The 41,129-nt window shown below is 37.1% G+C and carries 49 protein-coding genes and 3 pseudogenes (1 of these 52 only partly in view); 21 read left to right on the forward strand and 31 right to left on the reverse strand.

All coding sequences use genetic code 11. The features are described 5' to 3' along the window. Positions 1-1,110 carry the 5' portion of a GntP family permease gene (locus MLE13_RS13195; protein WP_240750145.1) on the reverse strand. It extends 318 nt beyond the left edge of the window, so only the first 1,110 of its 1,428 coding nucleotides appear in the window; the start codon lies at positions 1,108-1,110; its stop codon lies beyond the left edge, outside the window. Positions 1,111-1,487: 377 nt separating this feature from the next. Between MLE13_RS13195 and MLE13_RS13200 the strand changes: the two genes are divergently transcribed. From MLE13_RS13200 to MLE13_RS13220, 5 genes are all read left to right on the forward strand, one after another. After that, the gene (locus MLE13_RS13200) at positions 1,488-2,771 is read left to right on the forward strand and encodes a GntP family permease (protein WP_240750146.1); all 1,284 of its coding nucleotides are present in this window, start codon (positions 1,488-1,490) and stop codon (positions 2,769-2,771) included. 43 nt (positions 2,772-2,814) lie between these two features. Beyond that, positions 2,815-3,591, forward strand: a complete 777-nt coding sequence (locus MLE13_RS13205) for a 3-hydroxybutyrate dehydrogenase (protein ID WP_240750147.1) — start codon at positions 2,815-2,817, stop codon at positions 3,589-3,591. A gap of 251 nt (positions 3,592-3,842) precedes the next feature. Further along, on the forward strand, positions 3,843-4,268 hold the full coding sequence (locus tag MLE13_RS13210; protein ID WP_240750148.1) for a DMT family transporter: 426 nt from the start codon (positions 3,843-3,845) through the stop codon (positions 4,266-4,268). Between the two features lie 13 nt (positions 4,269-4,281). Then, positions 4,282-4,950, forward strand: a complete 669-nt coding sequence (locus MLE13_RS13215; RefSeq protein ID WP_240750149.1) for a Crp/Fnr family transcriptional regulator — start codon at positions 4,282-4,284, stop codon at positions 4,948-4,950. Positions 4,951-4,961: 11 nt separating this feature from the next. Further along, the gene (locus MLE13_RS13220; protein WP_240750150.1) at positions 4,962-5,447 is read left to right on the forward strand and encodes a DMT family transporter; all 486 of its coding nucleotides are present in this window, start codon (positions 4,962-4,964) and stop codon (positions 5,445-5,447) included. A gap of 92 nt (positions 5,448-5,539) precedes the next feature. On the opposite strand, the gene MLE13_RS13225 is transcribed toward MLE13_RS13220, so the two are convergent. Continuing rightward, the gene (locus MLE13_RS13225) at positions 5,540-6,139 is read right to left on the reverse strand and encodes a class I SAM-dependent methyltransferase (protein ID WP_240750151.1); all 600 of its coding nucleotides are present in this window, start codon (positions 6,137-6,139) and stop codon (positions 5,540-5,542) included. Between the two features lie 150 nt (positions 6,140-6,289). On the opposite strand from MLE13_RS13225, the gene MLE13_RS13230 reads away from it, so the two are divergent. Next, the gene (locus tag MLE13_RS13230) at positions 6,290-6,910 is read left to right on the forward strand and encodes a hypothetical protein (protein ID WP_240750152.1); all 621 of its coding nucleotides are present in this window, start codon (positions 6,290-6,292) and stop codon (positions 6,908-6,910) included. Then, a complete protein-coding gene (locus tag MLE13_RS13235) occupies positions 6,907-7,461 on the forward strand; it encodes a peroxiredoxin family protein (protein ID WP_240750153.1) in 555 nt (184 codons plus the stop codon). Before MLE13_RS13230 ends, MLE13_RS13235 begins: the two co-directional genes overlap by 4 nt. A 118-nt stretch (positions 7,462-7,579) precedes the next feature. On the opposite strand, the gene MLE13_RS13240 is transcribed toward MLE13_RS13235, so the two are convergent. The 7 genes from MLE13_RS13240 to MLE13_RS13270 form a co-directional block, all read right to left on the reverse strand. Beyond that, a complete protein-coding gene (locus tag MLE13_RS13240) occupies positions 7,580-9,391 on the reverse strand; it encodes a M3 family oligoendopeptidase (RefSeq protein WP_240750154.1) in 1,812 nt (603 codons plus the stop codon). Between the two features lie 253 nt (positions 9,392-9,644). Beyond that, complete coding sequence (locus MLE13_RS13245; protein WP_240750155.1) at positions 9,645-10,646, reverse strand: ABC transporter permease; 1,002 nt, start codon at positions 10,644-10,646, stop codon at positions 9,645-9,647. A gap of 12 nt (positions 10,647-10,658) precedes the next feature. Then, positions 10,659-11,768 carry an ABC transporter permease gene (locus tag MLE13_RS13250; protein WP_240750156.1) on the reverse strand — a complete coding sequence of 370 codons (1,110 nt, stop codon included), beginning with the start codon at positions 11,766-11,768 and terminating at the stop codon, positions 10,659-10,661. Position 11,769: 1 nt separating this feature from the next. Beyond that, a complete protein-coding gene (locus MLE13_RS13255) occupies positions 11,770-12,624 on the reverse strand; it encodes an ABC transporter ATP-binding protein (protein WP_240750157.1) in 855 nt (284 codons plus the stop codon). 27 nt (positions 12,625-12,651) lie between these two features. Continuing rightward, a complete protein-coding gene (locus tag MLE13_RS13260) occupies positions 12,652-13,266 on the reverse strand; it encodes a TetR/AcrR family transcriptional regulator (RefSeq protein WP_240750158.1) in 615 nt (204 codons plus the stop codon). A 142-nt stretch (positions 13,267-13,408) separates the two neighbouring features. Then, positions 13,409-14,233: a sugar nucleotide-binding protein gene (locus MLE13_RS13265; RefSeq protein WP_240750159.1), complete on the reverse strand. Its 825-nt coding sequence runs from the start codon at positions 14,231-14,233 to the stop codon at positions 13,409-13,411. Positions 14,234-14,247: 14 nt separating this feature from the next. Continuing rightward, complete coding sequence (locus MLE13_RS13270) at positions 14,248-14,865, reverse strand: YczE/YyaS/YitT family protein (RefSeq protein WP_240750160.1); 618 nt, start codon at positions 14,863-14,865, stop codon at positions 14,248-14,250. A gap of 114 nt (positions 14,866-14,979) precedes the next feature. On the opposite strand from MLE13_RS13270, the gene MLE13_RS13275 reads away from it, so the two are divergent. Continuing rightward, positions 14,980-15,432: a MarR family winged helix-turn-helix transcriptional regulator gene (locus MLE13_RS13275; RefSeq protein ID WP_240750161.1), complete on the forward strand. Its 453-nt coding sequence runs from the start codon at positions 14,980-14,982 to the stop codon at positions 15,430-15,432. A gap of 24 nt (positions 15,433-15,456) precedes the next feature. After that, the gene (locus MLE13_RS13280) at positions 15,457-15,972 is read left to right on the forward strand and encodes a GNAT family N-acetyltransferase (protein ID WP_240750162.1); all 516 of its coding nucleotides are present in this window, start codon (positions 15,457-15,459) and stop codon (positions 15,970-15,972) included. 85 nt (positions 15,973-16,057) lie between these two features. Here the strand turns inward: MLE13_RS13280 and MLE13_RS13285 are convergent, their stop codons facing one another. Then, positions 16,058-16,519 carry a GNAT family N-acetyltransferase gene (locus MLE13_RS13285; protein ID WP_240750163.1) on the reverse strand — a complete coding sequence of 154 codons (462 nt, stop codon included), beginning with the start codon at positions 16,517-16,519 and terminating at the stop codon, positions 16,058-16,060. A 55-nt stretch (positions 16,520-16,574) separates the two neighbouring features. Next, positions 16,575-16,838, reverse strand: a complete 264-nt coding sequence (locus MLE13_RS13290) for a hypothetical protein (protein WP_240750164.1) — start codon at positions 16,836-16,838, stop codon at positions 16,575-16,577. A gap of 495 nt (positions 16,839-17,333) precedes the next feature. Between MLE13_RS13290 and MLE13_RS13295 the strand changes: the two genes are divergently transcribed. Then, complete coding sequence (locus MLE13_RS13295) at positions 17,334-17,507, forward strand: hypothetical protein (protein WP_240750165.1); 174 nt, start codon at positions 17,334-17,336, stop codon at positions 17,505-17,507. A gap of 162 nt (positions 17,508-17,669) precedes the next feature. Here the strand turns inward: MLE13_RS13295 and MLE13_RS13300 are convergent, their stop codons facing one another. Both MLE13_RS13300 and MLE13_RS13305 read right to left on the reverse strand, forming a co-directional pair. Then, positions 17,670-18,518, reverse strand: a complete 849-nt coding sequence (locus tag MLE13_RS13300) for a zf-HC2 domain-containing protein (protein WP_240750166.1) — start codon at positions 18,516-18,518, stop codon at positions 17,670-17,672. Between the two features lie 19 nt (positions 18,519-18,537). Beyond that, positions 18,538-18,990: an RNA polymerase sigma factor gene (locus MLE13_RS13305; protein WP_240750167.1), complete on the reverse strand. Its 453-nt coding sequence runs from the start codon at positions 18,988-18,990 to the stop codon at positions 18,538-18,540. A gap of 257 nt (positions 18,991-19,247) precedes the next feature. Here MLE13_RS13305 and MLE13_RS13310 point away from each other — a divergent pair, with 257 nt between their 5' ends. Next, positions 19,248-19,679 carry a hypothetical protein gene (locus MLE13_RS13310; RefSeq protein WP_240750168.1) on the forward strand — a complete coding sequence of 144 codons (432 nt, stop codon included), beginning with the start codon at positions 19,248-19,250 and terminating at the stop codon, positions 19,677-19,679. A gap of 89 nt (positions 19,680-19,768) precedes the next feature. Beyond that, a complete protein-coding gene (locus MLE13_RS13315; RefSeq protein ID WP_240750169.1) occupies positions 19,769-21,004 on the forward strand; it encodes an MFS transporter in 1,236 nt (411 codons plus the stop codon). A 123-nt stretch (positions 21,005-21,127) separates the two neighbouring features. Here the strand turns inward: MLE13_RS13315 and MLE13_RS13320 are convergent, their stop codons facing one another. Then, positions 21,128-21,913, reverse strand: a complete 786-nt coding sequence (locus MLE13_RS13320) for a cytochrome c oxidase assembly protein (protein WP_240750189.1) — start codon at positions 21,911-21,913, stop codon at positions 21,128-21,130. Between the two features lie 6 nt (positions 21,914-21,919). Continuing rightward, positions 21,920-22,390 carry a DUF2243 domain-containing protein gene (locus MLE13_RS13325; protein WP_240750170.1) on the reverse strand — a complete coding sequence of 157 codons (471 nt, stop codon included), beginning with the start codon at positions 22,388-22,390 and terminating at the stop codon, positions 21,920-21,922. Between the two features lie 201 nt (positions 22,391-22,591). Between MLE13_RS13325 and MLE13_RS13330 the strand changes: the two genes are divergently transcribed. Beyond that, the gene (locus MLE13_RS13330; protein ID WP_240750171.1) at positions 22,592-22,942 is read left to right on the forward strand and encodes a YciI family protein; all 351 of its coding nucleotides are present in this window, start codon (positions 22,592-22,594) and stop codon (positions 22,940-22,942) included. Positions 22,943-23,051: 109 nt separating this feature from the next. On the opposite strand, the gene MLE13_RS13335 is transcribed toward MLE13_RS13330, so the two are convergent. Next, positions 23,052-23,846: a phosphotransferase enzyme family protein gene (locus tag MLE13_RS13335; protein WP_240750172.1), complete on the reverse strand. Its 795-nt coding sequence runs from the start codon at positions 23,844-23,846 to the stop codon at positions 23,052-23,054. Between the two features lie 210 nt (positions 23,847-24,056). On the opposite strand from MLE13_RS13335, the gene MLE13_RS13340 reads away from it, so the two are divergent. Then, entirely contained in the window at positions 24,057-24,380 is a 324-nt protein-coding gene (locus MLE13_RS13340; RefSeq protein ID WP_240750173.1) for a hypothetical protein, read from the forward strand. Between the two features lie 130 nt (positions 24,381-24,510). On the opposite strand, the pseudogene MLE13_RS13345 reads toward MLE13_RS13340, so the two are convergent. Continuing rightward, positions 24,511-25,260: pseudogene (locus tag MLE13_RS13345) on the reverse strand (class I SAM-dependent methyltransferase). 736 nt (positions 25,261-25,996) lie between these two features. On the opposite strand from MLE13_RS13345, the gene MLE13_RS13350 reads away from it, so the two are divergent. After that, positions 25,997-26,869 carry a YitT family protein gene (locus MLE13_RS13350; RefSeq protein WP_240750174.1) on the forward strand — a complete coding sequence of 291 codons (873 nt, stop codon included), beginning with the start codon at positions 25,997-25,999 and terminating at the stop codon, positions 26,867-26,869. A 102-nt stretch (positions 26,870-26,971) separates the two neighbouring features. On the opposite strand, the gene MLE13_RS13355 is transcribed toward MLE13_RS13350, so the two are convergent. The 3 genes and pseudogenes from MLE13_RS13355 to MLE13_RS18080 form a co-directional block, all read right to left on the reverse strand. Then, positions 26,972-27,409, reverse strand: a complete 438-nt coding sequence (locus MLE13_RS13355) for a hypothetical protein (RefSeq protein ID WP_240750175.1) — start codon at positions 27,407-27,409, stop codon at positions 26,972-26,974. A gap of 227 nt (positions 27,410-27,636) precedes the next feature. Continuing rightward, complete coding sequence (locus tag MLE13_RS13360) at positions 27,637-28,500, reverse strand: endonuclease I family protein (RefSeq protein ID WP_430905218.1); 864 nt, start codon at positions 28,498-28,500, stop codon at positions 27,637-27,639. 9 nt (positions 28,501-28,509) lie between these two features. After that, a pseudogene (locus MLE13_RS18080) lies at positions 28,510-28,935 on the reverse strand (lamin tail domain-containing protein); the annotation flags it as partial. 327 nt (positions 28,936-29,262) lie between these two features. Here MLE13_RS18080 and MLE13_RS13365 point away from each other — a divergent pair. Further along, on the forward strand, positions 29,263-30,078 hold the full coding sequence (locus tag MLE13_RS13365) for a lipid II flippase Amj family protein (protein WP_240750176.1): 816 nt from the start codon (positions 29,263-29,265) through the stop codon (positions 30,076-30,078). Positions 30,079-30,235: 157 nt separating this feature from the next. On the opposite strand, the gene MLE13_RS13370 is transcribed toward MLE13_RS13365, so the two are convergent. Then, positions 30,236-30,487, reverse strand: coding sequence for a hypothetical protein (locus tag MLE13_RS13370; RefSeq protein WP_240750177.1), 252 nt, complete (start codon positions 30,485-30,487; stop codon positions 30,236-30,238). A 419-nt stretch (positions 30,488-30,906) separates the two neighbouring features. On the opposite strand from MLE13_RS13370, the gene MLE13_RS13375 reads away from it, so the two are divergent. Then, positions 30,907-31,497, forward strand: a complete 591-nt coding sequence (locus tag MLE13_RS13375; protein ID WP_240750178.1) for an ArsR/SmtB family transcription factor — start codon at positions 30,907-30,909, stop codon at positions 31,495-31,497. Between the two features lie 20 nt (positions 31,498-31,517). Beyond that, positions 31,518-32,768, forward strand: coding sequence for an MFS transporter (locus tag MLE13_RS13380; RefSeq protein ID WP_240750179.1), 1,251 nt, complete (start codon positions 31,518-31,520; stop codon positions 32,766-32,768). A gap of 72 nt (positions 32,769-32,840) precedes the next feature. Here the strand turns inward: MLE13_RS13380 and MLE13_RS13385 are convergent, their stop codons facing one another. Both MLE13_RS13385 and MLE13_RS13390 read right to left on the reverse strand, forming a co-directional pair. Beyond that, entirely contained in the window at positions 32,841-33,404 is a 564-nt protein-coding gene (locus tag MLE13_RS13385; protein ID WP_240750180.1) for a nucleotidyltransferase family protein, read from the reverse strand. A gap of 121 nt (positions 33,405-33,525) precedes the next feature. Next, entirely contained in the window at positions 33,526-33,945 is a 420-nt protein-coding gene (locus tag MLE13_RS13390; protein WP_240750181.1) for a GNAT family N-acetyltransferase, read from the reverse strand. A gap of 198 nt (positions 33,946-34,143) precedes the next feature. Here MLE13_RS13390 and MLE13_RS13395 point away from each other — a divergent pair, with 198 nt between their 5' ends. After that, positions 34,144-34,674 (forward strand): DinB family protein, encoded by a 531-nt coding sequence (locus tag MLE13_RS13395; RefSeq protein WP_240750191.1) that lies wholly within the window; start codon positions 34,144-34,146, stop codon positions 34,672-34,674. Positions 34,675-34,911: 237 nt separating this feature from the next. After that, positions 34,912-36,111 carry an MFS transporter gene (locus MLE13_RS13400; protein WP_240750182.1) on the forward strand — a complete coding sequence of 400 codons (1,200 nt, stop codon included), beginning with the start codon at positions 34,912-34,914 and terminating at the stop codon, positions 36,109-36,111. A gap of 81 nt (positions 36,112-36,192) precedes the next feature. Here MLE13_RS13400 and MLE13_RS13405 read toward each other — a convergent pair whose 3' ends face one another. Then, positions 36,193-36,690 (reverse strand): site-2 protease family protein, encoded by a 498-nt coding sequence (locus MLE13_RS13405; protein ID WP_240750192.1) that lies wholly within the window; start codon positions 36,688-36,690, stop codon positions 36,193-36,195. Positions 36,691-37,008: 318 nt separating this feature from the next. On the opposite strand from MLE13_RS13405, the gene MLE13_RS13410 reads away from it, so the two are divergent. After that, on the forward strand, positions 37,009-37,509 hold the full coding sequence (locus MLE13_RS13410; RefSeq protein WP_240750183.1) for a hypothetical protein: 501 nt from the start codon (positions 37,009-37,011) through the stop codon (positions 37,507-37,509). Between the two features lie 222 nt (positions 37,510-37,731). Here MLE13_RS13410 and MLE13_RS13415 read toward each other — a convergent pair whose 3' ends face one another. From MLE13_RS13415 to MLE13_RS13440, 7 genes and pseudogenes are all read right to left on the reverse strand, one after another. Then, positions 37,732-37,935: a hypothetical protein gene (locus MLE13_RS13415; protein WP_430905217.1), complete on the reverse strand. Its 204-nt coding sequence runs from the start codon at positions 37,933-37,935 to the stop codon at positions 37,732-37,734. Further along, positions 37,892-38,008: pseudogene (locus MLE13_RS18085) on the reverse strand (nucleosidase); the annotation flags it as partial. The gene MLE13_RS13415 and the pseudogene MLE13_RS18085, both read right to left, overlap by 44 nt. Before the next feature lie 35 nt (positions 38,009-38,043). Further along, positions 38,044-38,454, reverse strand: coding sequence for a hypothetical protein (locus MLE13_RS13420; RefSeq protein ID WP_240750184.1), 411 nt, complete (start codon positions 38,452-38,454; stop codon positions 38,044-38,046). Positions 38,455-38,587: 133 nt separating this feature from the next. Beyond that, entirely contained in the window at positions 38,588-38,737 is a 150-nt protein-coding gene (locus tag MLE13_RS13425; protein WP_008432864.1) for a hypothetical protein, read from the reverse strand. A gap of 160 nt (positions 38,738-38,897) precedes the next feature. Beyond that, the gene (locus MLE13_RS13430) at positions 38,898-39,713 is read right to left on the reverse strand and encodes a TetR family transcriptional regulator (RefSeq protein ID WP_240750185.1); all 816 of its coding nucleotides are present in this window, start codon (positions 39,711-39,713) and stop codon (positions 38,898-38,900) included. Between the two features lie 349 nt (positions 39,714-40,062). Continuing rightward, complete coding sequence (locus MLE13_RS13435) at positions 40,063-40,269, reverse strand: hypothetical protein (protein WP_240750186.1); 207 nt, start codon at positions 40,267-40,269, stop codon at positions 40,063-40,065. Positions 40,270-40,734: 465 nt separating this feature from the next. After that, positions 40,735-40,956: a hypothetical protein gene (locus tag MLE13_RS13440; protein ID WP_240750187.1), complete on the reverse strand. Its 222-nt coding sequence runs from the start codon at positions 40,954-40,956 to the stop codon at positions 40,735-40,737. Positions 40,957-41,129 lie beyond the last annotated feature (173 nt).

Here is a 41,129-nt window from a genome sequence, read left to right on the forward strand (position 1 = left end):
TCCATTAACTAGTGGGTTAGTGAAAGTTCCTGAGATACTGTCACTGATTTTCGCGAAACCTGGTAGTGCTGCAATGATACCGCCAAATCCATATTCAGATGCCGTATTCATAACAGCTAGTAACGATCCATTGATGCTCGTATTGAGACCCTCTTTCATGTTCTCCATAACTCGCTTCCAATCGAAAAGAAGAGCTGCAAGAATACCTGCTACAAGTGCAATTTCTACGGCCCATATAGCAACGTTTGATGTTACGTCGATTGAATAGTTATCGAGCCCTAAAGCCGCAAAGTCAAAACCATTCGGATACCACCCCGGAATAGCTCGAACCAAATAACTATTCATCACAGCTACTAAAACCAATGGGACAAACGCTAAAAGCTGTTTGGTTTTAGAATTGCTAGAAGACAACTCTATACGAGGGTCGTTTTCTTTATCTCTTGTGTCATCAGCAGTCTTTTCTGTAAACCCACTATAGCCTTCCCCCGCTTTTTTCGCTTGTCTGCGTCTGAATTCCAAATAAGATAACCCAGTAAACAAAACAACTGCGCCACCAATAATACCTAAAACTGGTGCAGCATAAATATCGGTACCAAAAAATGACGTTGGGATGACATTTTGAATTTGTGGCGTTCCTGGCAGTGCATCCATCGTGAACGTAAATGCACCGAGTGCGATCGTAGCGGGCATAAGTCTTTTCGGGATATCTGCTTGTTTAAACAATTGTACGGCAAACGGGTAAATCGCGAAAACAGCAACAAATAAACTAACGCCGCTGTACGTCAAAATCGCTCCTAAAATGATGATGGCAAGCATCGCTTGTTTTGCCCCGATAAACCGGACAATTGTTTTCGCAATCGATTCTGCTATGCCTGACATTTCAATGATTTTACCAAAGATAGCTCCTAGTAAAAATACAGGAAAGTAAAGTTTGATAAAGCCGACCATCTTGTCCATGAAAATACCTGAATAGAACGGCAAAATATTTGCTGGATCAATCAAGAAAACTGCCAATAACGCACACAGTGGCGCAAACAATATCACCGAAAAACCTTTATAAGCCACAAACATTAACAATCCGAGCGACAGTAAAATAATCAATAAATCCATCATTCTTCCTCCAAAATAATTGCGATTTTCTAAAGAAATGAAAGAAAGCAAGCTACTTTATAGATTAGACAATCTAATTGTGGGCCTATTTGGAATCGTCTCACTTTTAGCTCGATTTAATAATTCTAAAATAACATTAAAAGAATAATAAAATCTTATTTTTACCTAAAATATAAATAACTACTTTCATTCATACTTATAGATGCTTAATTAAATAGCATTAATAACAAAAATACAAGAAAAAATGTAAATATCACAATTGTTTTTTATTTTGTTAATTAGTATATATTTATTTCAATATACCTTTATTCGTGTATAATAAGTCCTTGCTTCGGCAAAAAAATATAGATTCACAGATTAGAAAGAGGAGAGAACACATGTTAAGCATTCTTATCGGATTAATCCTATTGATGGCACTTGCCTATTTGGGATGGTCTATTATATGGGTAGCTCCATTAGCAGCAGGAGTCGTAGCACTTTTAAGTGGACTAGACGTTTACTCAACATATACAGATACGTATATGAATGGGTTAGTAAATTTTGTACAGAAATGGTTCCCGATCTTCTTACTAGGTGCAGTATTCGGTAAATTGATGGAAGAAACAGGAGCTGCGAGAGCTGTCGCTAAGAAAGTCACTCAATTAATTGGGGGGAAACGTGCGATTTTAGGCGTTCTTATCGCATCTGCGTTATTGACTTACGGCGGCGTCAGTTTGTTCGTTGTCGTTTTTGCTGTTTACCCAATTGCGCTTGAATTGTTCCGTGAAGCAAACGTTACACGGAGACTTTTAGTTCCTACTTTTGCGCTTGGTGCATTCACATTTACAATGACATCGATGCCCGGCACACCGCAGATTCAAAACTTAATCCCGATTGCTTACTACAATACAACTCCAATGGCGGGTCCAGTTATTGGAATCGTCACTACGTTAATCATGGCAGTTGGAGGTTATGCTTGGTTAGCGTATCGAGAGAAAAAACTTTCGGCAAAAGGTGAAGGTTTTTCTATGCATGAAAAATCGGGTGCTTCAAAAGACGATGAAAGTTCTACACCAAGTTGGTTCTTGTCATTAGTTCCTCTTATTGTAGTCGTGATTCTTTTAAACGTTGTAAAACTTGAACCAATTTATGCGTTAATGCTTGGTATTGTAAGTATTATGCTAATCAACTTAAAAGTTTATAAGAAATTTATCTTCTCGATTAACGAAGGTGCGAAAGGTTCGGTTATGGCTATCCTTAACACGAGTGCGGCTGTTGGGTTCGGAGCTGTCATTGCAATCGTACCTGCTTTTGACAATATTACAGAATGGCTACTTAACGTATCGGACAACCCTTTGGTTGCCCAATCGTTAGCAATTCAAGTAATGGCCATGATTACCGGATCTGCTTCAGGTGGTATGGGAATTGCGCTCAGTACACTAGGTGATACGTTTTATAACTTGTCACAAACTACTGGCATCAACCCAGAAGTGTTCCACCGAATGGCTTCTGTAGCTGCAGGTGCATCTATTTTGCCAAACAATGGTGCATTATTAACTTTGCTTGCAGTAACTGGATTGACGCATAAAGAAACATATAGAGATGTCTTTGTTGTCGCATTGGTTATTCCAACAATCGCTGTAATCGTCGGCATTATTATGGGTGGCATCGGTTTAGTATAACCACATCAATCAAACTAAATTACATTATATGGAGGAATTTAACATGGTAGAACAAAAAGTCGTAATTATTACAGGATCTGCTCGCGGTATCGGTTTTGAAATTGGAAAACACTTCGCAGAAAGTGGCGCAAAAGTCGTTTTATCAGATATTAATGATGAAGTGTTACAAGAATCTGCTCAATCACTGAGAAACGACGGCTTTGAAGCAATCGGCGTTAAAGCTGATGTTACTAGCGAGTCTGAGCTTCAAAACTTAGTAGCAGAAACTAAAAAAACTTATGGTCGCGTGGACATCGTTATTAACAATGCCGGTTTACAACACGTATCTCCTATCGAAGAATTTCCGACAGCTAAATACGAATTGATGCTAAAAATCATGTTAACTGCACCGTTCATTTTGACGAAAACAGTTTTCCCAATCATGAAAGAACAAGGATTTGGTCGCATTATTAACATCTCTTCTATCAATGGTTTGATTGGTTTTGCGGGCAAAGCTGCTTACAACAGCGCGAAACACGGCGTTATTGGCTTAACAAAAGTCGCTGCTTTAGAAGGTGCAGAACACGGCATTACAGTTAATGCAATTGCACCAGGTTATGTCGATACACCATTAGTGCGTGGTCAAATGGCTGATTTAGCTAAGACACGTAATGTGCCAATCGAAAAAGTACTAGCAGAAGTTCTTTTACCGCTTGTGCCTCAAAAACGTTTGCTAGACGTTGCTGAAATTGCAGATGCTGCTCTTTATTTGGCAAGCAACAAAGCGAAAAGCATTACTGGTCAAACAATCGTCATCGATGGCGGTTACACAGCACAATAACTTTATAAACCAAAAGGCGCGATGGGTATTAGCTGAAAAGCTGATGCCCATTGCGCCTTTATTATGGAAAAAATCGAAAGTCGCCTAATTTGCTTAGCGTAAATGATTGAAGTTAAACATTACAATGATGAATCTCCTTTTGTTTCATGCTACTAGACAAACAATAAGAAAGGAATAATAATGGGACATATGTCCTTTCGGTATTTTTTGGCTGCTAGTACAGTTAAAAAGATATAAGGAGTGTGAATCGAATGAAAGGCATATTTTTTGCATTGGCAGGAGGTTTTTTCCTGACGTTTCAAAGTGTTGCAAATGCCGCCATCAGTTCGCAAATCGGCACATGGCAAGCTGCCACGATGACCCAATTTACTGGCTTTATCTTAGCGTTGATAATTGTCTTAGCATTAAAAGATCGGTCTTATCAACAGTTGACTCAAGTCTCTCCACTTTATGCATCAGGCGGTATGCTAGCAGCAATCGTGCTGTTCAGCAACATGACAGCGATTCACCGTTTAGGTGTGACACTGACGATTGGCATGTTTTTAATTGCACAACTAATCACAGCTGTGCTGATTGACTCTAAAGGTTGGCTGGACATGCCCAAAAAGACTATTGGGCGCAATCACCTCCTCGGTGTTGCCTTGATGATTGCAGGCGTCATCGTCTTGAAATGGTAAAGGAGTGTCTATTATGAAAAAAGAAACTGTGTTCAGTTACCTTGAGCAATATAACTTGAGCACGATGTTCCCTGATCGCGTACAACAAGCCATGCAGCTGGAAACTTACACAGGTGGTAACCGGTTGTTTTCACAAGGCGAGAAATCTGACACGCTTTATTTACTAGTAGAAGGAAAATTAAAAGTGTCAAGGTTATCGCCGGAAGGCAAAAGACTTATATTGGCATTTAAATCTCCTTTTGACTTTGTTGGAGATATTGAATATATTCGAAAATCTACGCTGATTAATACAGTTGAAGCCGTTACCACAACAACAGTCATTCGCATTCCGTATGAGGCATTGGAAAATAGCATGACAAACAACACAGAATGGCTACAGTTTTTACTTGAGACGATTACCCACAAGTTCGAGCTTAAATCGCATGCTATGAATTTCAGTTTATTGTATGCAGTCGATGTTCGGGTGGCCAGTTACTTATTAGCAATGACGCCAAATGACACCACGCTCGACTCGACTTCACTTGTAGACATGGCAGATTTAATCGGTACAAGCTACCGGCATTTGAATCGGGTATTAAAGCAGTTTGAAGGACAAGGATGGATTTTGAAAAAGCGCGGGAAAATCATAATAATTAACCGTGACTCCATGTTAAAACAGTTTGGCAACAACATTTACGAATAGGAGGAACTTTAATGGCAATCGGCATACTGCTAGCTTTTCTAGGTGGCGCATTTGTCTGCGTCCAAAACACCTTTAATGCGAACGTTAAAAAAAGGGTAAGTATCTGGTCGACGACCGCCCTTGTTCTGCTTCTTGGCTTTGTCGCTTCGCTGGTAGCAGGACTCGTTTTCGAAGGAACGACTCTTTTCCACTTTCAAGCCGAGCCGTGGTTTTGGTTCAGTGGCATTCTGGGAGTTGGCGTTGTGGCTTCCGTGACTCAAGGCGTCCAGAAATTGGGGCCGAGTGCAGCCATCTCACTGGTCATGATCTCTCAAATATTCTTCGGGCTTGTGTGGGATACACTTGGCTGGTTTGGTCTTGAAAAAGTTCCTTTTACTTGGCAGTCTCTTGCTGCAATTGTATTAATCGCAAGTGGCGCATTGCTGTTCCAACTTGGACCTAAGTCAACAACAACCCGCACCGCTTCTTCTGATGTTGCACAAACAAGCCGTGTGTGAAAATCACATTTACGGCTTTTATATTTTCAAAATATGTAGAGAAAACCCCAACAACCTGAACTTGTCAGAATTGCTGGGGTTCTCTATTTTTCTTAAACTGGCTTTTGAACAGCAAGTTGAATCACATGAGACAAGCCATTATGTAAAATACCTTCATTTCTCACGACTTCCCCTGTGAAAAAATGAACGATTCGGTAATCGTTAAATGCCGACAACACTTCTTCTGGCCCATATAGAAGTTGTTCTGTTTTCGGTCCGCCTGTTCCATATTGGAGTTGATCAACAGAGTACACTTCCATTAAAAAATAACCTCCTGGTTTTAACGCACGCTTTACCCCTTCGAATGTTTTCTGTTGGACCTCTTTTGGGTAATGACCAAACACGCATATGATTTCGTCCCATTTGTTTTCTGGCCATGTTGCTTGTGACAAATCCACCAGTTCGGTTGAGACAGTTACCGAACGATTTTTTGCGAGTTGCACTGTTTTATCTAGGCCACTTTGGGCAATATCCCAGGCAGTGACGCGCATTCGTTGTTCAGCAAGATATACGGCATTACGTCCTTCACCTTCTGCTATCGCAAGAGCATCACCTGAGAGTTTTAAATTCGGATGGATTTTTTTGATGAATTCATTTGGTTCTGTTCCATACAAATATTCTTTTGTTTGAAAACGTTCATGCCAAGATGTCATACTTTTGCCTCCTAGGATGGTTTAGCTTTCATCATACCTGTCAAACAAAAAAGATGAAAAGATTGTGCATTCCGATATAATGGAAACCGTTGAGTATAATACGGATGGAGAGATTTTTATGAAACAGAAAGCACGATTGGGCTTATCACTATGAGCTATGTCCCAATATTTCACTTAACAATCCCAGCCATATGGGTTTCAGTCTTAATCGCAGCTGCATTAACAAATTTTTTATTGCGCTTTGCTCTAAAAGAAAAACCGGGTGATTGGTTATGGAATGCGGTGTCACTATATATCCTCATCTGGAAGCTAAGCTACATTCTATTTAATTTCGAAAATTTCCTTGAAATGCCTTTATCTATTCTTTATTTTAATGGTGGTTTATACGGTCATTTATTAGGAATTGTTCTAGTAATCGTGTATTTAACGGTTACCTTAATTAAACAGCCGAAACTAGCTAACCAACCGGTATTTGCTTGGCTATTGTTTTTTGTATCTTATCAAGCTGTATTGCAGATCTTCGAAAACAATGTACTAGAAGCAATTTTTCATAGCCTTTTGCTAATAGTAAGTATTTTAGCTATCCGCTATCTTGTTAAGCGTGCAGATGTTCCGACAGATTTACTACTCGCAGCCTTATTTACATTAGAACTGCTAATTGTAAGCGTATTTGCTCCCTTAATCTCTTGGCAAATTGCAACATTAGTTACGCTTGCAGTGATAACGATATTCTTTTATAACCGATTTGCACAGAAAGGACAGATTGTATGATAAAAAAAGTACTTTTCGCAATTTTATTGTTAGCAGCAATTGCCATTATTGCCACTAACTTCATAGCAAAAGAAAACGAATCTACAGAATCTAAAGTAGAATCCAATCAGTCAGCTACGACAGGGCTTACACCAGGAGCAGAAGCACCCGATTTCACATTAACCGATCAAAATGGCGAAATAGTTCGCTTGTCTGATTATCGTGGAAAAAAAGTGATTCTTAACTTCTGGGCAACTTGGTGTCCACCTTGCCGTGCGGAAATGCCGCATATGCAGCAATTTCATGAAAACAATCCAGACGGTGACGTCGAAATACTGGCCGTCAATTTGACTTCCCAAGACAAAGGCGACGAAGCCATCCGTTCGTTTATTGATGAGTTTGGCTTAACTTTCCAAATTCCGATGGATGAATCTGGAGAAGTGGCACAAACATACCAAGTGCGCACTGTCCCGACAACTTATATTTTGAATACAAAAGGCGAAATTGCCCAGAAAATCGTTGGCCCAATGGATGAACAAATTATGATTGATCAAACAGAAAGCATCGATTAAAACGAGCATTTTATGACCAATTTTAGTAACACAGTAGAAAACACCTTCAACAAGTACATTTTTTACCTGTACTTACATCGAAGGTGTTATTTTTTAGCTCTATTTCATAAAATTATTGTTAGTCTATCACGCAATACTTCTCAGTCAGTCTCATGTACTCGTCAATTGCATCTTTCAAAGGCTGTTGTGAAGCATGCCAAAATTCTCGCTTGGATATATCTACATTTAAAAAGGTTTGTGCCAGTTGTTCGACTGTCATTCTCCCGGAGTTCCGTAAAAGTTCATCATAACGTTCTTCAAAGCCATTTGGTTCTAAATTCGCCATCTCATATATGCCATTGCTAAACAAATAGCCAATTGTATAAGGAATATTGTAAAAAGGTTTTTCCGCATCGTAAAAATGACTAGTATACATCCATTTATAAAGTGCTAAATCTTCAATCTGTCCTTCGTAGAAAGAATTTTCTACGTCGCTTAACAATCCATTTATTTCTTGAACAGATAATGGCCCTTGTTTTCTTTTTTCATAAAATGCTTGTTCAAATCGGAACATGTTTGGTACGGCTCCTACATACATAAGTCCATTTTTGATTTTCAACTCTAGAAGAGCGAGTTTATCCTGCTTATTGCTTGTTTGATCGATTACAGCATCCAACACCAAATTCTCCATAAATGTGGAGGCGGTCTCAGCGACGCTGATCCCTTTTTGCTGGGCGAGTGCAGGTTCGTCGTGAATGATGAAGTTATGATACGCATGCCCGAGTTCATGAGCTAACGTTAAGACATCTTGGTATGTCTCTCGGTAAGTTAAAAATATGCGACTCTCTTTAGATAAGGGCATAGATGTACAAAATCCACTTTCCGCTTTATTAGGTCGATTTTCACTTTCAATCCAGTCTGCCTCAAATACCCTTTCTGCAAATCGTCCTAACTTTTCACTAAACCCATAAAATTGTGTAAGAATAATTGTTCTCGCTTCGTCATATGAAATTTTTTCAATAGGTGCAAACAATGGGGTTACTAAATCAAACCAACTAGTTTTCTTAGCTCGACTCAACTCGAGCTTACGTTGAATATAAGTCGTATACCATTTTTTGTTTTCATCAATTGAAGCAATCGCTAAATGAATTGTTTCTTCATTTATGTCGTTTTGTTCAACCGCTTCTTTTAATAAATTGGTCCATCCTCGTTGTTCATATATATCTAGACGAGAACCAGCAATATGATTGAATACAGAAGCGAATGAAGTGGCTTCGGCTTCGCATGCCTCTTTTATGCCTTGTGACGCTTGTTTACGAAGTTCGTTGTCTTTAGAGTGAATAGCATAATTTAAAGCTTGGCCAATGGGGACCGGCTTTTTTTCTCCGTCCACTTCAAGCAATACTTTCAATTTCGATAGCATAAGTTGTTGTTGTTGCTCCCATCCTTTTATGCCATTTACAGACATCACACTGATTAACCTTTCCATCTCAGGAGGTAAACGATCATTGGCATCTTTTTTTTGCTTAACTAAATAAAATGAAATTGGTTTTATTTCTTCTAAATTGATAAATTCATTCCATGTATCTTCTGGTAAAGATACAAGAAGTTGATTTAATTTCACTTTTAACGTGTCTATTTCTGCTTTTAAGTTGTCACTTTTCTTAACCAGGCTGATTGCCGAACTGTTATCGACATTTTCAGAATAGGCGCAAAGCAGAAATTCATCCACTTCTTCCCACTCGCTCAATATCGATTGAAACTGTTGAACCATGGAGAGTAGTGGTTTTAAATTTTGCTTTTTTATGCTCGTTTTATGTACTTCAAGATTCTTGGTTAGAATATGTAAATTATCCATTATACGATGTATTAGATTAACCAATTGAATTGATTGGCTCCCACCTTTATATAAAGAATCTAAATTCCAGTTTTGCGTTATTAATTGATTCATCATTAGTCTCCTCCAATTGCGATAGGACTCACATAAATTTGATAAACTATATTATTTTTTCGTAAGCACTAGAATTAGCATGATTTCAAAATGACTACTGTAAATTAACAGAAACTAATTCATCATTAATAGAATAACATTAATTCCCATAAAATAAACAAAAATTGTATACTTATTTCCTAATAATCAAAAAAAAGAAGCTTAACTATAAGCTTCTTCCCCAAATATATCTATTTTGCATATGATTTTCTTATCATTCGAGTCCTTTTCGAATCTTTGGTGCTAAAAAAAGATAAACAATCCCACTAATTAGCAAAACGATACCAGAATACATAAAAATCTGCCCCCATGTTCCACTTTGAGACAAAATCAGATCGTTCCCTTTGTAGGCCCAGTAAAAAGGGTTCCAATAAAAGAATTTTTGCCACTTATCCCCCAACATTTCAATTGCTAACACTCCTGCAAGTAAAGGGAGAAACAATATTTTGATACTTCCGGCTGCGGTCATTATGTCGCTACTAGTCAGCCCTTGGATAAAACCGACTGATATACTAAGTAAACTCGTTACCAGCAAGACTAGCAATAACTGCAATAGATTCACTGTTCCAAAACCGGTAATGACGATTAAAGCAATAGTACCAATTACGGAAAGCAGAACCCCGATTACACTTTTCCCTAGAACGAATGTGAGTCTTCCTGCTGGAGTTAAGTTAATCGCACTTAATGTGTTATCTGCCTTTTCTTCAACGATATTCAATGCAATGAGCATACCACCAAGGATCGATATTAGGAGAATCATTGTGTTCACTAAAGTCTTTTTAAAGGGTGGTACAGTTCTTTCAAAGTCGAATAGTTCACTATTGGTATCTTCAATCGTAATATCTAGCTCATAAAAACTGTTTACTATTTTTGCATAATCGACAATGCCCTCGGGCTCATTGCCTTGTGTCATTAAATAATAACGATCGTTTTCTGGAAGTATGCCGATTGTGGCATCTCTTTCTTCAACTCGTTCTTGTACTTGCTCGACAGTTTTAAAAAGTTCCACTTCTGCAAATTGCTCTAAATAGTTTACTTGACTGGTGTTATCTCCTTCTAGTAAAGCCAATCCTACTGTCGTTTCATTTATCCCTGGTGTAAATAGATTTATTAAAACAGCAAGAAGAATTGGAATGAATAAGATATAAAGAGCAATCGAATCTTTCAAGTTCACTTTTAAGTCTCTTCTGAATATCGCCCAGATTTTCCGAATCATCGCTATTCCTCCTTACCCTAAAAGTGTTTTCTTATATCTTCGGTTTGAAATGCTGAACAAAATAACTCCTACCAATAAAAATCCACTTGATATAGTTAACACATATAACCAATCATTATTTCCGAGCAGCACCGATTTAAAGCCTTCTAACATGGGATAGGTAGGGATTAGTTTTAGGTAATCCGGATTCCAACTTGGGATGAAATAAGCAATATTGGGAAGAACCATTAACAACATAAACCCATAAATCGCTCCAAAAGCTTGTGTCACATTTTTGTAGAAGCTCGCTATTAAAAGCCCAAGTGCCGATGAAAAAAAAGCAGTAGTTACTAACAAAAGTAGCAATAATAAATAATCAGGCTGAGTTCCCATTATTGGAATGACGACTAAAAAACTCGATAGGATTGTAGTCACCAGGATGACACCAACTTTACTCAACAAGTATTGCCAAACAGGAGAAGGTGTAACGGCATATGCCATAATGACCCCTTCTTTTCTATCTAAGAAGATGTATGCGGCAATAATAAACAACCCCATAAGCGCTCCATTAAACACTAAAACGGACGGCATCATATTCTCTCTATCTGATAACACATTGAAATTGTTTGCTAAAGGCCTAACGTCTTGATTGTTCATCGCAGCTTCTATGGTTTCATTGGACTCCACATGAAGTATTTTTAATAGGTTCTTAAACTTTTCGGATTCATATCCTTGTAAGTAATATTCATAGTTTATCGTGTTATCACCGTCTAATTTCACTACCGCAGCAATTTTCTTTTCTTTATCTGCCATATAGATGACATCTTCACGGCTCGTTAATACGTATATTTTTTGGTCCGTCGTGGTGTATAGCATAGCGTCTTTTTCTTGTTTATCTACTTCAACTTTGACAGGCGTTGCTTTCCCATCAGTGTCTTCTCGTAAGATTTCTTGTAAAAACAACTCACTCGTTTGACTTGGCATATCAAAGTAGATATATTCCGTTCTTTGGTTATTAAAGTTATCGGGAACCAACAACAGAAATACCGCTAAAATGATTACCGCCATAAACAATTCGATGTAAAAGTAAAACCCTCGTGAGGCTAGCTTTAACTCTTTTATAAAGCTAGAAAAGAGTTTCATGTTAAACAAGCCCCCTTCCAGTGACCTTTATGAAGATTTCTTCAAGCGTAGCTTCTTTTGTATGCATCGTTTGAATGTCATGGTGTTCAATAATCTTTTGTAGCTCTCTTTTATCTTCTGGCAATACAGTAGACAAGGTCGTTTTTATCACTTCTCCTTTTTCTATATATTCCACTTCAACGAGTTTATCGCCGTATTGCAGCTTTAAATTTTTTGGTGAATCAATTAATTTAATTTCTCCATCAACGATAAAAGCCACTCGGTCACACAGTTCGTCTGCAATAAACATGTTATGTGTCGTTAAAAATACCGTCACGCCTTCTTTGTTTTTTTCTTTGATGATGTCTTTAATATCTGCAGCAATAGATGGGTCAAGTCCCGTAGTCGGTTCATCTAAAAACCACATTTCCGGATTATTAATCATCGACCTTGCAAAAGTGAGCCGATGCTTCATACCTTTTGAAAACTCACCAGCCTTTACATGTTCTTTGCCTTCTAAACCAACAAGCTTTAATAGCGTATGCGAATCTAGCGTTGGCACATCAAACAATTTTCGGTAAAAATCTAAATTTTCTTTAGCTGTGAGTTTGCTATATACATTTGACTGTTCGAAACTCATTCCGATTTTATTGAACCTCTCGTTTGAAACCTTTTTTAAATCATATCCCCCTACCACGACTTCGCCTTGTTGAAGAGGTAAAAGACCTGTAAGAATATTGAGGGCAGTTGACTTACCTGCTCCAGATGGACCTAAAAAACCGAACACTTCACCATTCGCGACTTCAAAACTAACGTCTTTTACTTGATACTTTCCGTCTTTGTTATAAGAGTGGTATAAATTTTTAACAGAAATCATCAGATTCCCTCCTTTTCTTGACTAGATCTATCGATAAAAGCATTTTTTAAGCATGTCGATGTACTTGGAAATTTCTTTTTCCACTGATTGATTATCAAATTTGGTAACACCTAGTTCGAGATCTCTTCTGAATTCGTCACTGAATTTTTCCATCGTCCACTTGATGATGTTCAACGCTTTTTCTACATCAAGATTTTCTTTAAAAAGAGAATAATCTATATTGTGCGTATAGACTTGGCTATAAAGCTTTAACGGAAAATCTGGATATTGGTGCATAATCTCTTCAACAGTCGAATCTTTAAAAAGTAACAGTGAAAAGTCCATTAAGTAGGGATACTTTTGAAAAACTTTAAGTTTTATCATTGATATTTCTTTTAATCGCACGAGAATGTCTTGATTGTTCCAATCCAATTCATTGTTAATTTCGTCAGTCATTACTTTAAACGTAAAAAACTTTAAGTACTTATACAGCTTTTCCTTGTTTCCAAAGTAATGGAATAACAGACCTTTAGAAATTCCTGCATCTTCAACAATCTTATTGGTTGATGCTTTTTGGAATGTGTTTTTACTAAACTCTTTCATGGCACTATTTAGGATTCGATCTCTTTTTTCAAGATCTACGTTTTTTAATAAGTCTTCCACTGGGCTCCCCCTTTTTAACCAAAAAAATTTGACTACTCTGGTCAATCTCATTATCACACGAGTTGACTACACTGGTCAGTAATTAACTGAATGTTTCACAAACAAAAAAGAACTTCATTTGAAGTTCTTTTTTATGATTTTTTTATTCACTTGGTCCGATTAAATAGTCGATTAGCTCTTGATTGGTTAGTTGTAAGTTTGCAGGAATGTCGTGTCGGACACTTGTTAAACCAAAATGGCATATTCCAGTGACATTTGGAATCGACTTTACGTTTAGTTCGACTTTTTTATCCGTAAGCTTTTTTACTAGCTCTTCTATAAATTGCTGATGAATCATCATATCAACAGTTCCGAGGTGAAAGATTCCTTCTAACTTATTTTCTATGATGTATTTTAACTGTTTGGCCAATAAGGTGTCGGATAAATGATTGCATGCTAAATTGTCGTATACCTCAAGTTGACCTTCTTCAATTGCAGATTCGATCCCCTTAAGTCTTGGGGACTGTTTTCCCCATATTTGCGGAATTCTTATTATCACAGCGCGTTCATTTAAAATTTGTGTTAAACCGTGCTCACAGCTAATTTTAAATTTCCCGTATACAGACTCAGCATTTAGGTTGTCTTCTTCAGAGTGATGTTTAGTGTAATCTCCGTCAAATACGTTGGCAGTAGAGACGTAATAACAAACCCCGTTCGTTTCTATTAACTCTAATGCCAACTCTTTATGAAATCGTAGTTGCTGGTCAAAGTCCCCTCTTAAACACGAAACCACGGCATCAGGATTTACTTTGCGAATGATGTTTTTCAGTTGCTCTAATTCACTAACGTTTAGTTGAAACTGGTTGTTTTCAGGAAGGTCTATAGGCGATGTGGAATACGTACCGAATATTTCAAAACTTTCTTTGCATTCTTCAACTAACGCTCTTCCCACTAATCCACTGGCTCCCAGTATTAACAATTTACTCATCTCACACTCTCCTTTTATTGATTTGAAGTGACTGGTGGTACAATGACGCGATCGATTGCTTTTGCAATTGGATTCATAAAGATATTAAGCAATAGTCCTGCAAAACAAACCGTTAATATCGTTCCGATGCCGATTGGCCCTCCGAGTAATAACGCAACAACCAAAAACAACAGATAAATTAACGTTCTTCCAACAAATAAATTGGTTTTTGTGATATCTTTCAAGATTAAGGTTAAGCGATCTACTGGAATGGGCGCGAAATTCGTGTGCAAATAAGTTGCGGTTCCTACGCCTATTAAAAAAAGACCCACTCCGAAATAGATAGCTTGACCTTGTACCGATTCGACAATTAATAAGTTACTCAACACAAAAAGCCATAGATCAATTCCGATACCTGTGATAATAGCGGTTACCAAACCTAACACCTCTGGCTTTTGTCTTATTAAAAAAGAGTTACAGCCAATTAATAGAAGAGCTACTATGACTTCCCAGCTTCCCACTGTAAGACCTACATTACTAGCTAACCCAACTAACACGGCATCAAATGGAGATGTTCCCAAATCTGATTGAATGGTACAGGCAATACCTAAAGTTAACAACAAAATACCTATTATATAAAAAATATACTTCAATCGAATCACTTCTTTAAATATATTTTTTGTTGCAAATGCAACAAAATTAAGTTAAGTTCAATATATACTATGTTTGATGACATTAGCAATAGAAATTTGACTGGAGAGAAATGTATGAAAGATATTTTGCGCGAAATCGGTATGATTGCACGGGCCTTAGATTCAATAAGCAATATCGAATTTAAAGAACTGGATTTAACAAAGGGGCAATACTTATACGTGGTCCGCATTTGTGAAAATCCAGGAATGATTCAAGAACAGTTATTGGACATGATCAAAGTAGATCGCTCAACAGCTACTCGTGCTCTACAAAAGCTTGAGAAAAATGGCTTTATCGAGAAAAAGGACGATCCATCTAATAAAAAGAACAAAAAACTATATCCAACTGAAAAAGGAAAAACGGTCTACCCCATCATTATAAGAGAAAATGTCTATTCCAATCGTGTTGCTTTGCAAGGTTTTTCAAAAGCAGATGAACAAGCTACACTTGATATTCTTCAGCAAATCCGAAAAAACATTGAAAAAGATTGGGACCTTGTGAAAAAAGGAAATAAACGGAATTATTAGCCAGTTGAAGGAGCAATCGATTTTATGACAACCATAATCAGAACGTGTAACGAAATGGATGTAATTGAATTACAGGAAATTAGTATTTCTACGTTTAGCGATACTTTTAAAGATTATAATTCACCGGACCATTTACATGCCTATTTAGAAAAAGCTTATAATTTGAGTAAGCTAAAGAAAGAGTTAGCCAACCCTTCCTCCCTATTTTTCTTTATTTATTTCAATGATCAAATAGCAGGTTATCTTAAAGTAAATACAAGTGAAGCACAGACTGAAGCGATGGGTGAAGATTCACTCGAAGTTGAACGAATTTACATTAAAAAGCTTTATCAAAAATATGGACTCGGAAAACAACTGCTCAATAAAGCGATGGAAGTTGCGCAGGAGTTCGGGAAAAAGACAATTTGGCTAGGTGTTTGGGAAGAAAATGAAAATGCTATTGGGTTTTATGAGAAAAAAGGGTTTGTTCAAAATAGCTCTCACTCCTTTTTTGTGGGTGATGATGAACAAACCGATTTGATTATGGTAAAAAATTTTTAGTAGAAAGATAAAACTAAAAAGCAAAGGGTGGCTGAAATAGAACTATTTCAGCCACCCTTTCTTCTTCTCTATCTATTAAATATAACTATAACTTTAGTTTCATTCCTTCATGAGAGGCTACAAACCCAAGGCGTTCGTAAAATCTCAAAGCATCTGTTCTTTTTTTATCTGTAGTCAATTGTACTAAATGACACCCTCGATCTTTTGCACGTTGAATCGCCCATTGGATAAGCTGTGTTCCAACACCTTTCCCCCGTACTGAAGGAGAAGTTCGAACGCCTTCAATTGTAGCTCTCCACCCTCCTTGATATGTTATGTATGGTGTAAATGTAATTTGTTGTACGCCAATAATTTCATGTTCTATACAGGCAACCACCAATTCATTATTGGGATCCTTTGAAATTGCATGGAAGGCTTCGATATAGCCAGAAGGTAAAGGTTGCTCGTAATGTTCTCGTTGACTGCCTAATGGATCATTAGCAAGCATTTCAACAATTATTTCTAAATCCTCACGTGTCGCCAGTCTGAATCTAATTGCTTCTGTCATTCGAATCATCTCTTTCTTTTGGCTGATTTGTGTAAAGCAGAAAAGAAGTAAGTTATTATTTAATCACTTTCCATTTCCCCCACACCATAATCGTTGCAGCTAAAGCAGTTATGATACTTGCAGTGAAAAATCCAAACGCATAAGTCGGTATGTTTTGTAATGGTACTCGGTCATTTATTTCAAAAAACAAAAAATAGACACCAATACCAATTCCATCAACATCTGTTCCGATAGACCTTAAATCCATTCCTTTGCTAAACAATAAAATAGTTGCGATTAGAAGAACAACAACACTAATCCAGTAATAAGTAATTTTCAAATCAATCTCTCCTTTTAGAAAAGTAGAAATTACTCGCGGAATAAATAATGGAACCACATACCAAAATCCAAAAAGAGGCATTAAATTTAGATAAGAAAAAAATCGAGTAAATCGCATGACCTAATAGAGCCCAACCATAAAATTCATGACTTATTTTAATCGCTTTGTTCTGTCCTTGTTTCTGCTTTATTGTCGGCCGAGCGTTTTCAAAAAACAATAATATCCCTCTTTCCAAAGATCTAAACGATTAATTGGTGTTTGGTTCAAATGCCCGTACTTCGTGTTGTTTTGTATTTCTGAAGAAATTCAGTAACACATTCCCTCTATATCCCATTTAGTTTACTTTACCAGAAAAAATACTTACCAGTCTTTATTATAAGATAAAATTTAGCTGCTCACTATTGTTCACTGTATTTTTTTCCCAGCCTCTATGTTAAAATTTTCATAAGGTATTAACCATTTAAAAGATTTTAGTAGAAAGGACGTGAAACTAACATGTGGATTTTTATAGTTCCCATTGCGTCACTAATTTCACTTGGCGCACTAATTGAATGGAAGCGAAAAAAAAGAAATGATACTTCTCACAATGCCATCAATCCTCATACTAGACCTGGCGAAAGCTCTAATTACCAAATGGGGGATAATCATTATACGAGCGGTGGAGAATAATTTCACGGATCATGAAGTCTTCGATTTCGAAATAAGTTAAGAAGTCGAGGTGGATCGTAGACCACTGACCAGCTATAACTTTAAATAAAGAGAGAGAGCCGAGACTATACATGTAGCCTTGGTTCTCTCTTTTGGATACAAGTGAATTTCGCTTTCAGCAGTTCAACCAATTTGAAGTTCCATCGGTTTCATGATTCTCTTTTGGTAACTCCATATAGCAAAAATAAACAAAGTGATCAAACCAAATGCGAGGGGCAAAGAAAATAACTCCCAAACTTTAAGAGAATAGTATTTTGTTTGATGGGCATTTTCGACGGTTTGTAAATATGCGTTTTTGTATTCAAATTGGACCAAACTCTCTCCGCTAGCCATCACAATTGTGCCAATGTCATAATCATTTGAAACAATCGGTTCCGTAATTTCTCCATTTTCACCTACAAAAAGCAATGCTTTTTCATAATCAATAGGAAACATCGCACTGGGCTCTGCTGGCAACGAACTATTATCTCCTACATCTTCTTTAACGAATACGGCAATATGTTGCAGTTGTTCTTCGTACTGATCAAATACAGTTTGTAATGCTGTTTTGTCAGGCATTCCTTCTACTGATAATGCCGCAATGGCCTTATCCATAATCTCTTGACGTTGTTGTTCTACTCTCTCAGCTTCTTGTTGATTTTCTTGCCATGGGATGAAATTGTTAAAAGAGAATGCTAAAAGAACAATGGTAATTAACAGTGAAATCCAAAAAGAAGCCTTTAAGAATTGCGAAAAGTTGCCTTGGGCCTTTAATAAATTTGATACTTTTTCAAACGGTTTTTTCTGCTCTATTCGACTTGGCAGTTCGACTTTTTCTCCATCATTCAATTCCGCTCTCATCTGCTGCCATATGTGAGAACATGACGCACAATCCTTTACATGCTGTTCGATAAATCCTTTGCTTTCATCACTGCATAGCTGATCGATGTAAGATGGCATTAAATCACGGACTATGTAACATTCATTTTTCATAGACAGTTCCTCGCTCTCTCTACTTTAATTTTGCTCTGTAAAAAGACACTCTGGCCCAGTTTTCGTTTCGTTGATGAATTTCACCAATTTCTTTAAAAGACAAGTCTCCTAAAAGTCGCAGCAATACAATCTCCTTATAAGGCTCTTCAAGAAAATGAACCATACGGAAAAGTTCAATCTTGTTTTCACTAGCGATTAAATCTCGCTCTAAAGACTTTGCTTGATCTTCAGTATGTAGTTGATTAACTTGTTTGACTTGCTTGTCGACGTACTTATAATAAGTATGTTTAGCAATTTGACAGAGCCAAACCGACATTTTACATTCGCCATTGTAATTGTTAATTGAGCGAATCGCTTGATAAAAGGCTTCTTGCGTCAATTCTTCTGCTATATCCACATTCCGGCAAAGTGAAATCAAGTATTTATAGACCTGCTCTGCGTGTTGTTCATATATTTCCGTAAGTTCATCCACACTTCTACCTCCTTTCACGTTATATATCTGAAAAATATAGATTTCGTTACAAGATTTTCAAAGTTTTTCTAATTTATTTATTTTAACATTTGTTCCAAACGCTTTGAAATGTGCACTAGTTTATTAGAGGAGAAAAGAATGACAACCTAGTAAACCCAGGAATTCCTCCTTTACTTATTCATAGCCGTTTGCTTCAATTGTTTAATAAGATTATTTACCCACACCATATTTGACTAACAAGGGAGACGTGACTTTGTGTGACAGACTACGATGTTTATTTTGCTGTTAGTATTTTTATTTACTTGTATATTTACATTGTGTTGCATGTTTTAGTGGAGTTTGTCATAAGAAAAATGTTGAAACTGGAAACACTAAGAGAAACTCCCTACTCTCGCATCAATTGGGCTGTTTCAATTCTTCGCACGATTAACCTTTTAGGTGTATTGCTATTAATGTATCCATTTGTTTACTCTTTTGTTTTGTTTATGTTGGTTTTCGACAATGCCTTTGCTATTGAATTGATATTTTTGATAAAGCGGGCGACACTCGCTTCTTGGGTAATTTTAGTGTTCTTTAAAATTTTTTATGAGTACAAGTATTTGAATATTGAAAGTGCATGGGTCACCTATTTATTTAATATTCCTGTCATTGCCTCAGTTTTGCTAATCGATTCGATCCTGTACTATTGATATACTAAATACTCGACCGCAAAGTGAACAGTAAAAATAGATGAATAAAAAAATAACAAAAAGAAAACCTTTTGTTGAAGGTGGGAATTATGAAAACTGTACAAATTGGCATCAAAGAAAATTTACTGAATTTCATCCTGTTAGTTGTAACAAACTTTTTTGTGGGGTCTATGGTTGGCTTAGAAAGAACCATCCTCCCAATTATCGGCGAAGAAGATTTCGGCTTAGTCTCCACAAGCGCGGCATTATCCTTCATCATTAGTTTTGGATTCTCAAAAGCTATTGTAAACTATTTCGCAGGAGCCATCGCCGACCGATTTGGAAGGAAAAAAGTCTTACTTGTGGGTTGGAGTGTGGGGTTACTCGTCCCTTTACTGGTGATCTTCGCAAGCTCATGGTGGATGATTGTAGTCGCGAATATTTTCTTAGGTATTAATCAGGGACTTACGTGGTCTATGACTGTGAACATGAAAATTGATTTAGCAAAACCTACTCAACGAGGGTTCGCTGTTGGGTTTAATGAATTTGCAGGGTATACGGGAGTAGCGGTTATGGCAGCTGTTTCAGGTTTTATTGCTTCGAGTTATTCAAACCGACCAGAACCTTTTTATATCGGAATTGTCATTGTCGTAATTGGCTTTGCTTTGTCGCTAATTGTAAAAGATACTCAAGCACACATTAAATTACAAGCTAGCACCTCTACTAAAAATACGACACTTTCAGCGGCAGATATTTTTAAAAATACAACTTATAAAAATAAAAATTTATCTATCCTCACTTTTTCAGGACTGAGTACAAATCTGAAAGATGGTATGGCTTGGGGACTGTTTCCGATATTTTTTGCAAGCGTTGGGCTCAGCTTATCGCAAATCGGATTACTGGTTGCTATTTATCCGGCTTCCTGGGGCTTTTTCCAACTCTTCACAGGTTTTCTTAGCGATAAAATTGGCAGAAAAAAGTTGATTGTTGGTGGCATGTGGCTACAAGCCATTTCATTATGGATGATCTTACTCGTGAATGAATACAATACGTGGATCGTTGCAGCTATCCTGTTAGGTGTTGGAACTGCGATGGTTTATCCCACATTGCAAGCTTCTATAAGCGATATCGCAGATCCGTCATGGAGAGCTTCTTCAATGGGAGTTTATCGTTTTTGGAGAGATAGTGGATATGCTTTTGGGGCATTATTTGCCGGCATATTGACGGATTTACTAAATGTCGGTTGGGCTATCGGGTTAGTCGCTATCTTGCCTTTGAGTGCTGGAATAATCGCAGCAATTCGCTTACGCGAGACTTTGCCTAGTTTATCTAAAGAAAATAGTTAAAGTGTAGCTGAGTCAATAGAATGCAATTCCATGGCTTTTACACAACATCTCTACACAGAAAAAAGAGGCTCTTTATTGAGAGCCTCTTTTTTCTACGCATTTGTTTTTAGTTTACAACTATATTTAAGTTCTGTATAAAGGGTTCGTGAAACGTGGTGCAGTTGATTTATACCATTGGTAGCAAAAAAGAATAATTAAGGCAAGTTCAATGATGTCACCCCCATAATACATCAGCATACTGCCTGCTTCAGCATCCGTTCTCGGAACGCCTTTTGGAGGATTTGCGTATATATACTTGGATAAAATCTTATGTCCAGCTAATGCTAAAATCAATACAACGGCTCGGTACATATAGCTGTAACGACGTGGTGTAACATCAACATAAATAATGGACAACGTAAATAAATACCCCGCCAGAAAAACATGCAAATGAATCAGTCTATAAAGGACAAGCGATTGATGCATCAGCATATACAAATCAGTCGTATACAGAATATAAAGGCCACCGATATTAAGAGCAGTAGCCGTTAAAGGGTTGGTGAAAAAGTGCAGCAGTCGACTTTTTAAGACACGTGTAAGCTTTCTCGCAGTAGATACTTTTAATGTACGCAATAACAATGCCATTGGCGTAGCGAGCAAAAGGAGGAGCGGTGCCAACATTCCTAAAAGCAGATGTGTAATCATATGTCCTTTAAAATTGATATGAGCAAATTCCGCCAACGGTCCGACCATTGCTATTCCTACACTAAATACGCCTACAATCCAAAAAACAAATCGATAAACTGGCCATTTCTTATATTTCCGATTTGTACTAATTGCAGCAAGTAGATAGAGGAAAATCATTGAGATTAACAACAATGTCACGATTACCTCGAAACTTGTACCTGCTGCTTGAACATGAGAATGCATGCTCACCTATCTCCCTTCTTTTGCCGTCCTTTTGCTTTTTTGCGTTTGCATGTAAAGCAGAACCCCAATAATTAGTATAATAACTGCAGTGACATTCCAAATAATATCGTACGGGAGAATATCGACATTATAGCGAATTTGATGCAGTTCAAGAAGTTTGTGTTGAACAAGTCCATCGAAAAGCTGAAATAATCCTCCTCCGAGAAACATACCGCTAATCCATCTTTTTAACCAAAAAGAATTTCTTCTCTTAAGATCTGCCAATAGAAACAACGAAGCCACTGTCGCAAACCAGCTGAATGCATGAAATAAGCCATCTGAAAATAAGCCAACGGCAGTGGTTGATTTGTCATAAAAATGATGCCATCCTAAAATTTGATGAAAAACCGCTTCATCAATAAACGCCACTAAACCCATCCCAAAAAGGAGACCAGACGCTAAATTACGAAACGAATAGGAACTTTGATCTTTTCCCATACTCCTTCAGCTCCCTCTAACATATATTTTTCCACAAGCTCTTTTTCCCGTTTATCTTATTAGATAAACGCGTGTCTTAAAAGCCGACTATCATTAATCTAAAGAAAATATGTTGTCGCGAATTTCTAGAAGATCATTAATTAAAAAAGATATATACTAATGACAACAGAACTAAAATCACTATAAAAAGGAGGTAGAAATATGTTATTTATGTTAATCGTTAAATCCTCAAAAAATTCAGAAGCCGGAAATAGGCCAAGTTTGGAACTTATGGAAGCTATGGACAAATACAATAAAGAGCTGATTGAGGCAGGAGTCAGGGTCATGGCGAAAGGTCTGAAACCAAGTTCAAGTGGAATTCGCATTTCCTATCCAAATTCAGCAGAAAATCCTGTGGTTACAGAAGGCCCATTTACCGAACCTGAAAATGTAGTAGCCGGGTTTATCCTTATCGATGTGAACTCAAGAGAAGAAGCTATCGATTGGGCCATGCGCATGCCCGACCCTCAAGGAGGCGGTGAAGGCCAGATTGAATTGCGCGAAGTATTTTAGGTACATCTAGCAAGTCATAATCGATTGCTATAATTTCGTCTACTATTGAAAAATTGCCATTTGAGTTTCCGGATTAAAAGGAATTCTCAAATGGCAATTTTTTAGTTTTTCAAGTCCATTCATGACCATATTCGCGTATAAATTCAATTTCCTTTTGATAATGTTCTATGTGACCATCACTTATCATTTGTTGAAATGCAAGATCCCCTTCAGCAGCTTTTCTTGCTATCGTTTTACATAATCCTTCTAATCGCAGCAATACCATCTCCAAATAATTCTTATCCACTTTATCTCCGTAAGATTCGAAAAACAACTGTACCCGCTGCTTTATGCGATCCGCATCTTTTGAGGAATTGTAGTAAACTTTTTTATCCTCTGATTCTGCTAGATTGTACCTTGATAAAGGGATACACGTATAAAGCGTATAAGCAATATCCCAAAGTCTTGGACCAGGACAAGCATGATCAAAATCAATGATACCAACTGGCTTTTCTTGATTAAAAATGAGGTTGTATAGAGCAAAGTCATTATGGCAGATTACTTCATATGGTGAAGGTGTATTATCTAAAGGCTGCCAATTTTCATCAAATGTAAAATCACTTACTGAATCATGATAAAGACGAAGCATTTTTGCAATGTCTTTTAATACTTCGTCTGACCACATATACTTTTTCACAGGATAATTACCGGCTTCTCCTTCAATATACGTTAAAATCTCTCTCCTATTTTCGTCTATGCCTAAAAATCGTGGTGATTGAGTAAACTGCTTTTTTTCTAAATGCTTTAAAAGCTGATGGATTTTAAAGCTTTCCGGCTTTAGTTCTCGGCGAACTGTGTCTGCTACACGATAAACAGTAGAAACATTTCCACCGGTAAGTTTTTTTTCGTCTTTATAATCTGACATCCTTTGATTCCCCCATCAACTCATTTTTTAAAATTATCAATAATTATTTTTTTCAACTATAAGTAACAAAATCTAATCAGTTTACCAAATAATTGAAACGAACAGTATGCTACTGCGTATACTTAATAAGGTCTTTTTAAAGAGATGTTGCCAAACTATAGTTTTTTTAAAATTTCCGCAGTGAAATCTGAATGCTAAGGAGGAAAAGTGATGAAAAAGCCAATCATTTTTATTTTAACATTACTGGTACTTGGGATTGGAAATTGGTTGATTTCCTCTATCTTCAACTTTGAATTTATTGACGTAGCCATTCCCTTTAGTGTTGTTTGCACAGGATTAGCTCACAGCTTCACAGGCGGAACCAACCCATATACACAACAAACGGATATGCAGCTAAGAGGTAAAACTGGCATCCGGATGCCATTCAAAAATAAAGCCGCCCGGACCTCTTTCGTCTTTTTCGGTTCTTTTGCCTATTTTCTTTTCGCACTCGTTATAACATTCGTTTATTACAGTGAGTATTTTATTGGGTAGCAGTAGTTATTTAAAACTATTTTCCGAAAGTAGGGGTATGTGATAAAACAGTGAGGTAATGATACAATATTCTAAAAAATAAAGAATGGAAGGTTTTAACAAAAAATCCATTCTCTATTTTACTGACTAACTATTTTTTGGCTATGATCAAAAATCGCTTCGAGTTTGTGCAGATTCCTTTTTTTGTTCGGTTGTTTTCGATAAAAGAAGTTAAACGAGAGTAGTCCTCTGGCTCCATACCGAAATTCGGAATAATCGGCGTATGTTGCAAGAGAAAAATCAAATCTTCAGTTCTTTGGTAGTATTCAGTAACGTTATAATCAAAAGATTGCACGTCGGAAAACCCCGCTTTTGTTAATTCCCATTTATATTTTTCTTTTGAAACGCCATCATTTTCACTAAAGGATTGCCCTCGTTTGAAAGCAGTTTTGATATTCAATTTGTCAGCTTCACTCACTTGTTAAGTTAAAAACAAGCCGTCTGTCTTTAAAACGCGTGCAACTTCTTTTGCATCAAATGGTGCATGGCGATTTGATATAACATTAAAGAAGTTAGCAGGAAATTCGATTTTGTCTGAAGACATATGCAAAAACTGCACGTTCGGTAAGTTAGATTTTTTAAGATTTTCTTTTGCTACTTGAATCATCGTATGCGATAAATCAATTCCAACTGTCAATTCCAATGCTGGCGCAATGGTTAGCATTTTTTCTCCACCACCTGTACCAATATCTAAAAGGATATCAGTTGTTTGAGCCCTTCTTTTTACTTCATCATAAAAGTCCCATTTTGGTTCGTCACTCATAACTTGTAATTTGCTAAAATCCCAACCGTTTAAATTCCCAACTGTCTCATAGAATTTCTTGTACTCGCATTTATCCATTATGATTCCATCCTTTGAAGGCTATTTGATTAAAGATTCTGTAGGCAGCTTGATAATTTTTTCAAGTTAAAAAGTGAATCCTGAAGAGTGTTCATTAGTTTTTGGTATTTTTTTCATTTCGAAATTTAACTATAGATATCGCTGTTAAAGCCAATCCAACCAATATTAGAATAGAAAAGATAAACCAAATGAAAGTTGTGGGTGGACCATTCCCAATAGGGCCTACTTTTGGTAATCATAAATCATACAGTCCTAGAAATGATAAAGCTATAATCAAAATTCCTCCATACAACAATATATGTTTCTTCATTTTCCCACTCCTAACCTACATTATGTACTCCAGTATAATTATCTTTTATGGACAAACATTATATCGTAAACCTTCATCCTATGGAGTCCTAGGTTTAGACTCTTATGCAGATAACTTAAGATACTTGCTGTTATGTTAAGTTATATTCAAATCTAAAAGAAAATCTATTTGAAGCCTTTGCTGTATTAAAAATTATAAGAACTAAACTACAAAGCTTGCATTTTTCGGCCTGAAGCCACTATAATATGAAATATTGTATCGCTATAAAAAAGCAATTTATTCACATGGTCGTAGTTTTGATTAACACTAAAAAAAGTCCATTATGATAAATAGTCTTAAGGTGACGTGCAAATGCACGCCCTTTTTTTGTGGGATAAAAAATAGAATGGATAAGGCTTAGGCTACCCTTAAGATTGGAGTTTGGTTATGAATAAATGGATGAGATTATTGCTTATTTTTGTTTCTTCAATTGTTCTTGGATTTGCAGCTAATATGTTTTTATTGCCACATGAAATACTAGCGGGTGGCGTAACAGGTATTGCGATGATGTTCGGGTTGGTAACACCACTGAATGCTGGACTTTGGATGATTATCTTGAATGTTCCAATTCTTGTAGTAGGCTGGATGAAGCTCGGTAAGACTTTTATCGCCAACAGTTTGTTTTCTGTAGTGGTCACATCTATATCTATGCTCTACATTCCTGTCGTCAAAATCACAGAAGATGCACTGCTTTCTTCAGTCTTCGGTGGCGTCATTTCAGGTATAGCAGTTGGAATCATTATTCGGTATTATAGTTCGACTGGCGGATTTGACGTCATTGGCCTTTTGTTGTCAATCAAACGAGATATTCCACTAGGAGCACTTGTTTTTAGTTTAAACAGTGCAGTTGTTTTTGTATCTGGTTTTATCTTTTCATGGGAGTTAGCAATGTATACGATGGCTTCCATTTACATCACCGGACTGGTAGTTGACCGTGTTCACACGCGTCATATCAAACTGAGCTTGATGGTTGTGACAAATCAAGGAGATGCCGTCAAAAAAGCATTGCTTGATAACCTAGACAGAGGAATCACAGTAGTAGATGGCGAAGGCGCTTATTCAGCGGCTAAAGTAAAAGTTCTTTATAGTGTTATTAGCCGTCATGAATTGGCATTTGTACGACCATTGATCAAAAAAGTTGATCCACAAGCATTCGTTAGCATTAGCGAAACGATGGAAGTAATGGGGAATTTCAGAAAAGACGGGAACTTCATGAAAAGTCCGGTTTCAAAAACCGATGCTGTGCAAGTAAATAACTAAATATAAAACGGACGAAGAAAAATAACTATTTTTCGTCGTCCGTTTTTAAATTGGCTAGATATTTTCTAACAATTGCTACATACGATTCATATAGACGATTATTCACCCTTTAGCGTATTTTGCTAAATGGCCTCTTTCAAGAATCCATAAAGCTTGAAAGTACAAAAGTAACGCCACGACCCAAAATCCTATTGTTTCAATAAAGTTGTACAAATAAGCTTGCTCAGAACCCATTAGTAAGTAATAAGCTGTTCCCAAAAATAACCCTACAAGAGAATAAAGAGATACTTCCATAAAATATTGATTTACATTAGTCTTTTCTTTATATTGTTTTCTGTATTTATCTATTATCCAAGAGGAAGGAACACCGACTACCAAGTAGTACAGTAGATAAATCCATATAGTTGAAATGAAATATACGACGATACCTAAATAATACACATCTGATTCTCTTTGATTTTGTGGAACATAATTTAACGCAGAAACAGCTAATGCTAATATACTTGCGCTAACGATAACTGCTAGTATTCTTTTCAACAATCTTCCAACTCCTCTTATAGGATAAACTTTATCCACTAAAATATAGAGAAAAACAGTTAATATACATTAAATATACTCAGGACATAGATTAATAGCTAGATAATTTTGGAAATAAAAAAGCAGAAGCTCAAATAGGAGCTTCTGCTTTCTTAATAATCGGTTTTGCATAGACTAGGAATAAAATTAAAACCTATTAATCTATTATACAAACAAAGCACGAAAATTACTTACCAAATCGATTCGGCCCATTCTGGATGATCAATAAATGGATTTCGGTTGCCTTGAATGTCTTCAATCTTTTCGTTGCGCTGCTCTTCCCAAGTGCTGACAGGATCTTGTGCATGCCACTCCAGCAAAACAGAAATCTTGCCATGATAAGGCGTTGAACCATTATTCACCTGGTCGTTCAATTCCAAATCCACCGAGTCATCTGACTCATAGCGAACTGCCATATAAAACAACATACGGGCAACGTCGCCTTTTACATCATTCGGTGGTTCCCAGGAATTAGCTGTGCGCAAACAGCCATCGCAACCGCTCACTGCAGAGCCGCCATAATTAAAGTCTAAGTTTCCGCGCATTCCATTCACTTGTACATCAGTTGGGCGCAAATGGTGGATATCCGTCCCTGCACCCACCGCTGTTCCAAAATTCCCATGAGACTTTGCCCATGTGTGCTCGCGATTCCAGTCACCCACATTCCCGCCATTCAACGATTTTGAACGCGACTCTCCTGTATATAATAACAAGACATTGTTCGAGTTATTCGGGTCTTCGTCCGTTATTTTTAACGCGTCCCACACTTGTGAATAACTAAGTTGTTGGTGGTCATCGATAATTTCATGGAGTTCCGATTTCAACGCCGCTCCTTGCAAACCATCTGCAGATTCATAATAAGCAGATGGAGTTGGAGTTGGCGTTTCACCATAGCCATTCATTGTATGGCTTCCTAAGTGATCAAATGTATTCGTGGGATACGTAGTCCATTCAGTCGATGGATTAAATGCGTCATTCACGACGCTGTCGCCAGATTGTATATCCGGATTGCGAACCAGCGTGACATCTTTCGCAAATTCAGCGTTTGATCCCACTTGGCCCATTGAATCAATTGGTACCCCACCTTTTTCCAGTACCAATACATCATCACCGTTAAAATTGATTACGCTGTTGTTTTGTAAATCTCCTTTGCTTTGAATCGCCGAATCTGCACTGCCATGATAGAGAACTACTGTATCCCCGCTGGCAACCGTACCGGAAAGTGCCATCTCACTTTGCGCGGATGTGCTGCCGTTTGCATACAACGCTACCGAATAAGGGCTCAACTCGATTGAAGCACCCGTTCCGTTGTAAATTTCGATTGCTTTATTCAAGCTGCTACCTTCTATGTATTCCGAAATAAAAAGATCGCTTGCTGGAGCAGCTGCTTGAACCGTTGTTTGTGAACTCGGTACCCACAGCATTGCAGCCATCCCTACTGATAATAACGCCTTTGCTGATTTCCCCCATAAACTTTTATCCATCGTCATGTCGTCCTCCTTTTGTTATAAGTGTTTCTGTTTACCCTACTAATATCTCTGATCTTGTTCAAAAAATTGCAAATTAATAACATCTGATTATTTTTAATTTACAGTTTTTTCTATCATTCCATTAAACTTTACCGAATGCATCCATCATCGTCAATGGTATTTAACAAATATTACATAAATTTAATAAAATGTAATATGCTCTATATTTGCAGTTTGATGTTTACGATATGCTTTTAAATATTAAACCGGCTATTAATATTCTTACTTTTCATTTTTTATTTAAAGAGCTATGGTAATATAAGGATAAAAATTAAAGTAGGTTTTCTATTGGAACTTTTCACAGAGAAATTAATTTTGATTGCTCTTTTCGTTTTAATCATTCACTCTATAGAAACACTTGCCTATGCCGTTCGATTATCTGGAGTAAGAGTTCGCCTGCTGGCATCTGCGCTATCCTTATTCAATGTCATGGTAATGGTCTCTCGTTTGGCGAATATGATGCAACAACCATTTACGGGGAGTTTGATTGATTCTGCTCCAGAAATTAACACCTTTGAATTTGTGGAAGCACAATACCGAATTATTATCGGTTCGTCTACTATCGGCACAATGCTTGGGATCCTCTTACTTCCAACTTTCATCTCTATATTTTCACGTGCAATCATTCATCTTTCAGCCGAAAGAGGATCGATACCCGGACTGGTCAAAAAAGGAATGAACATTGGCTATATTAGGAGGGGCATTGGACACGTTCATCTACCAAAACCATCTTACTTAAAAGGCGTCCGTTTAAAGGATATTCCGGTTCAGTTATTTTTTATCAATATGATCATTACCGCAGTTTACACAATTGGCGTTCTTGCTGCGCTTTATGCAGCCATCATTGTTCCTGAAAGAGCTGCTACTGCAATTATGGCTTCTGGTCTTATCAACGGATTGGCTACTATTCTGTTAATTGTTTTCGTCGATCCAAAAATCTCTGTATTAGCCGATGATGTCCTCAATCGGCGCGGCAGTTACTTAAATCTTAAAAGCATCGCTCTAATGATGATTGCTTCCCGCTTACTAGGAACGCTACTTGCTCAGTTATTTTTTTTACCCGGGGCAAGGTACATTGCTTGGTTCACGAAATTTATTGTGTAGTTCACCCTAGTATAGGTCTCGTACAAAACAAAATTTTCTCCACAACTATAAGAAAGACTGGGTGCAAGATTAATTGCGCCCAGTCTTTTTTTGTGACTCTGATTAACTCAATATATATTCTAAGTTTTCATGAAATTAGTCAATTCTATATTTCAGATCAATTCTTATTTCTTTTTCCATTCTTCTCGTTGCCCCGCTTGAAATTTCCCGTTGCTTTTGCCAAAAGAATCGGCAGTTGTCTTGTATCGGCTTTTGCAGCTGTAAGTTTTGCAGATAGCTGTTCGGCATCTTTCCCTTTTAGCATTACTACCTGCTTGCCTTGGTAGCTAATCAGAATTGAGCCGTTTTTAGTCAGCAAGTACGTAAATGGCTCTTTTTCTAAACGGCCTCTTTGATCAATTTTGCTCAACCTTTCAGCAACCTCCTGTATATAATTTACCAAGGTTATACCCACTTCCTTTAAATAAGAGGGTTTACTACCAAAACCATTTTGTACCGCGTTCTTTACTGTATAAATCAGCATTAATATTTCAGCAAATCCCCTTTACTTCCAAGTTTCATCTAACTAATCTGAGTATTATTCAATCGCCCTTTTATACGATTGAATGTCTTTAACAGTAGAAGTCTTAAAAAAGCATTGCAAAATTATTTCCGTTGCTTCGCAGTGCTCTTTAAGGTTATAAAAAGTCATAGTAAAGAAAAGACGCCTATCGAACTTTATATATGATATTGGTTCGATAATCATATTCAGAATACTTGCACTTTAAAAGTTAGCATGTATATAATCAGGTTAAGAAAAGTTAACCGGTTAAGAAAGGGGTTTTACAATTGAATCAACAATCTATTTTCATTCTCGAAACGTATGAACAATTAAAGGTCATTAGCGATCCGCTACGCACCAAAATGCTCATTTATCTAGTCGAACAACCTCACACAGGACAAATGCTGGCTCAAGAACTCAACCTTTCGCGAGCCAAAGTTCTTTACCACCTCCGAGAATTAGAGAAATACGGCATTATTCAGCTAGTCCGAAAAGAAGAACGTGGAGGAAATATCCTGAAATTCTACCAGGCCGTTGCCAGAGGATTTATTCCGGCAGATCATTTGCTTACCTATGTGGAATCCCAGGAAGCTACACGCCAGTCCTATTTAGAAGTCATTGATCGTGCAAAAACACGGGTGCTCACAGCTCCAGAAGAATCATTTGAACTGCACTCTTCCAATGTTGAAGAATGGAACAACCTGTCACTTCAAACTGAATTTACTGTAAGTGAGAAAAAGTTTGTGGAATTCACACGGAAGTACCGTGAACTCTTAAGTACATTAAATGAAGAGGACGAGGAAGCGGACAAGCATCATTACTACTTGATGACTACCGCATTTCAGATTGATGAATTGCTGTTTAAAAAAGAAAATTAGGTAATGAAAGGAGCGGTTACGTGGGAAATGATCAAGTAGCTACCGCAAATGAACAGACAACAGCTATCTCGAGTTTGTTTAGCAACCGATCGTTTATTTTTCTCTGGCTTTCTAGTACTGTATCTTTTCTTGCCTTATCAACATATTTATTTGCTGAACAATGGTACATCATCACTGTGCTGGAAAAGGAAAGCGCTTTAGGTATTGTGATGATGGTAACGATGGTCCCTCGGATTTTGTTTATGACACTTGGTGGTGTTTGGGCCGATCGGTTCCGCCGCTCACGCATCATGTTACTATCGAGTTTAGTACGCTGCTTTCTTGTACTAGGAATGATTTTATTGCTACAGCTCAGTTTACTTGAACTGTGGCCACTTATTCTTTTTGCCTTGAGTTTTGGAATCGTAGACGCATTCTTTTCTCCAGCAAATACTTCTCTTCTGCCTGCACTCGTCGCGAAAGAGGTTCTTCCACGCTCAAATTCTTTTATTCAAAGTTCCAATCAAATCGCGCTTTTTTCAGGTCCAATGCTAGGCGGTTGGATTCTTTCGTTCGGTTCTTTTAGCCTGTTGTTTGCAGTGATTGCTGGCTTTTTACTATTAACATTTCTTTTCTCTTCTCTTATTAAGGAGGAGAAGCGTGAGACAAGTATTAGCAAACCTTCAACGTTATCAGAACTAAAAGAAGGTTTGTCGTATGTCTGGAACATGCCTTTTCTGAAAAACATGTTGCTGATTTTAATCATAATCAACTTCTTCTTTTTCGGTCCATTGTTAATGGGCATTCCGTTGCTGGTGGATAGTGTTCTCAAAGGTGAGGTGTTGGATTTAAGTTTTCTTCAAAGTTCATATCAAGGAGGCATGTTAGCTGGAGCCATTTTAGTCGGCATTTTGAATTGGCAAAAAAAACGAGGATTGACTATGTTAGTGATGATTGGTGTGTTGGGTATTTGCTTAACTTTCTTAGGACAAATCGGGTTTCTCTGGCAGGGAATTCTTTTACTCGTACTAATGGGCATTCTTTCTTCTTTTATCAACGTAATACTAATTTCAACAATACAAGTTCAGTCGGACCCGATGAAAATAGGCCGCGTCATGAGTCTCGTCAATGCATCTTCAAATGGACTTGTTCCTCTCTCCTATGCATTTGTGTCGCTAGCTCTCTTGTTGCAATTGACGATTTCAGATGTGATGTTGGTGTGCGGTATGCTGATTTTTGTGATTACCGTCATTTATCTGTTGCGCTCCAACGTCATCAAGCATGTGGAATAGATGAAGAGTGTTACGTTAATTGATTAAGAGGTAAACTTGCGTATATCGAGGTAGCTTTTACTCATTTATATATTAGGTAATAATTATTCGATTCCAATGACGTTTCCAGTTTTTCTTTTGAACGCGCTTTTCATAGATTGCCATACGCTCTATATTTGCAGTAAAAAAAGGAGTCGGTTTAACTGTCAAGTTTATTAAGTCTTCAATTCCATGAGGAGCTATTAACACTAAGTTGTCTTGTTTATCTAGTTTAACGCCTATTGCAGTCGCTGTTTCTGGAAACTTTGCTATTGCGTCAGTTGATGATATGTAGGGTTCTACACCGTTTCTACTATGCATTCTTGCTTCATTTTTAACTGACCATGGCACATTAGGAAGTAAACTTATTAATCTACTTTCTAATTGCTTTTCCATCTTTTCGTCCTTATTCGTACCATCAAAATAAATAACATCAATATCCTCAAGAGTCGTTCTTTCACTGTAACCGTGTACCATGTCCCAAATTTTAGATCGAACAAACCCCGCACAGATCCACCCATCGGGAAGGTCTAGGACTTTTACCGTTTTAAGCAACTTCATCATCCACTCGTCTTTTTGTATCAATTCAATAATATCGTCTTCATTTTTTATTACCAACTTTTCCCCTCCCAACACCTTAGATGCTAGCAATAATCATTATACGACTGCTTCTAGATATATCTTCTTTTAGATTAAGCAGTGCTTTAATTAAGAAACTTTCAACTCTCGCTGATGGAATTCATGAATAAGAAATCGTTTTATAAATGCACAGAAATCGTTCATCTCCTGGATATTTTTCACCTAAACTCGTTATTTCAAATCCATACTTTTCATAAAATCCTACTGCCTCTCCATCTGTTTCAGCAGAAATTTGAGTTAATGAATGTTTTTCGGTAATAAAATCAATCATTTTAGTTGCTACATTCATCTCTCTTTGAGTTGGTAAAACAGCTAGATGTTTGATGATGCAGTTGCTTGTTTCAAAAATTTCGATACCAATGTAGCCAATAGCCATGTTTCCCGATAAAAAGGCATACAATTTTTGGTTTGATAAATAAATATACTTGTCATATTCCTGAATAACAGCATTACTAGACATTGCATAAGAAAGGAGATGTTGTATAGATTGATCAATCATTTTGGAATCAATATCTTTCATTAACTTCCTCCTGCCAAATATTAGAAAACGAAAAGTAGGTTATGAATATGAAATTTAAACTTAGACAAAGAAAAAAGGCCACCAATTGGCCGCCTTTAAGTTATTACCTTAATTATATCATTCTCTTTTCAGAATTATAAGTCTTTAAATATTCGATATTCCTAGTAGTCTTATAAGAAGAGGAATGGAGGCGGATTGATAGTGGAATATCGAATAATACCGACGGTTTCTTTTTCTGAGAAAATCGGGGAACTTGTTACTATGTTAAAACATATAAGAGAAGTTACATTGATTGATGTAGCTAATTTAAATCAAAGCGATTTGGATTATCTGCATGATGAGGGTTCGAATTCTATTGGTTCTCTTTTATTGCATATTGCATCTATTGAGTTTGTTCATCAAATTGTTTCAAGTGAAAACAGAGATTTAACAGCAGATGAATATATAAAGTGGAAATCAGCATTGGAACTCGGCGCCAAAGCAAAAGAGGATATCAAAGGACATACTCTTGCTTATTATTTAAACGAATTGCATCAAGTCCGACAAGATACACTTACATTGCTAAAATCAAAGCAAGACAATTGGTTAGCAGAAGAAAAGAAATGGGGAAATGGCATTCCTCACAACAATTACTACCTTTGGTTTCATGTTTTGGAAGAGGAAATTAGCCATCGTGGTCAAATCAGAATGATTAAGAGATTGTTGAATACCAATCAATCTAATTTATAGCGACTTGTCCTTGAGTTATATGTTGAAACTTATAACTCACTGTTTTTCTCTTCTTTAAAATAATGTAAAATTTCTCCTCCCACTTAAAGTATAATGAAAATAATGAATACTTTCGATAAATCGCCCCCAAGATTTATCCTTAAACAGAAAGGAACAACTAATATGACGATTAGTCCAATTTGATCTATCCCTTGAATAGAAATTATTTACGAATTGACTTCTTGGGGGAACTGAATAATGAAAATGAATCGGAACTACAATTTATTGCTGACCGGGCAATCGCTTGCCAATATCGGCGATGTTCTTTATATTGTCAGCATTATTTACATCATCTTTGAATTGACTGGATCAGCCACTGCAGCTGCTTTTATGCCATTTACTATCACCAGTTCGATGTTCATTTCGAACTCCTTGACTCCTTTATTGATGCAGCGTTTCAACCTAAAATGGCTGCTGGCAGGGTCACAGATGGGTAAAACAATCTTGCTAATCGGACTGGCGTTCTTTTCGCCTCAACTTTCGATGGCTAATTTTTACGGGCTTTTTTTGATCATTAGCTTGGTCGCCTTACTGGATGGCTGCGCCAACCCAGTGACTCAATCGCTCATTCCAAATTACGTGAAAAGCGAGCAGCTACTGAAAGCGAATGGCATTACAGAAACTGTTACCCAGCTGATTCAGACCGCCATGTGGTTTGTTGGAAGCTCGCTATTGATTTGGCTCGCTGCGAATGAATTGGTTTGGTTAACAGCCGCCTTATTTTTGGTCTCAAGTCTGCTCTTGAGCTTTTTAGATACGGTCGACTTTACACCATCAAGTAACCAAGGAAAGTGGAAGCAAATTAGCCAAGGCTGGAAAACCGTCTCTACTTCGCCTGTACTCAAGCGAATTGTCTGGATGGATGTCCTGGAGACAATTGCTGGGACCGTGTGGATTGCCGCAATTCTCTATGTCTTTGTCAGTGATGCTTTATTCGCAGATGAAAAATGGTGGGGATTCATTAATGGTACCTTTTTCTTAGGGTTAATCGCTGGCAGCTTGTTCTGTCTGCGGTTTTCAGACTGGATCGAACAGAAGCTCAGCCAATTTATATTTCTAGGTGCAATCTCCAGCAGCTTGGTCACCATCTTCTTTGGATTGACGAGCCTTCCGACGCTAGCACTGTTTTTTTCCTTTTTGGTTGGGGCTTCTAGCCAAATCAAGAACATCCCACAACAGATGGTAGTTCAGACAAGTGTTCCAAAAGCTCAATTGCCAACCGTATTTACCACACTCGGCGCAATTGGAACCGGAACCTTCGGCATTGCTTCCCTTTTGATGGGTGTTCTAGCAGACGCTTTTGGCATTCGCGGGGTATTCATCTTGTCTGGAATTTTATTGAGCATTGTCAGCTTGATTGCTTACAAAGGCAGAATCTTACTATGGCGAACAGTATAAGCTTAAACGATAAAAAAGAGTGATTCGGAATACAGCCGAATCACTCTTTTTTATTGATTTCCGATTTTCATGAATCTGTTATTAAACTGCTTTTCGTTGTTTTCTGTTTTCTTTTATTAAGTTTGAAATCTGTAGTCCATCACTTGGACCTCCTCCTAAAAAGGAAGGATATGTAAAAGGTATTAATGGAGTTATGAATAGAAAGAAACTAGCTCCTGCTATGTTCATAACAATATTTCCTGCTACACCTGAAATATAATGAGTTGTGACATATAGTGTTCCAAACCCTAATAAAGAAGCGAGTGGTCCACCTATAAAAATAATAATTCTTTGTTTATATGTAATTGGCGGTAATTTCTCTATGTTCGAAGTACGGCAAAACGCTGAAATGGCAATGGTTAGGTAGCAGGTAATTCTTCCAAGATTTAGTTTCAATTTTTTCTCTTTACTTGATGAACCAAAATAGATTTCCGCTTTAGCATGCTTATTCTGTGAAATCACTGCAATTGCATGTCCCATTTCATGTATCAAAATTGCCATATTGATAATGAGTAGAATGGCAAGCACTTCAAGTAACATTGACAAAATGTTCTCCTCCATTTACTTTAAGTTTAAAATTCATCACAGATTAAAGTGACCACTCATCGAAAACTCATACTTAAGATCTTTCTGTTGCACAATCCCCAATTTTCTTCTGTTAAGTTGTTTAAGTATTATGTATTTACATTTTATCATCCATTATAAGGAAATTCGACACTTTATAAGTGTAATGATAAAAACATAGATTCCCCTTGCTCTCCGAAACTCTACCTAGCAGGACGTTTATATAAACAACAGTAGAATTTTATAATCACTTAGGGCAAAAACTATGGGAAAAATCACAATTATGAAAGGATTATGATGATAGAAACTAAAGGTCAACTCATCGCACGCAAACTCAAATCAACGTTCCTCACTTTATTAATTTCATCTATTGTGTGGAGCTTAGTAACTATTTATACTGACGAGGAAATTGTCTATCACCTTGCAGAACATTTTTATGTAATGACGTTGTTCTACTTTTACTACGCCGGATTCATAGTACTTATTTATGGGAATCTGGTTTCCGTTTTGACTGAATCGATTTTGCGCAAATGGGCAGGACGATTTATGTGGCTTTATACCCCAATCCTTGGATTGGCAGGAGCAGCAATTGGCTTACTCCTGCCCTATTATCCCTTCATCATCGCGGGGATTCTTACGGGTATCTGTTATGGCGTTCTTGATAAATGGATTATGTATCGATGGGAGCGGGACAGTGGCGTATTAATTATTTTTATCGCTTTACTAGTTCTATTCTTTCTACTCTGGGGTTTCTTTTATGTGACATCTCCGATACTGCCGACAGTTAAAGCCTAGAAAGCCCTCGAGTTTAAGACCGAAAATAAAGATACGTTGTTGAACAATTTTCCGAGTAAAGTGTGAAGATAGCATCGATGGAAAAATTCACGAAAAACCACTCTCAAATCAGCCTATCTATTTGAAAGTGGTTTTTTTGTTATGCAATTTCAGTAAATAGACATCCCCTTTTTCTCATTTAGGAGTGTCAAACACTTAAATACAGTAGCAGTCAATCTTCTATTAAATAGGTAATAGTGGTAATAAATTGATCAGTTCTGCTAAATCCTCAATAACGAAATCTGCTTGGGCAAGTTCCACTTCCTGCACAAAATAGAAACGACAGCCAATAGCCGTTAAGTTATTTGCTTTTGCGGCATAAATATCCGATAACCGGTCACAAAACCTTTGGTAGTAAAACGCCCATAATTTTCCTGTATTTATCAATCGGTGTACCTATATTCCAGAGATTCAACGTTTTCAACCAGTCAAATGTATCATTGAGTGATCGTTCCAAGATTTTATCAGTAGGAAGTTACATTTAAATCATCTGCTTTAATTCATTTTAGGTCTTCTTAATATATACCTTGGGGCAGGACCAAATCCTTGCTCTGCTTCAAAATAAGCTAACTCACCGGGAATGCACGAAATGATTGAAGGAAAACCAAAACCGACAGCCTGTGCTAAAGCTTCTTGCAGCAATAGTTCTTTTCCCTCTATCTTTTCATTGTAGGACAAGGAGTAGCACTTTTTTTCAGCTCCGTTTTTTAGAAGCAGCTCGTAAATGTCTTGTGGATCAGAATTTGGTGGTGGAATTTCAATCATGTACTTCCCTTTCAACATCTTCTGATATTCATGACAAAGCCGATTCAAAGCATGACCTCTTTTCTTTGGTGAAAACAATTCATGAAGCACTCTTTCCTGAACGTTTTTTTCGAAGAAAGATTTCACAATCAGTTCTTCCATTTCCTTCTTCATTTTGCTTCGCTCCTTCCTAATTTGCTTAGTATCCCCCTCACAACACAAAAAGAGAAAAAGCTGAATGTCACTTTTTCTCTTTTGATAATTTGAGATACGAATACCCTTATCACCTAAAAAATTACCTTCTGTGTTCGAAAATTTTAATCAAATAATCAATTCTAAGAGCAATGTAAATTAGCACCATTGCCGCAATAGCCTCCCAGATTCCCCCAAAAAAGAATCCTATGGCTGCGCCAAAAGCGATATAAATCATTAATTTCTTATCCACCCCAATAACCTCCGATTTTTCTAAATAATAATTTTGACATTCTCGAAAAACAAAACTCAATTTTGATATAAAACCTTATCAAACATTCTTGACTTGTTTCTATTAAAAGCATCAATAAATTTTTCGCCAAATATGGTTATGCTTTTTTCCAAAGGATATCCTAAATCATCACTTGATAAAGTGCAACTTCCTGATTTTTAGAAATGGAGAGAAAGTGGTTAGTTTCTGACGGACCTAGCCCTCTCAGAACGCCTTGAACGCTTCCTAAAAGCAATGGTTTCTGTGTGCCAATTTTCAATTGATACATCTTCTGATTGGAATTATAGGGATCAAAAAAGTAAGCATCTTTTCCTCTGATACATAAAGCTTTGGCGCCATGCAGTAATTCAGGCACCGGATAAGTGCGACTTGTTCGCTCTTGTGAGTTTATTTCAATCAGTGGAAAATCGGTATAAGGAAAAATCCATGCAGTCGTTCCTCTCCCTTTGCAAAGAGCATAACAGTCGGCTATTGCATTAGGATTCAATAAATCGGAATGGTATCGTAAGAGGATGTTACCGGTCATATCGAAAAGTACGAGTCCCTCGGTAGAGATTCCATTACCAAAAACCCCTTCATCAAAATAGCTGACCCAGATTCCTTCTTTTCCAACGACTATCTCTTCAAATGCCTCACCGCCATTAAAGGAATGAAGAAGTTGTCCAGAAAGGTCTACAATAAACATATTTTTTTTGTCACTTTCGTAGGTAGCTGCCAGAAAGTGGTTATCATCAATCCAACGAATCATCGATAATTTATACGCTGTAAAGCTTACTGTTATTTCTACACCGTTCAATTGAACGAAGGTTTTCTTATGCCTCCGAAGAATCACAGCCAATCCGTACTTGTCTTTCCAGTCTGCGTCAACGATTTCCACTTCCTCTCCTAGCTGAGAGGAAGCTGTATAAATGACCTCTTTGGTTAATGTCTGACTCAAAATAACCCCTCCCGTTTCTCACATCAAATAGTTCTTTTTCTTCATTTCCTTAATATACCAATGGAAAGATGCAAAAGCTAGCTGATTCTATGAAGAAAACCGTATGTGAATTACACTTTTTCAAACAAAAAGACAAGAGTTCACAATTGAACCTCTTGCCTTTTGATAAGCTACGATATGTAAACTGCATTTTATTAGGAAATTAATAGTAATTGTAAAAGTGCTCTAAGCCTATAAAGATAAGCTTTGATAGATACCGATAGGTCACGCACTTCTCTCTCGGTTAATGCGCTGCGTTCAGTTGGTTCAGTTTTTTGACGTTCTTATTTAGTGGCTGTAGCGCCCTTTTCTACATGTCTTTCCTAGCAGAAACTTGAGAATAAAGTGAGAATATCTCTTCGTTTTTCTGTTCCCACGCTGGATCTCTTTGCATCGGAATTGCATAGGCTTTCTCTATGTCACTCGCAAGGGTAGCTAACATTATTTTCTTTCGATTTGCCGGATAAGTACCCTGCATGATTACCTCGTAGCGTTTTGTGTAGTACTTCAACATCATTCTGCATTTCTCCCTAAAGTGACAAATTGGTTATGCTCTCTATCTCTGTTATATGTTCACTTAGACTCCTAACATACCAAAATATTATTTCTAAATAAAAAAGTGATAATCATCTGCAATTTAGCATCTTCTTGGCATTTCTTGAAATGTCTGTATCGAAATGTGGTTTTCTTTATATTAACTATACTCATCCTTATTACAGATAGCTAGCTCCTGATAAAAAACCACTGTTTATCCATACAATTAGCTCTACCTACAATGAAAGATTAAAATGTTTTCAACTCTCGCTTCTGCCAATAATAGTTGAGGTGCAAAAATTTTTTATGATGTCCTCTCTAATGATTTGAGTTCTAAATATTAGAGGTTGTAGACTGCAAAGTGTCAATATGAGAATTCCATCCACGCTCAATGACTGGAAGTAACTTTTCGTTAATAGAAATCGTTCATGGAACAACCTGCACTTTCTTACAACATGGGGAATTCCTCATCAAAGACTTTGGTTAAAATTCTGGCTTTCATTTCAATAGAAAATGAATCTTCCTCCTCTATAAAAGGCAAGTCTCCCATTATCTCAAACAATTCCTGACACGTTAAACATATAGCTAAGTGGTGTTCAACTACCTCAGCGCATTCCTTTTTCATCAGTTGAGATCCATTGATGTACGACAGTAAAAAATCACATTCCATAAACGAATCCCTCCTTTATGTTCTGTACAATTCTATCTTTATAGCCGTTTTTAAGACAGTTAGATAGTGGGTTTGTGGGTATTGTAATCAGTGACATTTCAGTACTCCAATTAAATTTTCTATGAAAAAAAGCTAGCCCTCAGGCTAGCTTCTGTCTGAAAACACTCATTTAC

The sequence above is a fragment of the Planococcus halocryophilus genome (assembly GCF_022489025.1).
In the GTDB taxonomy this organism is placed as follows: Bacteria; Bacillota; Bacilli; order Bacillales_A; family Planococcaceae; genus Planococcus; species Planococcus halocryophilus_A.

What these genes read in the sequence shown, in the direction of transcription:
- MLE13_RS13200 (WP_240750146.1), top strand. Translation starts at nt 1,488, where the DNA reads ATGTTAAGCATTCTTATCGGATTAATCCTATTGATGGCACTTGCCTAT.
- MLE13_RS13205 (WP_240750147.1), top strand. Translation starts at nt 2,815, where the DNA reads ATGGTAGAACAAAAAGTCGTAATTATTACAGGATCTGCTCGCGGTATC.
- MLE13_RS13210 (WP_240750148.1), top strand. Translation starts at nt 3,843, where the DNA reads ATGAAAGGCATATTTTTTGCATTGGCAGGAGGTTTTTTCCTGACGTTT.
- MLE13_RS13215 (WP_240750149.1), top strand. Translation starts at nt 4,282, where the DNA reads ATGAAAAAAGAAACTGTGTTCAGTTACCTTGAGCAATATAACTTGAGC.
- MLE13_RS13220 (WP_240750150.1), top strand. Translation starts at nt 4,962, where the DNA reads ATGGCAATCGGCATACTGCTAGCTTTTCTAGGTGGCGCATTTGTCTGC.
- MLE13_RS13225 (WP_240750151.1), bottom strand. Translation starts at nt 6,139, where the DNA reads ATGACATCTTGGCATGAACGTTTTCAAACAAAAGAATATTTGTATGGA.
- MLE13_RS13230 (WP_240750152.1), top strand. Translation starts at nt 6,290, where the DNA reads ATGAGCTATGTCCCAATATTTCACTTAACAATCCCAGCCATATGGGTT.
- MLE13_RS13235 (WP_240750153.1), top strand. Translation starts at nt 6,907, where the DNA reads ATGATAAAAAAAGTACTTTTCGCAATTTTATTGTTAGCAGCAATTGCC.
- MLE13_RS13240 (WP_240750154.1), bottom strand. Translation starts at nt 9,391, where the DNA reads ATGAATCAATTAATAACGCAAAACTGGAATTTAGATTCTTTATATAAA.
- MLE13_RS13245 (WP_240750155.1), bottom strand. Translation starts at nt 10,646, where the DNA reads ATGATTCGGAAAATCTGGGCGATATTCAGAAGAGACTTAAAAGTGAAC.
- MLE13_RS13250 (WP_240750156.1), bottom strand. Translation starts at nt 11,768, where the DNA reads ATGAAACTCTTTTCTAGCTTTATAAAAGAGTTAAAGCTAGCCTCACGA.
- MLE13_RS13255 (WP_240750157.1), bottom strand. Translation starts at nt 12,624, where the DNA reads ATGATTTCTGTTAAAAATTTATACCACTCTTATAACAAAGACGGAAAG.
- MLE13_RS13265 (WP_240750159.1), bottom strand. Translation starts at nt 14,233, where the DNA reads ATGAGTAAATTGTTAATACTGGGAGCCAGTGGATTAGTGGGAAGAGCG.
- MLE13_RS13275 (WP_240750161.1), top strand. Translation starts at nt 14,980, where the DNA reads ATGAAAGATATTTTGCGCGAAATCGGTATGATTGCACGGGCCTTAGAT.
- MLE13_RS13280 (WP_240750162.1), top strand. Translation starts at nt 15,457, where the DNA reads ATGACAACCATAATCAGAACGTGTAACGAAATGGATGTAATTGAATTA.
- MLE13_RS13285 (WP_240750163.1), bottom strand. Translation starts at nt 16,519, where the DNA reads ATGACAGAAGCAATTAGATTCAGACTGGCGACACGTGAGGATTTAGAA.
- MLE13_RS13295 (WP_240750165.1), top strand. Translation starts at nt 17,334, where the DNA reads ATGTGGATTTTTATAGTTCCCATTGCGTCACTAATTTCACTTGGCGCA.
- MLE13_RS13300 (WP_240750166.1), bottom strand. Translation starts at nt 18,518, where the DNA reads ATGAAAAATGAATGTTACATAGTCCGTGATTTAATGCCATCTTACATC.
- MLE13_RS13315 (WP_240750169.1), top strand. Translation starts at nt 19,769, where the DNA reads ATGAAAACTGTACAAATTGGCATCAAAGAAAATTTACTGAATTTCATC.
- MLE13_RS13320 (WP_240750189.1), bottom strand. Translation starts at nt 21,913, where the DNA reads ATGCATTCTCATGTTCAAGCAGCAGGTACAAGTTTCGAGGTAATCGTG.
- MLE13_RS13325 (WP_240750170.1), bottom strand. Translation starts at nt 22,390, where the DNA reads ATGGGAAAAGATCAAAGTTCCTATTCGTTTCGTAATTTAGCGTCTGGT.
- MLE13_RS13330 (WP_240750171.1), top strand. Translation starts at nt 22,592, where the DNA reads ATGTTATTTATGTTAATCGTTAAATCCTCAAAAAATTCAGAAGCCGGA.
- MLE13_RS13335 (WP_240750172.1), bottom strand. Translation starts at nt 23,846, where the DNA reads ATGTCAGATTATAAAGACGAAAAAAAACTTACCGGTGGAAATGTTTCT.
- MLE13_RS13340 (WP_240750173.1), top strand. Translation starts at nt 24,057, where the DNA reads ATGAAAAAGCCAATCATTTTTATTTTAACATTACTGGTACTTGGGATT.
- MLE13_RS13350 (WP_240750174.1), top strand. Translation starts at nt 25,997, where the DNA reads ATGAATAAATGGATGAGATTATTGCTTATTTTTGTTTCTTCAATTGTT.
- MLE13_RS13390 (WP_240750181.1), bottom strand. Translation starts at nt 33,945, where the DNA reads ATGAAAGATATTGATTCCAAAATGATTGATCAATCTATACAACATCTC.
- MLE13_RS13400 (WP_240750182.1), top strand. Translation starts at nt 34,912, where the DNA reads ATGAAAATGAATCGGAACTACAATTTATTGCTGACCGGGCAATCGCTT.
- MLE13_RS13405 (WP_240750192.1), bottom strand. Translation starts at nt 36,690, where the DNA reads ATGTTACTTGAAGTGCTTGCCATTCTACTCATTATCAATATGGCAATT.
- MLE13_RS13410 (WP_240750183.1), top strand. Translation starts at nt 37,009, where the DNA reads ATGATGATAGAAACTAAAGGTCAACTCATCGCACGCAAACTCAAATCA.
- MLE13_RS13420 (WP_240750184.1), bottom strand. Translation starts at nt 38,454, where the DNA reads ATGGAAGAACTGATTGTGAAATCTTTCTTCGAAAAAAACGTTCAGGAA.
- MLE13_RS13435 (WP_240750186.1), bottom strand. Translation starts at nt 40,269, where the DNA reads ATGATGTTGAAGTACTACACAAAACGCTACGAGGTAATCATGCAGGGT.
- MLE13_RS13440 (WP_240750187.1), bottom strand. Translation starts at nt 40,956, where the DNA reads ATGGAATGTGATTTTTTACTGTCGTACATCAATGGATCTCAACTGATG.